Here is a 52,707-nt window from a genome sequence, read left to right as displayed (position 1 = left end):
GGCATTGCTCCGTGGGCCGCCGCGAAGGGCCATCCATGGCCCAGCGCGGCTATCCCGGCATCCATGCCGGGATGCCCACTCCACAATACCTACGTTCGGCCAGCGTGGTTTAACGGGGCGTCCGAGATCAAAGTCAAAAGCAGAGCAACAGCAACAGCAACAGCAACAGCAACAGCAACAGCAACAGAGGGATAGGCCCACATTGGTTCGAAGATGATTTACAAATTTTCTTGGCCACCTAAACCCTGTGGGAGCGAGCCTGCTCGCGAAGGCGATGTCATAGCCGATGAAGGTGCTGAATGTGCAGGCCTCTTCGCGAGCAGGCTCGCTCCCACAATTGGATCGGTGTACGAACGGAAGAATCAGGTCGGCTGTATGGCCGCCTCGCGAGCAAGCTTTGCTCCCACAGATCGGATGGGTGTACGAGCGGGAGAGCCAGGTCGGCTATAAGGCCGCCTCGGCCCGGCTTTTGATCTGGAGGCCCCTTTAACCACGATGGCCGAACGCAGGCATTGTGGAGTGGGCCCACGGAGCAATGCCGGAGTTGAGGGCATGCCGAGCCTAAGCGAGGCACCGAGTGGTGCCTTTTTTGCTTACTTTTTTTGGCGTTTGAAAAAAAGTGAGCCGCCGTAAGGGAGGAACCCTAAGTAGCCGTTACCGCAGAAATGGATATGTACTCAATCAAACCGCCATCGCGAGCAGGCTCGCTCCCACAATTTGGATCGGGTTATAAAACCTTACAACCGCCCCGCCGGCGCATAAGGCGCAGGATCAATCACCGGCTCACGCCCCAACATCAAATCCGTAAACAACTGACACGAAGCCGGCGCCAACACCAACCCATTGCGATAATGCCCACAGTTCAGCCAAAGCCCCGCAATCCCCGGCACCTCGCCGATATAGGGAATACCTTCAGGCGACCCAGGCCGCAGCCCAGCCCAATGCCCCACCACCTCGGCACCCGCCAACGCCGGAATCAGCTGCTGCGCCGAAGCCTTCAGGCTCTCCAACGCAACCTCGGTCGGGGTCTTGTCGAAGCCTTCACGCTCCAGCGTACTGCCCACCAGAATATGCCCATCACGCCGCGGGATTGCATAACGCCCCTTGGCCAGAACCATGCTCGACAGAAAATCCGACGCGCACTTGTACAAAATCATCTGGCCCTTGACCGGCTCGACCGGCAACTTCAAGCCCAAGCTCTTGAGCAACTCGCCACTCCAGGCACCGGCGGCCAGCACCACCTCATCGCCATGAATTTCACCGGCAGAACTGTGCACGCCCGCCACACGCCCACCGTCGCGAATAAACCCGCTGACTTCGCAATGCTCATGCAGCGTGACGTTCGGCATCGCCAGCAACGCAGCCTTGAGGGACTTCACCAACCGGGGATTACGCACGTTGGCCACGTCAGCCATGTAGATCGCCCGGGAAAAACCCGCGCCCAACACCGGCACCGCATCATGAACCGCCGAGATATCCACAGCCCGTAGCGGGCGCCCTTCCCGCTTGGCCCAGGCCAGCGCTTCGTCCTGGTCGTCCAGATCCAGCCAATAAAGCCCGGTCACATGCACTTGCGGGTCGATCCCGGTGGCCGCGAACAGACGCTCCCCCAACTGTGGATAAAAATCCTGTGACCAATGGGCCAGCGCCGTGACCGCCGGGCTATAGCGCCACGGGTACAACGGCGAAACGATACCGCCACCGGCCCAGGACGATTCCTGGCCGACATTGGAACGGTCCAGCAGCACCACACGTTGCCCTGCGGACGCCAGATTGAACGCCGTCAGCAGGCCGATGACTCCGCCACCGACAATCACCACTTGCTGTTGCCTGGTCATGTTCTGATTCGACTCACAAAACAAAGGGCGCAAAGCGCGCCCGGATAAAAGAAACTCAGCGCCCCCAACAATCCTTGGCAGTCACCCCAGTAGCATTTTCCACGCTGCGTACGCCGGTATTGGTGATTTTGAAGTCACCGCATTTGTCCGTCGCCATGGACGAGCCGCTCTTGCGCACGGCGGTCAGGGTGAAGCTCTGGTCCGTTGGTACCAAGTTAATGGTGTAGAAATCGTTGCCGCTGCTCAGACCAGTCGCATCGGTGTAGCGGTTGTTCTTCGAATAGTAGCGCTCAAGAATTTGCGCCTGCTCCGACAAGAGCCCGGCAATTTCGGCCCGTCGGCCCTTCTTCATATACTCGGTCAGGCTCGGATAGCCGACGGTGATCACGATACCGATGATCGCGATCACGATCATGATTTCGATCAAGGTGAAACCGCGGTTGGATCTGCGCATGCCTTGCTCCCTCATTGTATTTGCCGCCACATGATACGGCGGCTGCCGCCGACGGTTTTGCCCAGCAGGTCGGTGATACCACCACCGGAGTCGTTCACGATCATATTGGTGGCCCCGTTGGCACTGACGACGGCGCTCAATGTCGGGATGCCGCCCGTGAACACCACACCAGCGGAAATGGTATCGAGGCTGGTGAGCGAACCATCGTTGTTGGTATCGAGTACCGCATAGTTGAGCATCTTACCGTTGAACGCATCCAATTCGATCAGTTTGCCGGTGCCGAAGCTGGCGCAAGGGTCAGTGGTGTCCACGGCGGCCGTGGTAAAGACCACACGCCCGAGCACCAGGCTGGCCGGGTTGATGACTCGCTCCCCGGTCAGCACGTTGTTGTACACCAAGGGCAGGTACCAGCCCTTTTGCGCAGGATACGTCACGTCGCTCTGGCTGGTGGTGACGAACTGCCCGGTGCTGCCGGAAAACACCCCGGTGATCGACTGGGCCTGCAGGCTCGACACGGTAATTTGCCCCGCGCCGCCCGTGGCGTCCCAGATCGAATAGAACGCCTGCAAATCCTTGTTGAGCTTGTCGGCTGCTTCGTTGAACTTGCCGGTTCCAAAAAACACCTGGGTGCCGCCCTGGGGATTGTCGGCCAGCAGAGGTTGCACAGTGATCGGCTGGGTCGCGCCGCCGGGGGCGGTGAACAACGGTTGCCCAGCAAACGCCAGGCCCCACGCGGTGGGTGAAGTGCCGCTGAGGTCAAACTTCCAGATCCGTCCCTTCAAGTCACCACCGTAGGCGGCCTGCACTATATTCTGCGAGTTGACCCGCAGCTTGACCGACGACAGGCCGTTATCGGTTTCGCTGCTGTTGATGACGATTTTGCGGATCAGCGAACCGTCGCGGATATCCACCACGTACAACGCCGCCACACCCGTATTGCTGCCGTAGCCATTGGCGATGAACGCCGCCCAACGACCGTCCGCCAGGCGTGCGACTTCGGGGCGCGCGTAGGCATAGCCCAAGTCATTGAAGGCATTGGCCGTGTTGGCGACGGTTGGCGCACTGATTTGCCACAACGCCCGATACGCATTGCCGGCCGCCGCATCGAACAGTTGGACCGCATAGAACACCTTGCCCCCAGCCCCGGTGCCGCCCACGGCCACGGTCTTCCAGGCGCTCCCCGATTGCACGTCGAATACGCCGATCTGTCCATCCACGAGGAATTTGTGGCTCACGCCGTTGATGTAGTTGACGTCGGCAATGTCCTGCAACGAGGGCAGCACGTTCGAAGGCATGTAGGCGTAACGCCGCGTGCCGTTTGCGCTGTTGATGACACTGAAAAAACCATCGTTGCCATTCACCACCAGGCTGGTGCTCATGTTTGTCGCCTTGGTCGCCAGGTAGGCGCTGTAGCTGGTGTCGTTGAGCAGGTCCGCAGCGGTCTGGTCATTGGGCGATGCCAGCACCAACGGCGAATTGATGATGTCGCCCAATAATGCGCTGCGCACCTTCAGGCCGGTCTTGTTGACGCCCTTGCTCCACTCCACCAGGTCATTGCCGGTAATCCCCGTGGGCAGGTTCTGGCTGAGGCTGGTTTGCTGGGCCGGCGAAAAATTGCCGTAGGCCAGGGTCACCGGCACGTTGGTCGCGGTGTTCCAGGATTGATAGATCGGTGCCGTGGCACCCGGCACGATGGCGGTGTCGGTGGTCCATTGCACCGCTGCCGTATTGACCGTGCCCGCCGAGGTGAAGCCGAATGCCCGGATGGTCCCACGCCAGTCCTTGGGGTCATAGGTGGTCTGGTAGTAGCTGGACGTGCTGGACAACGTGGCGGCGTTAGTGGTGCCGCCGCCCCCGGAGCCAGCTTTGGAAGTGATATCACTCAGGGCTGACGACAGCGCCGAATTCAGGCCTTCGCTGTCGCTCGCCGGATAATACTTGCCCGCCCCGTAACGGGCTGCGTCGGACAACATCTGGTTGGTGACGGCAAATCCTACGGTATAGGTATTGAGATACTGCCGAGGAAAATCCACGCTGTTCCAGCTCTTGCCGGTGGCGTCGGTGCCGGTGGAGCGCATGTCGATGTCGAAGGCGAACTTGGCGATGTCGTCCAGGTAAAGCGTGTCGCCCTCCGCATTACCGAGAGGATCGGCGCCATCGTTGCTGCTGATGCCGTCCCAGTTCGGCAACCGGGAAAGACCCAGCGGGTCATTGGAGGGAAATGTCCGGTCATAGGTGGGCAAGCCGTCGGTGACCACCACGCCGAAATTTTTCTGGCAACGGTACTGGATCGGGCTGGTGTAGGTGGTGGGCGTTCCATTGTAATAAGGCGCCATGCCCCTGAAGTAGCGGGTGACTTCGTAATAGCTCTCGGCCAAGGGGGTATTCGCAACCGCGCCCAGTCCATTGATGGCATTGATCAGGGCGCTGTAGTTGGCGTTGGCCTGGGTTTGGGTCACGCTGCCAGTGACCGGCGACAGGTCGCTGATGGCGCGAGCGATGTACCCGCCGGGGCCGGAGTTGCTGTAATTAGGTGGGTTGAAGGTAGCAAGTCCAATACGCAGGGCGCGGTTATTGGCGACCAAGTCATTGGAGACATCCCGCGCCACGTTGATTCGATAATCCGTGGGGATCGTACCTGTGGTGAAGTCGCGGCTCGAGCCGTTGGCCAGTGTCACTAGATACGCCAAGTATTTGCCGGTGTAACGGGTATCGCCGCCTCCCACAGGATCTGGCAAGCGCAGGCAGATTCGGCCGAGGCTGGGGCGATAGAAACCGTACCAGCCAGACGAGCAGCCGCCACGCAACAGGCTCAGCAACAGGATATTCGAGTCTTCCAGGTCCAGCTCATACCTGTCGTTGCAGTTGTTACTGGCGTTACATGCGTAAGTGCGCGTTTGCGTCGCCGCCGGATCGAACCCCGCCGCCCAGATGATGTTGTTCATGCTCCCCGAATCATCGATCAGCAGCATCACGTTCGGCGTGACGGCGGCCGCACTCAGCAAGGGCGAATCCGAAGGCGTGAACGCATAGGCCGGGGCCGCCAGGTAAAGGCCCAGCAACGCCCCCCACAACGCCTGCCACCTGCCGCGAAGCACCTTAGTATTTCGCATAGATGCTCTCCACCACGCTGCGCTGGTTATTGCCCAACACCGCTACCGCCGTGATCCGGTACAGCGTCGCCGACGTATTGACCGGCACATTGACCGCCGTGAGCGTCGTGCCGATGTTCTGCACGCCATAAAACCCACCGGCGGCGGCAACCCAGAGTACTCCCGACCTTGAGTCGCGCCCCGCCACAGTCAGCGTCTTCGACTCGTCCGGTGGCGCGCACTGGGTCGCAGTGGTGCACATCGGCAATGAATACGTTTCGACCTGCACCGCGCTTTCCCCGACCCTCAGCGCCGCCTCGGCCATCTGGAAGGACTGGTTGCGCTGCATGACGCTGCTGGTCATTTTTTCCTGGAGGGTGGCGCTCTGCATCGACGACAACCCGATCAACGTCAGCAGCAACAGGAAGACCAGGCTGACCAGCAAGGCCATGCCACGTTGGCGATGCATGTGCCCCATCGAAGTCATCTCCTTCATAGCAGCCGGTTGCGCAACGCGGCAACCACATTGAAGGTCTGCTCGCGCACCGCATTCCTCGGGTCAAAAAGCGTCAGGCTCAGGCGTACGCTGCGGATCAGCGCCGGGTCAGCCGGGTTGCTGGTGTAGCTCGACGCCGCGATGTCTGTCGCGCTACCGGCCACGCCGAACATCACGTCGAACGCCCGCACGTGGTCCACCAGCACGTACAGGGTCGGATTGCCGGTGCCGCTGCCCAGCATCAATTGGTTGTTATTGAAGCTGTAGATCAGTCGGCGAATCGGAAACGCCATCTGCCCCGTCGCTGGTAGCCGCGCATTGGAATAGGCCGTCGCCGAGGTACGGCAATCGGAGACGACGGTCCAGGTTGGATCGCTACCGCCATTGCCTATGTCAGCGGTGACCAGGGTCAACCTCCGGTTGGCGTTATCCCAACGGATTGGCGTGGTCTGGCTGACAGCGAAACTGTTATCCGTTGAGGCATCGATGATGGTCGCCAAGCAACCGAACATCCCCACCATGCGAATTTCCTGGACCATTTTGCTCAAGGCAAACCGCGCGTCCTCCTGCATCACCGCGGCGGCATTCTGACTGACGTAGGTGTTTTTGGCGGCAATGAAAATCTGCACGACACCCAGGATGACGATCAGGCTGAGCACCAGCGCGATCATCAACTCGATCAGGCCAAAACCGCGACTGTGCCGGTTCATGGCGGCGTCCCCACCGGGTCAACGGCGACGCGGCTGGTCAGGACAAAGCTGCGTCGCGCCTCGGCCGCATCGGTGGTGTTGGCGGCCCGGGCGTCATCCCAGGAAATGGTGATGGTGTAGACCCGCTGGTTCAGCGCAACGGTGCCCGTGGCCGTGGCGCCGCCGAAGGCGACGATATTGGTCTGGAAATCATAAAGGTCCTGGTCGCGGGCTACGTTGAGATTCGGCGAGCTGGGCGGCGTGATGGTGTAGTCGGCGGCGGAATTGGCGCGAATGCGGTCCAGCAGGTCGTAGGCAATGAAACTGGCCTGGCTGGTCATGCGCGAGCTGTCGGTGTATTTGAGCGCATTGAGCTGGATCATCGCCGCCCCGAGCAAGCCGACGCCGAGAATCAGCACCGCCACCAGCACCTCGATCAGGGTCATGCCCCCCTGCGTCCTTTTACTGCAACCCTTCATCCGCAACTTCCCAATACGATTCGTCCATTGAGGCAAACACTCAGCGTCCTGCTCTGCGCCCCGCGTACATAATTGAAACTCACCGGCGTGGCCGGTGCCGATAGCCCGCCCAAATTGTTGAAATCAATGTTGGTCACGTCTGAGGTTAGCGTCAGAGTCGCGCCGCTGCTCATTGCTGGAACAACCCGCAATATATTGGGCGACGAGCCAGTACTGTCATACACCGTCAGTTCGCCGCTCCAGGCGCTGCCCTCGGCGGTGGGGCGAATTCGCGTGGTGATACCACGGTCGATCGCCGTCATCCGGGCAAAGTTCAGCGCCCGGCGCAAGTCGTCGATATCGGTGTCGGCCTTGGTGCTCTGCAGCGACCCGGTAAATGACGGCACCGCCATGGTGATCAGGATCAGCAGCACGCCAAGGGCCACCAGCACCTCGATCAGCGTGAAACCTTTTGTACGAAGATCCATCGGTGCCCTCCGTTGCCGTCGGCTATACCTGCTTCTACACGCTAGAACAAACCACCGCCTTTGTGTGCGGTTGTTTCGGTTTGCGGCGCCAGGAGCGCGTCGTTTTCGGACTCCAGGGAGGAGACGTCATGTATCAACAGGGCTTCAGCCTGATCGAACTGCTCATGGGACTGGCAATTGCCGCAATTGTTCTGTCGTGGGCCAGCGCGGGCTACAAAGAGCTGATCGAGTCTATCGAACGCGAGGATACCGCGCAGTTGCTGATCAGCGGGTTACGCAGCGCACGCAGCGAAGCCATCGCGCGCAACCGGACGGTCGTGCTCAGGGCGATAGACAACGATTGGGGCCGAGGCTGGCGCATCACCCTGGATGACAAGGAGAAGACCGTGCTGATGGAGCGCCGCGCAAGCGCCCGGGTGGTTGGTAACCAGCCGATGAGACGCAGGGTGAGGTTCGGCAGCCAGGGGGAAGCCCTGCACCCCAGCGGCTCATTCCAGGCAGGCAGGTTGCATGTCTGCGCCAAAAGCGAGGCGATCAGCCATCATCAAGTGATATTGGCGCCCTCCGGCCGCGTCCGCCTGGAAAGCGTCGCAGTCGAAGCGCGCCTGTGCCAGAAAGGTCTTAAAGCAAGGAGCGGACGCGCAACTCTTTCGGCATCGAAAACGTGATGTTCTCCTCGCGACCGGCCAACTCATCGGCACCGGTGGCACCCCAGGCCTGCAATTGCTGGATCACGCCGCGCACCAGGACTTCCGGCGCGGACGCACCTGCGGTGATGCCGATGCGCTCGACGCCCTCGAACCAGCTGCGCTGCATGTCCTCGGCACCGTCGATCAGGTAGGCCGGGGTGGACATGCGCTCGGCCAGCTCGCGCAAGCGGTTGGAGTTGGAGCTGTTCGGGCTGCCGACCACCAGCACCACATCGCATTCGTTGGCCAGTTGCTTGACCGCATCCTGGCGGTTCTGGGTGGCGTAGCAGATGTCATCCTTGCGCGGGCCGCCGATGGCCGGGAAGCGCGCACGCAGGGCGTCGATCACGCGGCTGGTGTCGTCCATGGACAGGGTCGTCTGGGTCACGAAGGCCAGGCTCTCGGGGTTGCGTACCTGCAAGGCCGCAACGTCTTCCTCGTCTTCGACCAGGTAGATCGCACCGCCGTTGCTGGCATCGTATTGGCCCATGGTGCCTTCGACTTCCGGGTGGCCTTCATGGCCGATCAGGATGCATTCGCGACCGTCACGGCTGTAGCGGGCCACTTCGATGTGCACCTTGGTCACCAATGGGCACGTCGCGTCGAACACCTTCAGGCCACGGCCGGCGGCTTCGCTGCGCACGGCCTGGGAAACCCCGTGGGCGCTGAAGATCACGATGACGTCGTCCGGCACCTGATCCAGTTCCTCGACAAAAATCGCCCCGCGACTGCGCAGGTCTTCGACGACGAATTTATTGTGGACCACTTCGTGGCGCACGTAGATCGGCGGCCCGAAGACTTCCAGGGCGCGGTTGACGATTTCGATCGCCCGGTCCACACCGGCGCAGAAGCCACGGGGGTTGGCGAGTTTGATTTGCATGCTGTGCCTCGTGTCTTGCGCGCAAGAATTGCCCGTTGATCGAACCAAGGGCTTGGAAAACATAGAGATCGAATGTGGGAGCGGGCTTGCTCGCGAAGAGGGCCTTACATTCAACATTGATGTTGGCTGACACTCCGCCTTCGCGAGCAAGCCCGCTCCCACACTAAACCGTATCCAGTCAGTTACAACGCCTTCACTTCGAGGATTTCCACCTCGAAGTTCAAGGTCTTGCCCGCCAGCGGATGGTTGAAGTCCACGGTCACCTGGGCGTCATCAAAAGCCTTCACCACGCCCGGCAATTCGGTATTGGCCGCGTCGTTGAAGATCACCAGCAGGCCCTCGGACAGCTCCATGTCCTGGAACTGGGAGCGTGGCATGGTCTGCATGTTTTGCGGGTTGGGCTGACCAAAGGCGTTTTCTGGTGGCACGACCACGGTGCGCTTGTCGCCGGCCTTGAAACCGAAGATCGCCGCTTCGAAGCCCGGCAGCAGGTTACCGTCACCGACCTTGAACACCGCCGGCGTCTTGTCGAAGGTGCTGTCGACGGTGTCGCCGTTTTCCAGGTGCAGGGCGAAGTGAAGCGTCACTTCGGTGTTTTGAGCGATACGCTGCTCAGTCATGGACGGCTTCTCCGGTTTTCTTGCTCTTGAACATATCCAGGGCGAGCATCACCGCGCCCACGCTGATGGCACTGTCGGCAAAGTTGAACGCCGGGAAATACCAGCGGTTCTGCCAATGCACCAGGATGAAATCGATGACGTGGCCCAGGGCGATGCGATCATAGAGATTGCCCAAGGCCCCACCGAGCACCAAGGCCAGCGCCACCGCCAGCCAAGTCTCATTGCGCCCCAGGCGCTTGAGCCAGACCACCAGCACGGCGCTGACCACAATGGCGATCAGGGCGAACAGCCAGCGCTGCCAGCCGGAGCTGTCGGCCAGGAAACTGAACGCCGCCCCGGTGTTGTAGGCCAGGGTCCAGCTGAAATAATCGGGAATGATCACGATCTGCTGGTACATCGTCAGCGAGTTCTCGAAGTGGTACTTGCTGGCCTGGTCGATGACCAGGACCAGCACGCTCAACCAGAGCCAGCCCAACCGCCCGAAGCGGCCCGCTGCGTTAGGCATAATGACGAACCTCGCCAGCACCACTGATGTTGTCCACGCAACGACCGCAGATTTCCGGATGCTCCGGGTTCACGCCGACGTCTTCGCGGCAGTGCCAGCAACGGGCGCACTTGGTGTGGTTCGACTTGACGATCTTCAGCTTCAGGCCGCTGACTTCAGTGGCCACCGCATCGGCCGGCGCCTGCACCAACGGCGCGACACTGGCGGTGGAGGTGATCAGCACGAAGCGCAGTTCGTTGCCCAGCTTCGCCAGGTCGGCGCCCAGGGCATCTTCGGCGTAGAGGGTCACTTCGGCCTGGAGGTTGCCGCCGACAGCCTTGGCTGCCCGCTGAATCTCCATTTCCTTGTTGACCGCAGCCTTGACTGCCATCACGCGATCCCAATACGCACGGTCCAGCTCGAAGCCTTGCGGCAGTTCGGTCAGGCCTTCGTACCAGGTGTTGAGCATCACCGAGTCGTTGCGCTCGCCTGGCAGGTACTGCCACAGCTCGTCGGCGGTGAACGCCAGGATCGGCGCGATCCAGCGCACCAGGGCCTCGCTGATGTGGAACAGCGCGGTCTGGCACGAACGACGGGCCTTGCTGTTGGCGCCGGTGGTGTACTGGCGGTCCTTGATGATGTCGAGGTAGAAACCACCCAGCTCCTGCACGCAGAAGTTGTGGATCTTGGAATAGACGTTCCAGAAGCGGTATTCGCCGTAGTGCTCCTGCAATTCGCGTTGCAGCAACAGGGTACGGTCCACGGCCCACCGGTCCAGCGCGAGCATTTCTTCGGCCGGCAGCAGGTCGGTGGCCGGGTTGAAGCCGGTCAGGTTCGAAAGCAGGAAGCGCGCGGTGTTACGGATCCGCCGGTAGGCGTCCGCGCTGCGCTGCAGGATCTGCTCGGAAACGGCCATCTCGCCGGAATAGTCGGTGGACGCCACCCACAGGCGCATGATGTCGGCGCCCAGGGTGTCGTTGACCTTTTGCGGCGCGATCACGTTGCCCAGGGACTTGGACATCTTGCGGCCAGACTCATCGACGGTGAAGCCGTGGGTCAGCAGTTCGCGGTACGGCGCGTGATTGTCGATGGCGCAACCGGTCAGCAAGGACGAGTGGAACCAGCCACGGTGTTGGTCCGAGCCTTCCAGGTACAGGTCGGCGCGTGGGCCGGTCTCGTGGCCCATCGGGTGCGAACCGCGCAGCACGTGCCAGTGGGTGGTGCCGGAGTCGAACCAGACGTCCAGGGTGTCGCTGATCTTGTCGTACAGCGGTGCTTCGTCGCCCAGCAGCTCGGCGGCATCCATCTTGAACCAGGCCTCGATGCCTTCGGCTTCGACACGCTTGGCCACCGCTTCCATCAGTTCGACGGTGCGCGGGTGCAACTCGCCGCTTTCCTTGTTCAGGAAGAACGGGATCGGCACGCCCCAGTTGCGCTGGCGGGAGATGCACCAGTCCGGACGGTTGGCGATCATCGAGTGCAGGCGCGCCTGGCCCCAGGCCGGCACGAACTGGGTTTCCTCGATGGCCTTGAGCGAACGCTGGCGCAGGGTGTCACCGCTGGTGGGCTGTTTGTCCATGCCGATGAACCACTGCGCGGTGGCGCGGTAGATCAGCGGGGTCTTGTGACGCCAGCAGTGCATGTAGCTGTGTTCGATGACCGTGGTGTGCAGCAGCGCACCCACTTCGGTCAGCTTGTCGACGATGGCCGGGTTGGCTTTCCAGATGAACTGGCCGCCAAAGAACTCCAGCGATGGCGCGTACACGCCATTGCTCTGCACCGGGTTGAGGATGTCGTCGTTGACCATGCCGTATTTCTTGCAGGTCACGAAGTCGTCGACGCCATAGGCCGGCGCGGAGTGAACCACGCCAGTGCCCGCGCCCAACTCCACGTAGTCGGCCAGGTACACTGGCGACAGGCGGTCATAGAACGGATGGCGGAAATTGATCAGCTCCAGCGCCGAACCCGGGGCGGTGGCGATCACCGAACCTTCGAGGTTGTAGCGGGCCAGGCAGGCTTCGACCAGTTCTTCGGCCAGCACCAGCAGCTTGTCGCCGACGTCGACCAAGGCGTAGTTGAATTCCGGGTGGACGTTCAGCGCCTGGTTGGCCGGGATGGTCCACGGGGTGGTGGTCCAGATCACGATCGATGCGGGCTTGGCCAGCTTGCCCAGGCCGAACGCGGCGGCGAGCTTGTCTTCATCGGCGATCGGGAACGCGACGTCGATGGTCGAGGACTTCTTGTTTTCGTACTCGACTTCCGCCTCGGCCAGGGCCGAACCGCAATCGAAGCACCAGTTCACCGGCTTGAGGCCCTTGAACACGAAGCCGCCCTCGACGATTTTCGCCAGGGCACGGATTTCACCGGCTTCGTTCTTGAAGTCCATGGTTTTGTACGGGTTGGCGAAGTCGCCCAGCACGCCGAGGCGGATGAATTCGGATTTCTGCCCTTCGATCTGCTCGGTGGCGTAGGCACGGCACAGCTCGCGGGTCTTGTCCGCGCCCAGGTTCTTGCCGTGGGTCACTTCGACCTTGTGCTCGATCGGCAGGCCATGGCAGTCCCAGCCCGGGACATACGGCGCATCAAAACCCGACAGGGTCTTGGAGCGGATGATCATGTCCTTGAGAATCTTGTTCAGCGCGTGACCGATGTGGATGGTGCCGTTGGCGTACGGAGGGCCGTCGTGCAGGACGAACTTCGGACGATCCTTGCCAATTTCGCGCAACTTTCCGTACAGGCCAATGCTGTCCCAACGCTGCAGAATCTGTGGTTCGCGCTGAGGCAGGCCGGCCTTCATTGGGAAGGCGGTGTCCGGAAGGTTTAGCGTGGCTTTATAGTCGGTCATTTAAGGCTCTTCATTAGCGATTGGCGCTGGTTGCGACAAGGGCACGGGCGGCGGCGATATCTGCATGGATCGCCGTCTTGAGCGCCTCCAGGGAGGCAAAACGCTGCTCTTCACGCAGCTTATGGTGGAAAACCACCGTCAAACGCCGGTCATACAGATCGCCGGCAAAATCCAGAACATGTACTTCAAGGTGGGCCTTGCCATCTCCCTGGACCGTGGGTCGCACGCCGATGTTGGCGACGCCGGGCCAGGTCTTGCCGTCGATCTCGACACTCACCAGGAACACCCCGGTCAGCGGCACACGACGGCGCTTGAGCTGCACGTTGGCCGTCGGCGTGCCCAATTGGCGCGCCAGTTTCTGCCCGTGCAGGATCCGCCCGGCAATCCGGTACGGCCGGCCGAGCAAGCGCTCGGCCAATTCGAAGTCAGCCGCCGCCAAGGCATTGCGGACCTGGGTGCTGCTGACGCGCAAGCCATCCATCTCGACGGTCTGCGCCGCTTCGACGGTGAACCCCTGGGCGATACCGGCCTGTTGCAGGTAATCGAAATCCCCGGACCGGTCGCAACCGAAACGGAAATCATCGCCGACTTCCAGATGTTTCACATCGAGACCGTCCACCAGGATGGTCTCGACGAATTCGGCGGCGCTGAGTTTGCTCAGGCGCTGGTTGAAGGCCAGGCACAGGACCCGGTCGACGCCTTCGGCGGCCAGCAGTTGCAGCTTGTCCCGCAACCGGGCCAGACGGGCCGGGGCGGTGTCCGGGGCGAAAAATTCCCGCGGCTGCGGCTCGAAGATCACCACGCAGCTGGGCACGCCCAATTCCAGCGCACGCTCGCGCAGCCGCGCCAGGATAGCCTGGTGGCCACGGTGAACACCGTCAAAGTTGCCAATAGTGGCGACACAGCCCCGATGCTGGGGGCGCAGGTTGTGGAGGCCTCGAACCAGCTGCATAACGCGCTTCTTGCTCATAAAGTGGCCGATTATAACCACACCCGGCGGCCGACGACAGGCAACACCGCACCCCAAAGTGATCGAACCGACAAAACCACTGCCCGGCCCGGGATTATCGAGGGCCCGCCCTCAGCTCAAGGCCTTGCGGTTGAAGTCGCGCAGACGGAACCCCATCAGCAGCAACATGCCGAAATACGCCACCACGCCGGCCACCACCAGGGCACCCAGGCGCAGGAAACGCTCGAGCATCTGCCCTTCGCCCCAGGCCGGCATGAAATGCATTGCCCCCAGCAATACCGCCGACATCACCGCCACGGCCACCAGCAGCTTGAGGCCGAACTTGGCCCAGCCCGGTTGTGGTTGATACATCTTCTGCTTGCGCAACTGATAGAACAGCAGCCCGGCGTTGAGGCAGGCACCGGCGCTGATCGCCAGGGCCAGGCCCGCGTGGGCCAATGGGCCGATGAGCAGCAGGTTGAACAGTTGCGTCATCACCAGGGTGAAAATGGCGATCTTCACCGGCGTGCGGATGTTCTGCTGGGCGTAGAACCCTGGGGCCAGCACCTTGATCACGATGATCCCGAGCAAGCCCACCGAGTAAGCGATCAGTGCCCGCTGAGTCATCAAGGCATCAAAGGCATTGAACTGACCGTACTGGAACAACGAGACGGTCAACGGTTCGGCGAGGATCCCCAGCGCCAGCGCACACGGCAGCACCAGCACAAAACACAGGCGCAGGCCCCAATCGAGGATCCGCGAATATTCGTGGCGGTCCTGGCTGGCGTAGGTCTTGGCCAAGGTCGGCAGCAGGATCGTGCCCAGCGCCACGCCCAGCACGCCGGATGGCAATTCCATCAAGCGATCGGCGTAGTACATCCACGACACCGAGCCGGCCACCAGGAACGAGGCAAAGATGGTGTTGATGATCAAGGAAATCTGGCTCACCGACACCCCGAGGATCGCCGGCAACATCTGCTTCATCACCCGCCACACGCCGCTGTCGCGCAGGTTCAGCCGCGGCAGCACCAGCATGCCGATCTTTTTCAGGTGCGGCAGTTGATACAACAGTTGCGCCAGGCCGCCGACCAGTACCGCCCAGCCCAGGGCCATTACCGGCGGATCGAAGTAAGGCGTCAGGAATACCGCGAACACGATCATGCTGACGTTGAGCAGGGTCGGCACAAAGGCCGGCACGGAAAAGCGGTTCCAGGTATTGAGGATCGCCCCGGCCAGGGACGACAGGGAAATCAGCAATATATAAGGAAAGGTCACCCGCAGCAGGTCAGCGGTGAGCTGGAATTTTTCCGGGGTATCGGTAAAGCCCGGCGCCGTGGCCCAGATCACCCAGGGCGCGGCGAGCATGCCGGCGACCGTGACCAGCGCCAGCACCAAGGTCAGCAGGCCGGTGACGTAGGCAATGAATGTGCGAGTCGCCTCGTCGCCTTTCTGGCTTTTATATTCCGCCAGGATCGGCACGAAAGCCTGGGAGAACGCGCCTTCGGCGAAGATCCGCCGCAACAGGTTGGGCAGCTTGAAGGCGATGAAGAAGGCGTCGGTGGCCATCCCGGCGCCGAATATCCGTGCGATCAGCGTATCGCGAACGAACCCCAGGACGCGGGAAAGCATCGTGATAGAGCTGACGGCGGCCAACGATTTGAGCAGATTCATGAAAAGAGTTTTTGCCTGTCGATAAACAGCAGGCGAACAACGCGCCCACTTGTGCGATACTCCGCGCCGCTAAACAGTGCAGAGCCAAAGCCCGCGAGTTTACAGGTCGCACGCCGGAAAGAAATCCTTCGGTGCGCAGCACCTGCCATTCAGCGGAACGCGTCACCCGCCCTTGACAAGACTTCAACTCATCGGCATGATTCGCGGCCTATTTTGTTTGCTATTTCCCAAAAAGTCTTTCGAGGAGCTCGACGGTGGCCAACACACCTTCCGCCAAAAAACGTGCAAAACAGGCTGAGAAGCGTCGCAGCCACAACGCCAGCCTGCGTTCCATGGTCCGTACCTACATCAAGAACGTAGTCAAGGCCATCGACGCAAAAGACGCTGAAAAAGCTCAAGCTGCTTACGTTCTGGCTGTGCCAGTTATCGACCGCATGGCCGATAAAGGCATCATCCACAAGAACAAGGCTGCTCGCCATAAGAGCCGCCTGAATGGCCACGTAAAGGCCCTGAACGTTGCCGCTGCTGCCTAAGCGACGCGCTCATTAAAAAACCGACCTCAGGGTCGGTTTTTTATTGCCTGCGATTTGCCCTCAACCAGACCACTGAACCCTGTGGGAGCGAGCTTGCTCGCGATGGCGGCAGGTCAGATGGTGGAGATGGCGCCCGTGCAGCAGCCTTCGCGAGCAAGCTCGCTCCCACACTGGGTCTTCAGCGGGCATAAATTTTGTGCCCACCACAATCCCCTGTGGAAGCGAGCTTGCTCGCGAAAGCGGTGGGTCAGTTAGCAGTGATATTGACTGTGCAGCCGTCTTCGCGAGCAGGCTCGCTCCCACATTGGGTCTTCAGCGGGCATAAATTTTGTGCCCACCACAAATCCCCCTGTGGGAGCGAGCTTGCTCGCGAAAGCGGTGGGTCAGTTAGCAGTGATATTGACTGTGCAGCAGCCTTCGCGAGCAAGCCCGCTCCCACACTGGGTCTTCAGCGGGCATAAATTTTGTGCCCACCACAAATCCCCCTGTGGGAGCGAGCTTGCTCGCGATGGCGGCGGGTCAGATGATGACGATGCCGACTATGCCGACGTCTTCGCGAGCAGGCTCACCCCCACATTATTCCCCAAAATTGAAAACCACCGGCTTCGGCGGAGGGCAGCCTCCCGGCGGTGGAAAGTTCTGCACACCCGCCTCATCGTAGCCGGTGTAACAACCCACTATCTTGTCGCCCTTGAAGTTCATACGGCGCTCAATCACACCCGTCGGGTAATAGTAGACCGTCTCACCTTCGCGCTTGGCGTACGAGTAGTCCTTATATTCGCGCCCCTCGACCGTTATCAGGCGAAAGCCCTGCTTGGCTTCAGAGAACTTCAACTGGCCATTGGGGTAGTACTCGTTACGAGTCACGCGATCATCAGGCCCCAGCAACACCTCCCGGACCTTGCGCCCATCCCGGGTGTGACGAGCACTTTGCTCATTACCGAACAGGTAGTCACTTTCGGAGTCGAAGTGGCCGTTATTGAACGCCCCGCGCTGCTTGCCGCACAACTTGATGCGGGTGTACTTCCCATCCGGCACATGGCAATAGTTGCGGTCCGCGATCAACACCCCATTCGCGTCGAATGACTGCACATTGCCAATGGGCTCATCCTTTTCGTACGTTGCCACCGTATCAGGCTGGCCATTGGGGTGATAAAGACGAAATGCGCCCTCTCGCGAACCGTAACGCCAGGAGATATCCGACAGCAGCACGGCACCGTCGTCCGTGTAGGTCAGCGCCCGCCCTTCGATCTGGCCATTGGCGTAGTGGGCCGAATAGGTGAGCTTGCCATTCGCCGCATAGGTCTCTTTCAACCCATCCAACACACCCGCTCGGTAGTGCTCGACCCGCCGCAACACCCCGGCGGCATCCACTTCTCGCAACTCGCCATGCATCTTGTCGGCGACAAAATCCACGGTCTGGACGCCGCCGCCCTCCACCTTCAAAGTCCAACGCCCCTCTCGGACGCCTTGCACGTAACGCCCCTCGCCCCACGGCATTTTCCAATCCCCGTGCTGTATGCCCGCCACGAAATCGCCGCGCTGGATCACCTCGCCATGACGCACACGCTCGGAAGGCCCGTCAAAATCACCGTGCTTGTAAGTATCGAAGCCCGACATCAGCACCTCATCGTCGTACCCCTCGATCGTCCAGCGCCCCTCGTAGAAGTCATCGACGATCATGCCTTTGGAAACCGTCCCCCTATCACTGATAACCCACGGCCCCTGGCGCACCCCATCTACATAGGCGCCGGTAGACTCGTCGCCTGACGGGCCAAACTCCTTCCACTGACCCGACTTCTTGCCCTGGGCATACGAACCCAGCGCCCAGAGCTGCCTATCCCCCATGATCGCCCCCATCCCATCCTCAGAGCCTCGGTACAGCTGCGGACGGGTTTCCCAAGCCATCCGGCTGACGCTATACGCAGCCCCCACATCCTCATCCCCAGGCGACACGCGCTCATACGTCAGCGTGAGCCAGCGCCCTTCGCGCTGCTGGAAGGTCTTTTTGTAGGTATCGCGATGAGGATCCTCCGCCGGCTGCCCCGCCGAGGCCGGGACCCCGTCGACACCGAAGTAGCCCACCAGCGTACCGTCAGCGGGATTGAGCGTGTCGAATTCGACGATACCGGTCACGGGCACCACGGCGCCGTAAGCGTAAGGCGGCAACGCGCCCAGGGCCTTTTGGACAATGGCGGCATTGAGGACTTTGCGATTGGCAGCGATACGATCCAGCGCCGGCTGAAGCGTCTCGAGCCGGCGATACGTCCCGGTAGACGGCACGAACCGATAACCATGAAGGGCGTATTGCCCCTTCGCCCGGGACAGCACGACCAACGTCTGGAGATCACTGTCGAGGCTGGCATAGAACACCGACTCGACACTGGCATCGCCATACCGGTCGAGCACTTGCGGCGCGCCATCCGGCGAATCGCACAGGCATGAGTAGCCCACGACACCCTCCGCTTCGCGGATAAACGCCAGCGTCGCCCCACTCTCCTGGGAGCTTTTTATCAGGGGATGGGCCAGGGGCTTGGCGTTATAAAACGGCTCGGCCAGGGCTCCGACGGAAACAGAACAACTCAATACAAACAGCAGCAAAAACGAACGCATACGAATCCCTTCGCGCCAAAAGCACCACAACATCCATGGACATTGAAAAAAACGAGCCGACTGGCTTAATGCCCGTCAGCTAAGCGAAATAAAGCCGGGCAATCATCCTGTGGCGAGGGAGCTTGCCCCCGCCGGGCTGCGCAGCAACCCCAAAACAGGGCCGCTTCGCGACCCAGCGGGAGAAAGCTCCCTCGCCACGGTTTGTGCGCTTCCTCGTGACATCCACTCAACTGATCGGCATTGGCCGATTGGCTCGCTCATCAGTCGATACTTAACGCCAAGGCAAGATCGGAATGGCGGTCACCGCATTTTGCGGACTGCCCTCGATCACCCGGTCGCTGTAGACCAGGTACACCAGCGTATTGCGCTTCTTATCGAGGAACCGCACCACTTGCATGGTCTTGAACACCAGCGAAGTGCGTTCGCGAAACACCTCTTCGCCGTCCTTGAGCTCACCCTTGAAGCTGATCGGCCCGACCTGGCGACAGGCGATGGACGCCTCGGCGCGATCCTCGGCCAGGCCCAGGCCGCCTTTTACCCCCCCAGTCTTGGCTCGCGATAGGTAGCAGGTCACGCCATCCACCTTAGGATCGTCGAACGCCTCGACCACAATCCGGTCATTCGGCCCGACGAACTTGAACACGGTGGACACCTGACCGATTTCTTCGGCCGAAGCCAGCAGCGGCACTGCCAGCAGCAAGCCGATCAATCCTTTTGCCAAACCCATGATTTTTCCTTAGACGAGGATCAGGTTGTCACGGTGAACCAGTTCGGGCTCCGCCATGTAACCCAACAGACCGACAATCGCATCAGACGACTGACCGATGATTTTCTGCGCTTCCAGCGCGCTGTAGTTAGCCAGGCCGCGAGCGATCTCACGACCGTCCGGCGCCACGCAAACGACCATTTCGCCCCGGCGGAAACTGCCCTGGACCAGCTTCACGCCCACCGGCAGCAGGCTCTTGTTGCCCTGGGACAGGGCCGATACGGCACCGGCGTCCAGCACCAGCGTGCCACGGGTTTGCAGATGCCCAGCCAGCCACTGCTTGCGCGCCGCCAGCATGCCGCGCTCCGGGGAGAGCAAGGTGCCAATGCGTTCGCCCGACTTCAGACGATCCAGCACCCGCTCCAAGCGCCCGCCGACAATGATGGTGTGAGCGCCGGAGCGCGCCGCCAGACGCGCCGCACGCAACTTGGTCTGCATGCCGCCACGCCCCAGCGCACCGCCCGTGCCGCCCGCCACCGCATCCAGCGCCGGGTCGTCGGCACGGGCTTCGTAGATCAGCTTGGCATCGGGGTTGTTGCGCGGGTCGGCATCGAACATGCCGTCGCGATCCGTGAGGATCACCAGCAGGTCCGCCTCCACCAGGTTCGCCACCAGCGCGGCCAGGGTGTCGTTATCGCCGAAACGGATCTCGTCGGTGACCACCGTGTCGTTTTCGTTGATCACCGGGATGACTTTCAGCTCCACCAGCGCCCGCAAGGTACTGCGGGCATTGAGGTAGCGCTTGCGGTCGGACAGGTCGTCATGGGTCAGCAGGATCTGCGCCGTATGGCGGCCATGCTCGGCAAAGCTCGACTCCCAGGCCTGCACCAGGCCCATCTGGCCGATGGCGGCGGCAGCCTGCAGCTCATGCATCGCGCTGGGTCGCGACGTCCAGCCCAGGCGGCTCATACCGGCAGCCACCGCCCCGGAAGAGACCAATACCAGCTCGACGCCAGCCTCATGCAAGGCCACCATCTGCTCGACCCACACCGCCATCGCCTGGCGATCCAGGCCTTTGCCATCCGCTGTCAGCAGTGCACTGCCGATCTTCACGACCCAGCGCTGCGCACCCGTCACCTTGCTCCGCATCATCTTCAACCTTTGCCAGCGAACGGCGCGACCCAGCGCCGCCCATGGGATTATTCGTATTTGCGTTTTACAGATACCAAAACGCCGCTCGAATGAGCGGCGCCTTGGAAACCGGCTGGCAGCGATGATAACACTGCGCCGAAACACTTGAACCTGTCCCCATGCCAGCCACTCGAGAATCCTTGTGGGAGCGAGCCTGCTCGCGATTGCATTGGGTCAGCAGCATGGATACTGACTGACACACCGCCATCGCGAGCAGGCTCGCTCCCACAGGTTTTGACCTCAAGCAGCTTGCATCAGCACACGATCAGTCGCGAACGTAGATGATTTCCGGGCCATCTTCGTCATCCACATCCTCTTCGTCCCAATCGTCGTCACCGATGTCATGGACCGACTTGACGCCACTGCGGCGCAAGGCACGCTGGTCGTCCAGCGCCTGCAGTTGGGCACGAGCCTCGTCTTCGATACGCTGATCGAGTTCGGCCAGTTCTTCCTTGTAGGCCGGGTCGTTGGCCAGGCGGTCGGCACGATCTTCCAGGTACCGCATGATGTCGTGGCACAGGCGTTCGGTGTTTTCCTTGGCAATGGCCGAGATCACGTAGACCGGACCTTCCCACTCCAGGCGATCGACGATTTCCTTGACCCGCTCCTCATGCTCTTCTTCAAGGATCTGGTCACACTTGTTCAGCACCAGCCAACGATCGCGCTCGGCCAGGGCCGGGCTGAACTTGGTCAGCTCGTTGACGATGACTTCGGCAGCATCGGCAGCACTGGTTTCATCCAGCGGCGCCATGTCGACGAGGTGCAACAACAAACGGGTACGGGACAAGTGCTTGAGGAAACGAATCCCCAGGCCGGCGCCCTCGGAAGCCCCTTCGATCAATCCCGGAATGTCGGCGATCACGAAGCTCTTCCAGCGGTCGACACTGACCACGCCCAGGTTCGGCACCAGGGTGGTGAACGGGTAGTCGGCCACTTTCGGCTTGGCGGCGGATACCGAGCGAATGAAGGTACTTTTACCGGCGTTCGGCAGGCCCAGCAGACCCACATCGGCCAGCACTTTCATTTCCAGCTTCAAGTCACGCTGCTCGCCCGGCTTGCCTGGCGTGGTCTGGCGCGGCGCGCGGTTGGTACTGGATTTGAAACGGGTGTTGCCCAGGCCGTGCCAACCGCCATGGGCGACCAGCAGACGCTGGCCGGCCTTGGTCAGGTCGCCGATCACTTCCTGTGTGGCCGAATCGATCACCGTGGTGCCAACCGGCACGCGCAGGATCAGGTCTTCGCCCTTCTTGCCGGTGCAGTCGGTGCTGCCGCCGTTGGAGCCACGCTCGGCATCGAAGTGCCGGGTGTAACGGTAGTCCACCAGGGTGTTGAGGTTTTCGTCGGCGAGCATGTAGATCGAACCGCCGTCACCCCCGTCACCGCCGTTCGGACCACCGTTTTCAATGAACTTTTCCCGACGGAAACTCATGCAACCATTGCCGCCGTCGCCGGCCTTCACTCGAATCGATACTTCATCAACAAACTTCATGACACACGCCTCTCGCCATACGGACGAGCCAAAAAAACAAGACATAAGACTCTTGCAAAAATGAGCGCAGCGACCTGATGACACGCCCCAACCGCAGCGCCGACAGCCCATACAAACAGTTTTGCAAGAGACTCACCCCACAAACGAAAAAGCCCCGTCGCAAGACAGGGCTTTTCCAGCGATCTCGCAATTAAGCTGCGACAACGCTCACGTAACGGCGGTTGAACGCGCCCTTTACTTCAAACTTGATCACGCCTTCGATTTTCGCGAAGAGGGTGTGATCCTTACCCATGCCAACACCGTAACCGGCGTGGAATTGGGTGCCGCGCTGACGCACGATGATGTTGCCCGGAATGATCTTCTGGCCGCCATACATCTTCACGCCAAGGCGTTTGGCTTCTGAGTCGCGACCGTTACGGGTACTACCACCAGCTTTTTTGTGTGCCATGAGTTCAATTCTCCTAGTGAGGAATTAGGCTGAAATTAAGCCTGAATACCGGTGATTTTGATCTCGGTGTACCACTGGCGGTGGCCCATACGCTTCATGTGGTGCTTACGGCGACGGAACTTGATGATGCGGACTTTATCGTGACGACCTTGGGAGATCACTTCAGCCACAACGGTAGCGCCAGCAACGACTGGAGCGCCGATATTCACGTCATCGCCATTGGCGACCAACAGAACGCGATCAAAAGTCACGGATTCGCCGGTAGCGATTTCCAGTTTTTCGATCTTCAGGTATTCACCTGGGGCGACCTTGTATTGCTTGCCACCAGTAACAATTACTGCGTACGACATGGTATTTCTCCGATAATCCTGCTCACCCAGCGCTTTATAAGAAGAGGTATTGGCTGGCATGGCTGCATGGGCTGGAAGGCCCGGATGCAATTGCGTAAGGCAGGTGCTGCCCAGGAAGTTCAGGGTGCGCGATTGTACGCAAGCCGCAACAGCCTTGCAAGTAGCCGTCTATCGCGCCTTGACACCTGCGGACGTGGGTCCTAGCATGCCGCGCAACCCTTCTGGAGCGCCTGTCGCTGATGCAACCCCAAGCTTTCTACCGCGCAGTGGCGGACGATTTTAGTGCCGTCGACGGCATCATCAAGAAGCAGCTGACTTCCCGAGTGCCGCTGGTATCGAAAATCGGCGACTACATCACTTCGGCCGGCGGCAAACGCCTGCGACCTTTATTGGTACTGCTGTGCGGCAAGGCCCTGGGTCGTGAAGGCGACGACATGCGCCTGCTGGCCGCCACCATCGAATTCCTGCACACCGCGACCCTGCTGCATGACGACGTGGTCGACATGTCCGGCATGCGCCGTGGCCGTTCGACCGCCAACGCCATGTGGGGCAACGCCCCGAGCGTGCTGGTGGGCGACTTCCTGTATTCGCGCTCGTTCGAGATGATGGTCGAGCTGGGCTCGATGCCGGTGATGAAGATCCTGTCCCAGGCCACGCGCATCATCGCCGAAGGCGAAGTGCTGCAGCTATCCAAGGTGCGCGACGCCAGCACCACCGAAGAAACCTACATGGAAGTCATCCGCGGCAAGACCGCGATGCTCTTCGAAGCCTCGACCCACAGCGCCGCCGCCCTGGCCGGTGCCAGCGCCGAGCAGAGCGAAGCGCTGCGCACCTTCGGCGACCACCTGGGCGTGGCCTTCCAGCTAGTGGACGACCTGCTCGACTACAAGGGCGACGCCGAAACCCTGGGCAAGAACGTCGGTGACGACTTGGCCGAAGGCAAGCCGACCCTGCCGCTGATCTACACCATGCGCGAGGGCACGCCGGAACAGGCGGCACTGGTACGCCAGGCGATCCAGAAAGGCGGGATCGAAGACCTCGAGAGCATCCGTGTCGCGGTCGAAGCCTCCGGCTCGCTGGAATACACCGCGAAGCTGGCTCGGGACTACGTCGCCCGCGCAATCAAATGCCTCGATGCCCTGCCAGCCAGCGAATACCGCGATGCGCTGGTGGAACTGAGCGAGTTTGCGGTCGCCCGTACCCATTGATTGCATGAAAACGGCGAGCTTTTGTGGCGAGGGAGCTTGCTCCCGCTCGGCGGCGCAGCCGTCGTAAAACCGGCTGACGCGATCCATCTGAATGATCGCAGCAATCCAATTGGGGCTGCTTCGCAGCCCAGCGGGAGCAAGCTCCCTCGCCACAAAAGTCATGTATCACCCTCCTCGTAACAAAACCCTATACAATGTGCGCCCTTTTGTCCTCCTGATACCCAAGGAACCTTAGTGAGCACGTTGCCTCCCTGCCCGAAATGCAATTCCGAATACACTTACGAAGACGGCACCCAACTGGTCTGCCCGGAGTGTGCCCACGAGTGGTCCGCCAGCGGCGAAGTTGAAGCGGCGTCCGACGACACCGTGAAGAAAGATTCGGTCGGCAACGTCCTGCAGGACGGCGACACCATCACCGTGATCAAGGACCTCAAGGTCAAGGGCACCTCACTGGTGGTCAAGGTCGGCACCAAGGTCAAGAACATCCGCCTGTGCGACGGCGACCACGACATCGATTGCAAGATCGACGGCATCGGCCCGATGAAACTCAAATCCGAGTTCGTCAGAAAAGTCTGACCCTGCTGTATTCCATCCCATGCCCCGCGTGTGGGATGGAGCTTCACCCTCCCCGCATCAGCCCTATTTCCCGGGCGTTAGCCAAGTGCCAGTCGTCTTGAGCTACCACAACCCATCGTCAGAAAAACAATCGGAACACCAATAGAGACTTGCTATTTAGCGAATAAGAATTATTCTCATCGAACCCATCAAGGAGATGAGAACCATGACTTATTTGATCGATGCCTGGCTGGACCGCCCACATCCCTACCTCAGGATCCTGCATCGGGAAACCGGGGAAGTCTGTGCGGTGCTTGAAGAAGAAGCCTTGAATGAGCTGCAGGACCAAGGAGACCTGGACCTCAACAGCCTCAATTCCAGTGAGCCACTGGTGCTCAAGGAGCTGGTGCGTAATCTGTTCCTGTTCTGCTATGCCCGGGCGTTGCGCCCGACGGGTGATTTCAGCGGCAGGTTCCACGGATGAAGCACCAAACCCTATGTGGGAGCGGGCTTGCTCGCGAATGCGGACTGACAGTCGAATTTTTCGTTAACTGACACACCGCTTTCGCGAGCAAGCCCGCTCCCACATGTATTTGTCCGGCGGTAAACCGGACGGGGTCTTACAGGACGTCCAACAACTCGACGTCGAACACCAGCACGCTGTGCGGTGGAATGCTGCCAACGCCTTGAGCGCCGTAGGCCAGTTCGCTCGGCACGTACAGGCGCCATTTGCTGCCGGCGTTCATCAGTTGCAGGGCTTCGGTCCAGCCTGGGATCACGCCGCCTACCGGAAATTCGGCTGGCTGGCCGCGATCGTAGGAGCTGTCGAACACGGTGCCGTCGATCAGGGTGCCGTGGTAGTGGGTACGCACCTGGTCTTCACGGGTCGGCTTGGCGCCTTCACCCTGGGTCAGCACTTCGAATTGCAGGCCGGAAGCCAGGGTGGTGATGCCTTCACGCTTGGCGTTTTCCGCGAGGAACGCGCGGCCTTCGCCAGCAGCGGCTTCAGCCTTGGCGGCTGCTTCGGCTTGCATGATTTCACGAATGACCTTGAAGCTGGCGGACATCTCGTCCTGGCCCACACGGCTTGGCTTGCCGGCGAACGCGTCAGTCAGACCGGCCAGGATCGCGTCCAGGTTGACACCCGGTGGTGGGTTGTCGCGCAGTTGGTCGCCCAACTGACGGCCAATGCCGTAGCTGACGCGGGTTTCGTCGGTGGACAGGTTAACTTCGGACATGATGCTGCTCCGCTGTGCGGACGGCTCGAGAAATTGCCGTGTGTGCCACAGCGCCTCCCGGAGCGCCCGGAACCAAAAGGGCGAGCAGACTAGCACAGATGCCACGGCGGGTGACGAGCCCTCGCGCCAAAGTGCGGCGCCGAAAACGACAACGCCCGCCTGTGGCTCTACAGGCGGGCGTTGCATCAGCGCGGTCGACAGACCTCAGTGCTTGGTCAGTTTGTCCAGGTAGCCCATGGCAAACGCCGAGACCACGAAGGTCATGTGGATAATCACGTACCACATCAAGTGGTCGGGATCGACGTTCTTGGCATCCATGAAGATGCGCAGCAGGTGGATGGACGAGATGGCCACGATCGAGGCGGCGACTTTCATCTTCAGCGACGAAGAGTCCATGGTGCCCAGCCAGTTGAGCTTTTCCTTGTCGTCGGCGATATCCAGTTGCGAGACGAAGTTCTCGTAGCCGGAAATCATCACCATCACCAGCAGGCCGCCCACCAGCGCCATGTCGATCAGCGACAGCAGCACCAGGATCAGCTCTGACTCGGCCATGGAAAAGACGTTGGGGATGACGTGGAAGACTTCCTGGAAGAATTTCAACGCCAAGGCCAGCAGGCCGAGGGACAGCCCGAAGTAGATCGGCGCCAGCAGCCAACGGGAGGCGTACATTGCGTTTTCGATAAAGCGTTCCATTGAATCTCACACCTGGGCTGAAAAATCGCGGCGAGTATATCAGCCATGACCAGCCCCACAAATGCCGGGGCCGTCCCTGGCCCCCGCCTTGTGTCAAAACTTTACTGCCACTGCCCGTGCAGTGCTGGCTTTCAATGCAGCGGACGAAACTCGAAGCCGCCGACGTTGCGACAACGGCCTCCATTGATTTCACGCAGTTGGGCCTGCATGTGCAAGGACCAGATCTGCGGATCGTCGGCCAGCTCATAGCCGTGCAAGGTCAGGCTTTGCACAATGGTATCGAGGATGGTTTCGGCGGCAGTCGGGCCGGGGAATGGCCCTTGGGCCTTGATGGCGGAGGGTTGTTCGCCAGCCATCCCGGCGGCGAAGAGCAAGGTCCACATCCCGGTATCTCCCGCCAGGGGGCGGATGGCGCATTCGATACGGGTGACAAGGCCCAGGCATTGACGAGTGAGGCAAAGGTTGCGCGACATGGCGGCGCCCCTCGGTAGATCCGGTATTCAGCCTCGGGAGGAGACTGTTTCGATCCAATGATGACTCTCGTTATCCTTGAGCTGAGGATAGAAGAAAAGTTCCGGCCCCACGGGTTTTCGAGACCAGAATATGCCGAGCGGTCACAGTGTGAATATTGACGCCAGATCTGTGACTATTTACCGGCTTTTGTGGCGAGGGAGCTTGCTCCCGCTGGGTTGCGCAGCGACCCCCATTTGGATTGGGAGTGCTGCGCCCTCCAGCGGGAGCAAGCTCCCTCGCCACAACAGCTTATTGCCGCGAATATTGCCTCAAGCCGGCTTGGCCTCCGCCAAGGCCTGCTGCGCCAGTTCCTTTTCCGCTTCCTTGATGTCGTCTTCGCTGATCATCTCCGCGATCACCCGCAGCCGCTCCACCACCCGGGCGTTGACGCTGCCCTCCGGGAACTCACCGTTTTCATCCGGCTCGCCGGCAGGCTCGCCCACCAGCAGGCTCAGGGCTTCGTCGGCCTGACGCACCGCATAGACGTGGAACTGCCCGGCGCGCACGGCGGCCAGCACTTTTTCATCGAGCATCAGGGTCGCGACGTTGGCCTGGGGAATGATTGCCCCCTGCTCACCGGTCAAACCCCGGGCTTCGCAGAGGCGGAAGAAACCTTCGATCTTCTCGTTGACCCCGCCCACCGCCTGCACTTCACCGAACTGGTTGATCGAGCCGGTGATGGCGAAGCACTGCTTCAACGGCGTCTTCGACAGGGCCGAGATCAGCGTGCACGCCTCGCCCAGGGACGCACTGTCGCCGTCCACATAACCGTAGGATTGCTCCAGGGCGATGCTGGCCGAAATCGCCAGCGGGAATTCCTGGGCATAACGACTCCCCAGGTAGCCAGTGAGAATCATCACGCCCTTGGAGTGGATCGGCTGGCCAAGGTTGACCTCCCGCTCGATGTCGACGATGCCGCTGCCGCCCGGGTACACCGTGGCGGAAATCCGTGCCGGCACGCCAAACGCCGAATCACCCACCTCGAGCACCGTCAGCCCGTTGCATTTGCCCACCGCCGCACCTGCGGTGTCGATCAGGATGATCCCGGCCAGCATGTCGTCGAGGATTCGGGCCGAAACACGCCCGGTGCGGGTGGCCTTGGCCTTGAGCGCACGTTCGATGTGGCCGGCGTCGGTCATTTCGTCACCGGCCAATTGGCGAATGAAATCCGCCTCGCTGACCAACTGGAACAAATCACCGATGCGCGCCGACAAGCGCCCCTGGTGTTCAGCCAGGCGGGCGCTGTAGGTCGCCAGGCGCGCCACCGCGTCGGCGGTCAGGGGCGCCATGCCTTCTTCCGAAGTGCGGGTCTTGAGCAACTGGGCGAACTGCTCCAGGCTCTCGTCGCCCATCGGGATGTCTTCGTCGAAATCCACCAGCACGCGAAACATTTCCTGGAAGTCCGAATCCAGGTCCTGCAAGGCGTAATAGAGCTGGCGGGCGCCGATGATCACGACCTTGACCTGCAACGGGATGTGTTGCGGCGTCAGGGTCACCGTGGCCAGGCGTCCCATTTCACCCAGGGGCGATTCCATCTTCAGCTTGCGCGATTGCAGGGCGCGCTTGAGCGCATCCCATACGAACGGTTCGCTGAGCATTTTTTCCGCTTCCAGGATCAGGAAGCCGCCATTGGCCCGGTGCAAGGCGCCCGGACGCAGTTGTCGGTAGGTGGTGTAGAGCGCGCCCTGGTCGGTGCTGTATTCAATCCGGCCGAACAGGTTGTCGTAGGTCGGGTGCGGTTCGAACACCACCGGCGCGCCACCGCTGGACGGATGCCCGACCACCAGGCTCGGGGCGTATTGTTCCTCCAGCAGTTTACGGGCGATGGCGTCGCTCTTGCTGTCGTCCACCAGTTGCTCGACCACGGTCTTGAGCAGATACACCTGCATGGCCTGCAGATAGCCACAGACCGCGGCGTTCTCTGCGTACTTTTCCGACAGCGGCGCCAGCAACGGTTGCAGGGCCAGGGTGATGGTTTCTTCGTTGAGGTGGCGCAACTGGTTGCTGGACTCGCGCTTCCATTGCGGCAGGCTGGCGAGCTCTTCGTTCAAGCGCTCCTCAAGGCCAGAGATGTCCTCGTGGAAACGCTCACGCTCGGCTTCCGGCAACTGGGCGAACTCCGCCTCGTCCAGGGCCTTGCCTTCGCTCATCGGCGTGAAGGCAATGTTGCTGCTGTCACGGTACAGCGCGACGTCCTTCTCCAGCGCCAGGCGCTCGATCACATCCAGGGCTCGGTCATAGCGCTGGTTGAAGGCGCGGTCAATGGCGCTTTTCTTCTGTTGGTAGGACGGGTGCTCGAACACCGCCGGAAAGGTCGCCAGCAGGTTGTCGATCAAGCCGTTGATGTCACCGATGAACGCACCCGCCGTGCCCGACGGCAGCTCCAGGGCGCGGGGTTCGCGGGGCTCATCGAAATTGTTGACGTAGACCCAGTCCGCCGGGGTCTGCAGGCGCTTGCCTTCGGCCTTGAGGTAGCGTTTGACGAACGAAAACCGGCCGGTGCCCGGCTCGCCCATGACGAATACGTTGTAACCGGGGCGTGGCATGGCCACGCCGAACTGCAAGGCTTCGACCGCACGTTCCTGGCCAAGCACACCGCGGAAGGGCTCCAGATCATTGGTGGTAGAGAAGCTGAACTGTTCAGCGGAAAACGGACGGGTCAGCGCTTCGGGCGCTAGACGCAAGCTGGCAGCAACAGGATCAGGCATCGGGCTTCCTTACATCAGGCGGGGCAGATAGCGGCATTCTGGCGCCGCCTGTACCTGACTGGCAAGGAGCGCCTCTGACCAAAGCATAGCCAACGGCAAAACCCCGGGCAGGGCCCCGTAAAACGGTGATCACATGTAATGTTTTTGCAAAATGTCACGGAACCCTCGGATCGTGCCTAAACTCCAAACTGCGCGGCTGGAACAATAACCGGCCCACTGGCTGCTGTAGGGGCCAGACCTTGTCCATCGGTATGCACATAAAGAGAACATAGCTATGAAACGGATTCTTCTCGGTACTCTCTTCACCGCTGTATCCATCAACGCCATGGCTCAGGCGCCGGGCGGCCCGGATTGCGGCTGGGGCAACATGCTGTTCGAAGGTCAGCGTGGCACTCCGGCACACTTCCTGGCATCCACCACCAACGGCACGTCCGGTAACGCCACCTTCGGCATGACCTCCGGCACCAACGGCTGCTCGACCAACGCGGCACTGACCTACGGCGGCAAGTCCTGGCTGGCCATGAATGGGATGATGAACGAGCTGTCCGAAGACATGGCCAAGGGTCAGGGCGAAGCGCTGACTACCTACGCCGTGGTACTGGGCGTGGCGCCGGAAGACCGCGCGCATTTCTCCGCTGTGACCCACGAGCACTTCCAGCAGATCTTCAGCAAAGCTGACGTAACTGCCGAAGACGTGCATACCAACACCCTGGCCGTGCTGAAAAACGACCCACGCCTGGCCAAGTACGCCACTCAAGCTTAAGCTCGGCAGCACTCGCTCCTCTCGGGGAGCGGGTTTTCTTTTTGGGGCCCTTCGGTCTTTATTTTTCGACTTTCCAAGTAGCCGACTATGCTCAAACGCCTTGCCTGGCTGGCGCTCTGTGTGTGCGCCCCGCTGTCCGCCGCACCTCATGTCGACCCTCAACGTTTGCAGCAACTGGCCAATGACCGCTTCTGGATTTCCCTGGGCCACTACGAAACCGCCAAGCTCGGCGGTTGGCGCAGCTATATCAGCGAGAAAAAATTCTTCCTCGCCCCCGATGGCAACGAACATCCCGACCGTGAACTGACCGCCACGCTGCAAGCCTTGTATGGCCCGGCCAACGCCGGCCAGCAACATGCCCAGTGCGTCTACCCGGCGCGAACCCGCTGGCTCAAGGCACAGCTCAACCTGGCAGACCTGCCGGCAGTCGATTGCAGCGACTTCACCCAGTGGTTCAAGGACGTCTCGCCCCACAGCGCGGTGATGATTTTCCCGGCCGCGTACCTCAACAGCCCATCCTCGATGTTCGGCCACACCCTGTTGCGCATCGATCAGGCCGACGTACAAAGCGACAAGACTGCCCTGCTCAGCTACGCAATCAACTTCGGTGCCTATATCGAAGGCTCCGACAATAGCCTCCTCTATGCCTGGAAAGGCCTGATGGGCGGTTACCCCGGCCTGTTCGCCCTGGTGCCGTACCAGGAAAAACTCTCCGAGTACCGTAGCCTGGAGAACCGCGACCTGTGGGAATACCGCCTCAACCTGAGCCAGGCGGAAACCGAGCGCATGGTCGAGCATGTCTGGGAACTCAAGCAGATCCAGTTCGACTATTTCTTCTTCGACGAAAACTGCTCCTATCGCTTGCTCGAGCTGTTGCAAGTGGCCCGCCCCAGCCTGCGCCTGACCGAACAATTCCCGCTGACAGCGATTCCCACCGACACCGTCAAGGCGGTGAAGGAAGCCGGCTTGGTGGAAAGCATCCAGTATCGGCCGTCCCGGGAACGGGAACTGCTCAGCCGCGCCGAACCGCTCAGCGATGATGAGCAGCAATGGGTGCTGAAGGTCAGCGCCGACCAGCAGCAGTTGCAAACGCCGGCCTTCAAGGCGCTGCCGCGTGAGCGCCAAGCGCTGATCATCGATGCGGCCTATCGCCTGGAGCGCTATCGCGCCAACGGCCAGGAACGTGATCCGCAACGGGCCCAGCGCAGCTTCGAACTGTTGCGGGCGATCAACCAGAACCCCGCACCGGAACTCGAGATCCCGCAACCGGGCCTGCCCGAAGATGGTCACCAATCGCGCACCTGGCAGGCCGGCCTCGGCACGCGGGGCGACCGGGCATTCGGCGAATATGGCTTGCGCATGGCCTATCACGATCTCAACGACAATGCAGAGAGCTTTCCGCTGGGGGCACAGATCGAAATCCTCCAATTGAAGCTGCGCCAATACGAGGGCAACGACTGGCAGGTGCAGCAACTGGACCTGGCGACCATTCGCTCCCTGACCCCGCGCAACGAGTTGCTGCAACCGCTGTCCTGGCAGGTCACCGGCGGCCTGGAGCGGGTGCCGGGCAAACACGACGATGAAACCTTGGTCAGCCACGTCAACGGCGGCGCGGGCGGCACCTGGGCCCTGGGCGACGATGTGCTGGGCTTTGCCCTGGGCACGGTGCGGGTGGAACACAACAACGATTTCGCCCAGTTCATCGCCCCGGCCGCCGGTTTCAATAGCGGTGTGCTGTGGAAAAACCCGCTGGGCAACCTGAGCCTGGAAGCCAAGGGCGATTATTTCGTCAACGGCGAAGTGCGCCGTAGCCTGAGCCTCAATCAGCAATGGGAACTGTCCCGCAACCTCGGCCTGCGCCTGAGTGCCCAACGGGAGTTCAGCCAATTGGCCTCGCCGGAGAACGAGGTGATGCTTGAGGTGAAGTGGTATCACTACTGACCCTGGCCTGCGCAACCAACGGATTGATCACCGCGCTTTCACGCCTTTCTGACGAATCCACTTCTAGACTTATTGAAGGTGGGATTTGCAGGAAACGAAAATGAAGCGCGCGGCGATGGTACTGGGTGTGCTGATGTTGCTCGGTGGTTGTGAAACCACCCACGAAGACCTGATCGCGCGAGGTTATCCACCGGCCTTCGCCGATGGCTACGACGATGGCTGCAGCAGTGGCCGGCAAGCGGCTGGGGTGATCACCGGCCAATTCAGGAAAGACGTGCCGCGTTACCTCAAGGATGCACGCTACGCCGAGGGCTGGAGCGACGGCTTCCGCCAATGCCAGGCGATGCGTGAGAGTGAAGAGCGTAACGCCTACCGCGAGCGCCATTGGGACGAACGCGAACGGGCCTGGCAGCAGCAGAAGGACCTGGACGCGGCCCGGGCTTATCGCTCGCAGTGAGTCGCATATAGGCACTCACCGAAACCAAGCCCCTCAAGCTTCGACAGAGGAGAACTTCATGAGCCGCGCCTTCGTCAATGAAGACAACGCCGCTGCCCAGGCCGACCAGCCGGTCGAGCGCCAGGTCAGCGCGCAACCCAACTACGTCACACCGGCAGGGCTTGCTCAATTGCAGGCGCGGGTCGCCGAGTTGCAGCAAATGCATAGCCAACAGACTGCCCAGGGCGAGCGGGCGGATAAACAGCGTATCGCCGACATCGAACGAGACCTGCGGTATTTCAACCAACGCCTGCAAAGCGCCCAGGTCGTGGCATCGAACGCTACTGATCAGGTGCGGATCGGGCATTGGGTCACCTTTGCCGATGAGCAGGATCGGGAGCAGCAAGTGCAATTGGTCGGTGAAGACCAGGCCGATGCAGCCAGTGGCTTAATCAACTGGGGCTCGCCACTGGGGCGGGCGCTGCTGGGGGCCAAGGTTGGGGATGAGGTGGTCTGGCAGCGACCGGCGGGCGACCTTGTCATTGAAGTTGTTGCGATAAAGACTGGATGACCAAGGCATCATAAGAATCTTTTCCGACAATAAATTTTTGTCCCGGGACAGACAATTGTCGAGCAAAGCACGTCAAACACCTAACGACAACCAGGCACACCCACCTACTTGTAGCAATATATAACAGCAACATAAGGCCACAACAACGAACTTGTACCGAATCAGCGCTGTGCTAGTGTTTTCCTCGCACCTACCGGTGCATCACGACAATACAAAGGAGATGTATGATGAGTGAGCAACTGTTAGCAATGTCTGGAAATTTCGATAGCGACTTCAAGGCATACTGCCAGGTAGAGGATACCGGTGAGTTAACCTCATGGCGCCGTAACTTCTTGTAAGCCCAGCACTCGGAGTCGTAAATCGAGTAGACGGCGGCGTCATGGCCGCCGTTCTGTCATACAACCGCATGTACAGCTCCGTATACGGCGGTTCCTGCCTACTGACAAACAACATCGGCGAACTTGGTTACGTTGATGTATCGCCTTGGGTATCTAAGCGCCCAGACCAGCATCGGAGCTTCCGGCTTCTCTCCTAATATCTCCCTCCAATGCGGAGCTTCTGCTTTACGTCCCAACAGAGGTCGTCCGATCCATCCCCAGGCCCCAGGGCCATGCACGGCCGGCAGGCGACCCGATGGGGTCAAGCAAACAGCGGATCGCCGATCCTTGCAGGGCACAACTAATTAACAGCCTGTAACTTCATGTAGTCATATGTAACCGCAACATGAAGTCATCACAACAAATTTGCGTTAGGTCAGGACCGTGCTAATGTTTTTCCGCGCCGTAATCGGCGCACTGCAACAACAAAGGAGATACAACAATGAGCGAAAAAATACTGGCCATGTCGGGCGACTTCGACGCCGACTTTAAGTCTTACAAACAGGTAACCGACCTCGGCACCGAATCAGCGACAGTGACCATTGTAGAGTGCGGCACTGTAAACTGCACTGCGCTTCTATGCTAAATCCTTTGCCATCGAAGTAGACCTGCCCAACAGGTCTTTGCGACTCCCTAATCCCAGCTATAACACAACTTCATTTACACACTACAGTTCGGATGCGTTTAATCGCACCCAATAGACCGTGGTCGCTGTATGTGTTTTTGATAACCATGAGGAAAAAAACATGAGCGAAAAAATCCTGAACATGTCCGGCGACTTCTATAGCGAATTCGACGCTTACCAAGCCCCTGCGAACAACACGGCGTCGATTCTGTCGACGACGCTGGAGTGCAACACCTTCGGAACGTGCACCAATCTGGAATGTTCGACACTCGGGTGCTAAGCCTGTCAACCGATCGTAAGAACAGGCAACACCTATAAACATAGAGCAGGCATTGCCTGCTCTATCCATGTCTGGAGCAACGGCATGCTTGTTAACGCTTTGAAGATGAATCAGCGAGGCCAGTATCGATTCTCTTCCGACGGCGACATCGCCCTTTTTGAAAACAACCTGACCCGCCTGCATAACGATGATCAAGCCTTGCTGAATCACTTTGGGCTGGACAGGGCGCAACTGGCTGCCTATGCCAAGGAGCCTATCAACGACTGGCACCTGCCTAGCGACGGCGAAGCCGTCTTGATGACCTTGAAAGGAAAAATCACTCGACTCGACAGCATTTCCATTGACCCACAGGCCTCGAGCGGCAAAGACAATTTCTATTGGTTTGGCTATCGTTTTTTTCTTTATTTCCTCGACATGTTCAAGGCAGATGGGCGCTACAGCAAAGCCGCCATGCACATCGATGCACCCGCGCTGTTTGCAAGCCTCGAGCGCTACGTCCTGGCCCGAGTCGGACGCACGTCAGAACAAAGTCTGGTCCATTATCTGAATACACGGATTGCCGATGGCGACGACATTGACCTGGATGGCTTCAGCGAGCACCTGCGCACCTTGCCTTTGCTTGATTTTTTCGAAGCCTATCCTGTGTTGGCAACGTTGCTGTTTGATTTGCTGGAAGACACACTCAACTATCTTTACGCGATCATTCTCGACTTCGCCGATGATATTGAGGCGCTGGAGACAGCATTTTCGATTCCGTCTCGGACAATCGATGCCATTGAGTTCGGCCTGGGCGATCCCCACGGTCGCGGTGAAACGGTCTGCCAGGTCAAGTTCCGCACAACCTCGTTGGTCTACAAGCCACGAGCAAGCCGAGAAGCACTTTTTTTCAATCAACTGCTTGGACAACTACGTGAGTGGACAGGCGCTGATTGTTTTGCCATCCACGCGCCAAGAATCCTCAGCCGCGGGCGGCATAGCTGGGTAGAAAAGATCGACAATACGCCTTGTGCCAGCGCAGCGGACGTGGCGCTGTTCTACAGAAAGATGGGCGCACAAATCGCTGTCATCCACGCACTCAACGGCATCGACTTTCATTACGAAAATATCATCGCGTGTGGCAGCAGCCCGGTCATGATTGATCTCGAATGCTTGTTCACCGCGTCCACCAGCGACCTGTTACTCGAACTGCCTGCCGATTGTGCGCTGTCCAATACCTTCAAGTTGGTCCAACAGTCGGTATGTTCCAGCGGCTTTGTACCCTTCTCACAAGGTTCCAATAACGACCAGAGCGGACTGACTCGGCAGGAGCTGTTCATCTCCACCCGCCACGCCTTGGTTTTCGAAGAAGGCTTCTACCATCTACGCAAAACCGAATTCGAACACTTCCCAGAGCAAAAACATCTGCCGCTTCTCCACGGCGTACACAAGGGACCTGAGGCATATAAAGCGGAGCTGCTCCATGGTTTTGAATACGCCTACGAGGAGTTGATGACCCATCGGCAGGCGATGATGCAACTACTGGAACAAGCCGCCAGCGAACTATCAACCCGCGTATTGCTTAAAAATTCACAGCGTTATGCCGACTTTATCGGATTGAGCCGCCACCCACGCTTCATGAAGAACATGCTGGACCGGGAACTTCTGCTTGCAACCTTGTGGAAGGATTTGAAAGAACCCTACCGGGAAAAGGGGATACCGCGTCATGAAATAGCCGACCTGCAAAGAGCCGCCATTCCGTGTTTCACCCTGTCGCTCAGTTCCAACCAGCTGACGAGCGCACAAGGTGAAACAATCGAAATGACGCAGCTCCAGCCCCCCATAAAAAGTTGCCTACAAAAAATAGCCAACCTGTCCAAAGCCGACAGGGCCTTACAACTCACGCTGCTCGAAATGTGTTTGTATCCAGGACCCAATGGGCAGCCATCACCCCGTGCCACGCCTGAAAAAGCGGCCCCAGAGAATCGACTCGATGGCATTCTGAGCATCAGCTCCCGCCTCGAAGCGCTTGCACTCAAGGGAACGGCAACGGACGTCTGTTGGTTGGCTTTCCATAAGCACCCCACGACTCACAGGAAATACCCCTCCCCAATGGATCACGGGCTTTACTCCGGTATTGCCGGGATTGGGTTGTTTTACCTGAGCCTGTTCAAGGTCAGCGGCAAACCGCACTTGCTGTCACTCCTGGACCAGGTACTGGACTCATTGGAACAACATTTTGGTTTCTTCAAAGCCGACCTGACCGTCAGTGCTTACCATGGCCTGGGTTCTTACATCTATCTGCTCATCAATCGTCGTCAAATCACCGGCGACCCGAAACACGACGAGAAAATTGCCAGCCTGCTGACCCAATTGATTGAAGTACCGCCTGAACACTACGACTTCGACTTCTTGGGCGGTTGTTGTGGCACGGTAACGCTACTGGCCAACATCCACGCATTATCGGCGCACGCGGATGTGCTGCCGGCCATTCGGCGCATGGTCGACTACATAAAGGATCAAGTCCTGATTGAAGACGGCCAGCTTCTGCGACGTGATGATCGCTCCGTCATTCTGACCGGCCTGTCCCATGGTCTCTCGGGCGTCATCCATGCGTTGTGCAAAGCCTATGACGTGACTGGCGATGAAATGTTGGTGCCCTTGGCCATCCAGATCCTGGAGGGTGAAAACCGCTTGAGCCGGGAAGGTTTCTGGCTCGACCTGAGAGAGCTGGGCCCCCTGGACCATGCCTCGAAGTGGTGCCACGGAGACGGCGGCATTCTCATCGCCAGGCGACAACTCATGAAGTCGATGGGAGCTGCCTTGGATGAAACAACCCGGCAGACGGTGCTCGACGACATACAGCGCTGCGAGAACAACCTGTGGCAGCACGGCTTGGGTGACGGTTATAACTTGTGCCATGGCGATTTTGGCAACCTGATCTGCCTGTATGACTTGTATCGGCATTCGGACAATCCCGAAGGCATCAACAAGGTCAAACAGGCCCTTGGCGAAGTCGCCCGGCAGTTTTTCGAAGGCCCCGTCCTCGACAGCGATCGGGTTCCCGACGTCAGCCTGCTGACGGGCATTACGGGCGCCGGTTATGCCCTGCTGTATGAAATCGATCCGACGATTCCCAACATACTCTCGCTCGATTTCGCAGTGCCCGCTCAAGTGGGCTCCCACACTTCTGATCTGTGGTGAAGGCAGTATTGCGCCCATAAAAAACGGAGCCTTAAAAGGCTCCGTTTTTTATACAACCGACCGAATCAGGCCAGTTTCTTGTGTCGTACACGATGCGGCTGGGCGGCCGCTTCGCCGAGGCGTTTCTTGCGATCGGCTTCGTACTCGGTGTAGTTGCCCTCGAAGAACACCGCCTGGGAGTCGTCTTCGTACGCCAGGATGTGGGTCGCCACGCGGTCGAGGAACCACCGATCGTGAGAGATCACAATGGCGGCGCCCGGGAAGTCCAGCAAGGCTTCTTCCAGGGAACGCAGGGTTTCGACGTCGAGGTCGTTGGACGGTTCGTCGAGCAGCAGGACGTTGCCGCCCTCCTTCAGGGTCAACGCCAGGTGCAAGCGACCGCGCTCACCACCGGACAGGTCCTTGACGAACTTTTGCTGGTCGCCGCCCTTGAAGTTGAAGCGGCCCACGTAAGTGCGCGACGGGATTTCATAATTGCCGATGCGGATCTGGTCGGAACCGTCGGAGATCTGCTGGAACACGGTCTTGCTGCCGTCCAGGTCTTCGCGGCTCTGGTCGACGCAGGCCAGTTGCACGGTTTCGCCGATCTCGATGCTGCCCGAATCCGGGGTTTCCTTGCCCATCAACATGCGGAACAGCGTGGATTTACCCGCGCCGTTACCACCGATCACACCGACGATGGCGCCTTTGGGCATGGAGAACGACAGGTTGTCGATCAGCACGCGGTCGCCGTAGCCCTTGCTGACGTTCTTGAACTCGATGACCTTGTCACCCAGGCGCGGACCGGCCGGGATGTAGATCTCGTTGGTTTCGCTGCGCTTCTGGAATTCCTGGGACTGCATTTCCTCGAAGCGTTGCAGACGTGCCTTGGATTTGGACTGGCGGGCCTTGGCGCCTTTGCGCACCCACTCCAGTTCTTCCTTCATGGCTTTTTCGTGGGCCGACTGCTGCTTGGATTCCTGGGCCAGACGATCGGACTTGGCTTCCAGCCAACCCGAGTAGTTGCCCTCGTACGGAATGCCCGCGCCGCGGTCGAGTTCGAGGATCCAGCCGGCGACGTTGTCCAGGAAGTAACGGTCGTGCGTGATCGCCACCACGGTGCCTGGGAAATCGTGCAGGAAGTGTTCGAGCCAGGCGACGGAATCGGCGTCCAGGTGGTTGGTCGGTTCGTCGAGCAGCAGCATGTCCGGTGCCGACAGCAGCAGGCGGCACAAGGCCACGCGGCGCTTCTCACCACCGGAGAGGTGTTCGACCTTCGCGTCCCACGCCGGCAGGCGCAGCGCATCGGCGGCGACTTCCAGCTGGCGATCGAGGTTGTGGCCGTCGCTGGCCTGCAGGATCGCTTCGAGCTTGGCCTGTTCGGCGGCCAGCTTGTCGAAATCGGCATCCGGGTCGGCGTAGGCGGCGTAGACCTCGTCGAGACGCGCTTGGGCGTCCTTGATCACGCTGACCGCTTCCTCGACCACTTCACGCACGGTCTTGGTTGGGTCCAGCTGTGGCTCTTGCGGCAAGTAGCCGATGTTCAGGTCCGGCATCGGACGGGCTTCACCGTCGAATTCGTTATCGACGCCGGCCATGATTTTCAACAGCGTGGACTTACCCGAACCGTTGAGGCCCAGCACGCCGATCTTGGCGCCAGGGAAGAAGGACAGAGAAATGTTTTTCAGGATTTCCCGCTTCGGCGGAACAACTTTGCTCAGCCGATGCATGGTGAAGACGTATTGAGCCATGGTGAACCTAGCGTCAGTGACAGGTGAAAAGAACGAGCCAGGCCATGCGCGGCGCGGGCTCTTGACGATCATCAATGCCTGCGGGCGAATAGAGCCTGGGAATCTGGAGCTGGACCGCTCTTGTTTGACCGGCAAAGCTACCTCAACCGTCGGTCAAGGTCCAGCCGCCCAGGGCTGGCACTTTGCCACAAGTCAAGGCATGCTAGCCGCCCTTCGGGCGTCCGGCTTATAGTGCACGTCGCGCCAGTCCAGCAAAACGCAGGATTACAGCTTGTCCAACGTCACTCCGCCCCTGTCCCCTCGCGCACCCGCTGTCGTGCCCGGCTCGCCCCTGCGCGGGACATTGAAGGGTGCGCTGGCCACGCTGGTGCTGCTGTTGCTCGGCTTGCTGTTCTGGCAACTGCTCGACCAACTGCGCGAAACCCAGCAGCAACAGCGCCAGTACACCATCGACTACACCGCCGATCTCGCCGCGCAGGTCAGCCTGAACATGGCCTTGAACGCGCAAATCGCCCTCAATCTGCTACCGATCGTCGAACAACCGCAAAGTATCGACGAGCAGCAGGCCCTGGTTCACAAACTCCAGCAGTCGCTCCCCGAGCTGCGCAGCTTGGCATTGCTGAGCCCTTCCGGCCGGGTGCTCAGTGACAGTGATGCCAACAGCCACGATGCCGACTACCTGAGCGAACTGGTGCGACGCAGCCGGGCCCAGGCCCATTATTTCAGCAATGCCGAAGACGGCTCCGTGGTGCATCTATTGTTGCACCAGGCCAGCGGTAGCGGCCGTGGCTATTGGGCCCTGCGCTTGACCCCGAACTTTTTCGCCACCCTGACCAAGCAAGCCGATGTGGGGCTGCGCCCGCTATGGCTGGTGGAGAACCGTCTCAACCAGCAAATTATCAGCCGCGACGAGAGCTTGCCTTCGAGCAGCCCGACCCATCTGTCGCCGGATGACCTGAAAAGCACCGTACTGACCGTGCCCCTGAGCAGCAGCGACTGGCAACTGCGGGGGCTGTTCGACCGCCGCCAGGTGATCGAACAACTGTTGCCGGCCTTCATCGGCAAATGCCTGCTGGGCCTGGCGTTTTCGTTGTTGCCGGTGATCGCGCTGTTGAACATGCGTCGGCGCCAGCGGCAGTTGCACGAGGGGCGGCGACGTTACCAGGATATTTTCGAAGGCACCGGGGTAGCCCTGTGCGTACTTGACCTGTCGGGGCTCAAGGCCTTTTTCGAGCGAGCCGGCCTGCACACGGGCGAGCAATTGCGCGCCTGGCTACAAACCACTCACCAACTCGAACAGCTGCGCCAGGAAGTTCACGTCACCGAAGTCAACCAGATGGCGTTGAAATTGCTCAACGTCGATTCCTGCGACCAGGCTTGGCAGTTGCTGGTCGGCAAGGGTGCGCAGGACAACAACCCCGTCGGCTCGAAGCTGCTCGAAGCGCTGCTCGATCAACACAAGCAACTGGAACTGGAGATCAAGCTCCAGGACGCCCACGGTCGCGACCAGCACCTGTGGCTGGTGCTGCGCCTGCCGGAAAAACAGCACGACTACAACGCGGTCATCCTGAGCATCAGCGACATCACCAGCCGCAAGCTGATCGAGCTCTCGCTGCTCGAACGCGAGGGGTTCTGGTCCGACGTGGTGCGCACCGTGCCGGACCATCTCTATGTGCAGGACGTCATCAGCCAGCGGATGATCTTCAGCAACCATCACCTGGGCCAGACCCTGGGATACGACCGCACCGAACTGCACCAGATGGGCGAGTACTTCTGGGAAATCCTGCTGCACAGCGACGACGCCGATCACTACCACAACCTGCGCCAGGAACAACGGCGGGGCGGTTACACGCAGTTGCTGCAATGCCAGTTGCGCTTTCGTCATCGCAATGGCAAGTGGCGCTGTTTCGACATCCGCGAACAGGCCCTGGCCCGCGACCGGCATAACCAGGTGACGCGAATCATCGGCGTGGCCAAGGACGTCACCGAGCAGATCGAGGCCAGCGAATCGCTGCGCGACAGCGAGCAACGCTACCGGATGCTCGCCGAAAGCATCAGCGACGTGATTTTCTCCACCGACAACAAGCTTTCGCTCAACTATGTCAGCCCGTCGGTGCAAGCGGTGCTGGGCTACACCGCCGATTGGATTTTCCAGAACGGCTGGCAATCGATCATCGCCAACCCGCAACAACTGACCGGCATCTACAGCCTGATGGACCGGGTCAGCAAGGCCCTCGACAAGCCCGCGCAACTGGCCGAGCTGCGCAACCAGATGCAGACCCAGTTGTTCCTGTTCGACTGCCTGCGTGCCGACGGGCGCAAGATCCCCATCGAGCTGCGGTTGGTGCTGGTGTGGGATGAACATGGCGCGTTCGAAGGCGTACTGGGTGTGGGCCGTGACATCAGCCAGCAACGTCGCGCCGAAAAAGACCTGCGCATGGCCGCCACGGTCTTCGAGCATTCGACCTCGGCGATCCTGATCACCGACCCGGCTGGCTACATTGTCCAGGCCAACGAAGCCTTCAGTCGCGTCAGCGGTTATGCCGTGTCGCAAGTGCTGGACCAATTGCCCAACATGCTGACCGTGGACGACCAGCAGGAAGCCCACCTGCGCTACGTGCTCAAGCAACTGCAACAGCACAGCACCTGGGAAGGCGAAGTCTGGCTCAAGCGCCGCAATGGCGAACACTACCCTGCCTGGGTCGGCATCACCGCGGTGCTGGATGACGAAGGCGACCTGGCCAGCTATGTGTGTTTCTTCAGCGACATCAGCGAACGCAAGGCCAGCGAGCAGCGCATTCATCGCCTGGCCTATTACGACGCCCTGACCCACCTGCCCAACCGCACGCTGTTCCAGGATCGCCTGCACACCGCGCTGCAATCGGCCGAACGGCAGAAGACCTGGGTCGTGCTGATGTTCCTCGACCTGGACCGGTTCAAGCCGATCAACGACTCCCTCGGCCATGCCGCCGGCGACCGGATGCTCAAGGAAATGGCCACGCGCCTGCTCGGCTGCGTTGCTGACGACGACACCGTGGCGCGCATGGGCGGCGACGAGTTCACGCTGCTGCTGCAACCGCGCGCCAGCCGTGAAATGGCGCTGAACCGGGCCATCAACGTGGCCGAGCAGATCCTCGCCAGTCTGGTCCGCCCCTTCGTGCTTGAAGGCCGTGAGTTCTTCGTCACCGCCAGTATCGGCATCGCCCTGAGTCCCCAGGACGGCAACGAGCTGAGCCAGTTGATGAAGAACGCCGACACGGCCATGTATCACGCCAAGGAACGCGGCAAGAACAACTTCCAGTTCTACCAGGCCGACATGAACGCCAGCGCCCTGGAGCGCCTGGAACTGGAAAGTGACCTGCGTCATGCCCTGGAGCAGAACGAGTTCGTGCTGTATTACCAGCCGCAGTTCAGCGGCGATGGCAAACGTTTGACTGGCGCCGAAGCCCTACTGCGCTGGCGCCATCCGCGACGCGGGTTGGTGCCGCCGGGGGATTTCATCCCGGTGCTCGAAGAACTCGGTTTAGTGGTAGACGTCGGCGACTGGGTCATCACCGAAGCCTGCCGGCAGCTCAGGACCTGGCACCAGGCCAAGGTCCGGGTGCCGAAAGTCTCGGTCAACATTTCCGCCCGGCAGTTCTCCGACGGCCAGTTGGGCACGCGCATCGCCAATATCCTGCGCAGCACTGGCCTGCCGCCGGCCTGCCTGGAGCTGGAACTGACGGAAAGTATCCTGATGCGCGAAGTCAGCGAGGCGATGCAGATCCTCGCCGGGTTGAAGAACCTGGGCCTGAGCATTGCCGTCGATGATTTCGGCACCGGTTATTCGTCGCTCAACTACCTCAAGCAATTCCCCATCGACGTGCTGAAGATCGACCGCACCTTCGTCGACGGCCTACCCTCCGGCGAGCAGGATGCGCAGATCGCCCGGGCGATCATCGCCATGGCCCACAGCCTCAACCTGGCGGTGATCGCCGAGGGCGTCGAGACCCACGAGCAATTGGACTTCCTGCGCGAACACGGCTGCGACGAAGTCCAGGGTTACCTGTTCGGCCGGCCGATGCCCGCCAATCGGTTCGAAGCGCAGTTCAGCAATGATGCGTTGTTCATGCTCGACTGAGATTTTTAGTGTCTGGACTGGCCTCATCGCGAGCAGGCTCGCTCTCACAGGGTTATGTGTACGCAGGTCCAATGTGGGAGCGAGCCTGCTCGCGATGAGGCCGGTACAGGCGACGCTGAGCCCTGCGTGAAACCCATTCGTCCAAGACATGACGCCCTTTCATATGCCTTCCAAAACCGGTTGAGGTAGAATGCCCCCCTTTTCTGCCCCGATCCTTGAGGACCGCCATGTTCAGCCGTGATTTGACTATTGCCAAGTACGACGCCGATCTCTTTGCCGCCATGGAGCAAGAAGCTCAGCGCCAGGAAGAGCACATCGAGCTGATCGCTTCGGAAAACTACACCAGCCCCGCGGTGATGGAAGCTCAAGGCTCGGTACTGACCAACAAGTACGCCGAAGGCTACCCAGGCAAGCGCTACTACGGTGGTTGCGAGTACGTCGACGTGGTCGAGCAACTGGCCATCGACCGCGCCAAGCAACTGTTCGGCGCCGATTACGCCAACGTCCAGCCACACGCAGGCTCCCAAGCCAACGCCGCCGTGTACCTGGCGCTGCTGCAAGCCGGCGACACCATCCTGGGCATGAGCCTGGCCCACGGCGGTCACCTGACCCACGGCGCCAGCGTTTCCTCCTCCGGCAAGCTGTACAACGCCGTCCAGTACGGCATCGACGGCAACGGCCTGATCGACTACGACGAAGTCGAGCGCCTGGCCCTCGAGCACAAGCCGAAAATGATCGTGGCCGGTTTCTCCGCCTACTCCCAGGTCCTGGACTTCCCGCGTTTCCGCGAGATCGCCGACAAGGTCGGTGCCTACCTGTTCGTCGACATGGCCCACGTTGCCGGCCTGGTCGCCGCAGGCGTCTACCCGAACCCGGTGCCGTTCGCCGACGTGGTCACCACCACCACCCACAAGACCCTGCGCGGTCCACGTGGTGGCCTGATCCTGGCCCGTGCCAACGCCGACATCGAGAAGAAGCTGAACTCCGCCGTCTTCCCGGGCGCCCAGGGTGGCCCGCTGGAGCACGTGATCGCAGCCAAGGCGATCTGCTTCAAGGAAGCCCTGCAACCTGAGTTCAAGGCTTACCAGCAACAAGTGGTGAAGAATGCCAAGGCCATGGCCGGCGTGTTCATCGAGCGCGGCTTCGACGTGGTGTCCGGCGGTACTGAAAACCACTTGTTCCTGCTCTCGCTGATCAAGCAGGAAATCTCCGGCAAAGACGCCGACGCGGCGCTGGGCAAGGCGTTCATCACCGTCAACAAGAACTCGGTACCCAACGACCCACGCTCGCCGTTCGTCACTTCGGGCCTGCGCTTCGGCACCCCGGCCGTGACCACTCGCGGCTTCAAGGAAGCCGAGTGCAAGGAACTGGCCGGCTGGATCTGCGACATCCTGGCGGACCTGAACAACGAAGCGGTCATCGACGCCGTGCGTGAGAAGGTCAAGGCGATCTGCAAGAAGCTGCCGGTATACGGCGCTTAATTAGCTCGCCAACGCGTAGCCAAAAAGGCCCGCATCGAAAGATGCGGGCCTTTTTTATTGGCGTGTAAAACTCACGATCAAACAACTAACACCAGTAAGCAATTAACGCCCTGTAATACAGATAATCCCACAAGCCATTAATAACTCAATAAGATCCAGCTCGCCGCACCCCGAACTTCATTAATCAATACAGGAGTCAATATTCACATGGACAGTGAACATTCTTTTCATGCAACCCTTGATATGTTCAGCGCTCACGTCAATCTGCTGGGGAGGCTGCATGGCAACCCCGCAATAGCGACCATCAGTGCTTTCAGCGGTGGCTTTTTTACCGGCAGACCCCAGACCCAAGATCACTCACACCTGCTTGGCATGCGCGCCGAAGATCCCAGGACCCGCGGCGAACCCTTGCGATTGCATTTCCGGCATACGGCGGGTGGCTATCTCCTGACCATAAAAAACACTGGCGATCACTACAACAAATTGATTGGCAAAAGTTTACTCGAAGTGCTTGGCGCAAAAGACCCAAATACTCAGGAGCCGACGCTTTTCACCCTTATCGACGTTCAACAGAATGTCATCTCGCCGGAAAATATTAAATCCGGCCACACCCGCGTTTCGCTCATGACCGCCAATAAAAAATATGTAGGGGGCTTAAGACTGCGCGGTTCGCCTTATCTCTATCTTGCCGAGACGGAAGAACAATCAAAAGTAACGTTCATTCTAAGTATTCTCTGACCCATTATCCCCTGTGGCGAGGGAGCTTGCTCCCGCTGGGCTGCGCAGCAGCCCCAAGATTTTTGCGGTCGCTGCGCAACCGAGCGGGAGCAAGCTCCCTCGCCACAGTCTTGTGTATCGCCTCGTTATCCATTTAGGCATCTGGCGGCAAAATTTTTTCCAACCTGGGAATGGCTCAAGCACAGGGCTTTCATCGCAACTGGTAAGACCGGTCAAGCCAAACCATCACCATCGGGCTTGCATACCCGCGAAAACAGCGCCTAGACTGCGCCTGCACTGGACAAACCGGTAAGACCACAATAATGAAGTCCCGACGCCAGCTCCTCTGGCGAACAAGGACACCGAACCAGGAATCCCTCCCATGCTCAAATGGTGCTCGCGGTCGATCTTCCTTCAAGTTGTCCTCGGACTGGTGCTCGGCATCGTCTGTGGGCTTACCCTTCCCGAATACTCTGCACAGCTCAAACCCCTCGGCGACGGCTTTATCAAGCTGATCAAGATGCTCATCGGCCTGATCGTGTTCTGCGTGGTGGTCAGCGGCATCTCCGGCGCCGGTGATCTCAAGAAGGTCGGACGCATCGGCCTCAAGTCGGTCATCTACTTCGAAGTCCTTACCACCATCGCCCTGGTCATCGGCCTGGTCCTTGCCTTCAGCACCGGCATTGGCAGCGGCGCGAACATCCACCTGGAGCAGCTCTCCAGCACGGACGTGAACGATATCGCCCAGCGTGGCCAGCACCTGGTCACCACTACGCAGTTCCTGATGAACCTGATCCCGACCTCAGTGATCGGAGCGTTCGCGGAAAACAATATCCTGCAGGTGCTGCTGTTCGCCGTGCTGTTCGGCAGTGCATTGAACCTCGTCGGTGACGCCGCTTCTGGTATTTCACGGCTGATCAACGAACTCAGCCACGTGATCTTCCGCATCATGGGCATGATCGTGCGCCTGGCCCCTATCGGCGTGTTTGGCGCCATTGCCTTCACCACCAGCAAATATGGCCTGGACTCGCTGCAGCACCTGGGCAGCCTCGTCGGCCTGTTCTACCTGACCTGCATCGCGTTTGTCGCCGTGATCCTCGGTCTGGTGATGCGCGCATCGGGCCTGCCGATGCTGCCGTTTCTCAAATACCTGCGCGAAGAGCTGCTGATCGTCCTCGGTACCGCTTCGTCCGATGCCGTGCTGCCACAGATCATGCGCAAGCTCGAACACCTGGGGATCGGCAGCTCCACCGTGGGCTTGGTGATTCCAACCGGTTACTCGTTCAACCTGGATGGCTTTTCGATTTACCTGACCCTGGCGATTGTCTTCATTGCCAACGCCACCGGTACACCCCTGGCCCTGAGCGATCTGTTGACCATCCTGCTGGTGTCGCTGATCACTTCCAAGGGCGCCCATGGCATTCCCGGCTCGGCATTGGTAATCCTGGCGGCGACGCTGACCGCGATCCCGGCTATCCCGGTGGTGGGCCTGGTGCTGGTGTTGGCCGTGGACTGGTTCATGGGCATTGGCCGGGCCCTGACCAACCTGATTGGCAACTGCGTGGCCACCGTGGCGATTGCCCGCTGGGAGAAAGACATCGATGTTCCTCGGGCGCGCAAGGTGCTGTCCGGCCAACAAGGCTATACCTTTCAACCCAGAAAACCGGTGGGCAGCGCCCATCACCAGCAATTCTGAAAGACGGCGATGCCGGCCCGCGAGCCGGTATTGCCTGATTGATTTCCAAGGAGTCACATGTGATCAGCTCATCGACCGTCGTCAATTCCGTGGTGGAGAAACTCCGCGCCGCCCTCGCCCGGGGCCAGTGGCGCTCGGGGGACATGCTGCCCGGCCAGCGCGAACTGGCCGAGCAAATGGGCATCAGCCGGCCCAGCCTGCGTGAAGCGGTGATCGTCCTGGAGACACTGGGCCTGGTGCGTTCGATGCCCGGCAAAGGCGTCGTGGTATTGGAGGCCAATCTCAACGATACCGTCAGTGAAGGCAGCGCCATGGCCGGCGCGAGCCTGGAAGACTTGTTGCAACTGCGCTACACCCTGGAGCCCTTCATCGTCGGCCTCGTGGCCCAGTCCATCAGCAGCAAGGAAGTCGGCCAGTTGCGCCTGACCCTCATGGACATGCGCGAAGCCCTGGAAGCCAATGACAGCGACGCCTGTGCCAACGCCTACATCGCTTTCCATGAAGAACTGTTTGCCCTGACGTCCAACCCGATCTTCCAGAGCGTGGTCCAGCAGACCAGCAACGCCCTCAAGCAAAGCGCCGATGTGTTGCGCAACTCGCCCGAACACCTGGCCGAACGCCTGGAAGAAAACGAAGCCGTGGTCCGTGCCATCCGTGGCAAGAACAGCGCCCAGGCCAGCGCCGAAATGCGTCGGCACATTCTCCGGGAAGGCCAGCGCATGGGCATCGAATTGAATATTCCGGACGACAGCCTCGGCACTTGAGCCTGGGCCTGCGGAGACCGCCATGAACACTCTCGTTTCCCATCAACATAACCGCAACGTACTTGCCGCCCTGCCCCTGCCCGGCCGGATCGGCAAACCGTCGGTGGACGATATCTACCCGCGGATCTTCGACGCCATCCTCGAACAACGCATTGCCCCGGCCAGCCGCTTCACCGAGGAAAGCCTGGGAGATGTGTTCGGCGTCAGCCGAAGCATCATTCGCCGCGTCCTGGCTCGCCTGTCCCACCAGCAAGTGGTGATACTGCGCCCCAACCACCGCCCCCAGGTCGCCGCGCCAGATCTGGAGCAGACCCGGCAGATCCTCCACGCTCGCCGCCTGGCCGAGCAGACGCTGGTGCGCCTGGCCTGCCAGGCGCCACGACCGCAGGATCTACGACGTCTTCGGGATCTGGTGGAACAGGAACAGCACTGCCTGGACCGCGGCGAGCGTGGCCCGGCGATACGCCTGTCCGGCGAGTTTCACCTGCAACTGGCCGCCATGGCCGGTAACGCGCCGTTGCTGCAATTTCTCGGCAGCCTGGTGCCGTTGACCTCGTTGGCCCTGGCGCGACACGAGGTCAAGTCGCGCCGACATTGCGCCTGGCAGGAACACTTGGCGATCGTCGACGCCGTGGAAGGTCGCAACGTCAACGAAGCCGTGCGGCTGATGGACGAGCACCTGGACCATCTGGAGCAAAAACTGCTGATCAAATAGCGGTGGTGGCGAGGGAGCTTGCTCCCGCTGGGGGGCGTAGCCGCCCTCGCTTTTTGGCGGTTGCTGCGCAACCGAGCGGGAGCAAGCTCCCTCGCCACGAAAAGCGCTTCAGGCAGACGTTTTGACGAACGCAGGTATAGTCAAAGTAGCGCCGCTTCGAATCCGGCGCGGATCTTCTCTTCAGGCAGTTCGTCGGCGATGAACACGATCACGCTTTCCCGGGCTTCGTCGGGGGCCCATTCGGTGTCCCAATCGAAACCGTACAACTTGAGCACGCCCTGGAACACCAGTCGACGGGGTTCGCCCGCGATGTTCAGCACGCCTTTGTAGCGCAGCAGTTGCTTGCCGTGCTCTTCCAGCAGTTGGTTCATGAACTCGCTGAGCTTGTCGATATCCAGCGCCTTGTCGGTGCGCAACACCAGGCTGCTGATGCGATCGCCCGGGGTGGCCTTGCCCACCGGTCGCAGGCTGAACCCTGCGCCCAGGTCCGCATTGAGGTTGAAGCCGCGAATGTCGAGCAACTCGGCCAAGTCGATCTGGCCGTGCTCGACCACCCGGATCGGCGCCCGCCGATTGATGCGTGTCAGGCGGTCGCCAAGGGCCTGGACTTGGGCGGCGTCCACCAGGTCGGTCTTGCTCAGCAGCAGGCGATCGGCAAACCCGACCTGAGCCTGGGCGATGGCCTGGGTCAGGTGGATATCGGCGTGAGCGGCATCCACCAACGTCAGAATGCCGTCGAGGATATAACGCTCGCGCAGGTCCTCGTCGATGAAAAAAGTCTGCGCCACCGGGGCCGGGTCGGCCAATCCGGTGCATTCGATCACCAGGCGATCGAAAGCGATTTCGCCGCTGTCCAGCCGCTCGAGCAACAGGTACAGGGCTTTTGTCAGGTCGGTGTGAATGGTGCAGCACACGCACCCGTTGGCCAGGGTCATGACTTGCACCGGCTCGTTGCCCAGCAGTTGGGTGTCGATACCGGCATCGCTGAACTCGTTCTCGATCACGGCGATTTTCAGGCCGTGTTCGGCCTTGAGCAGATGGCGCAACAGCGTGGTCTTGCCGGCGCCCAGGAAGCCGCTGAGGATGGTGACCGGGATGGGAGAGGACAACATGATTCTCCTGTTTCGAAATTAAAGAAAAGCACAAACCAATGTGGGAGCGGGCTTGCTCGCGAAGGCGGTGTGTCAGCCACATCAATGGCGACTGACCCGACGCCTTCGCGAGCAAGCCCGCTCCCACAAGGGGGTTGGGTTTAGCTCAAGTCAACAGCACTTAGGCCCACCCTTGCCGCCGTAACGGGCCTCCTGGCGTTCCCGGAAGAACGCCTCGTAGTCCATCATCGGCTTGTCCGGGTGCTTGGTTTGCATGTGCTCGACGTAGTTGTCGTAGTCGGGCATGCCGACCATCAGGCGCGCGGCCTGACCGAGGTATTTACCCAGGCGACTCAAGTCATTGAACATCGTTGCAATCCTCTATCAAGCGTCCGGCAGGGCCTGGAATGGTGCTTCTTTGTCCGTGCGTTCTTTCGTGCCCCAGGCGGCGATGCCAACCTTGAGCGCGTAGAACAGGATGCTGAAGACCACGAACAGGAACAACACCGTCAGCGTTGCGTTGGTGTAGGCGTTGAACACCACGTGCTGCATCTGCTCGATGCTCTTGGCCGGGGCCAGGATCTGGCCGGCGGCCAGGGCATCGTTGTATTTGCGCGCCAGGGCCAGGAAGCCGATCGCCGGGTTGGCGTCGAACAGCTTGATCAGGCCCGCGGTGGTGGTGCAGATCAGCAGCCAGCTCGCCGGCAGCAGCGTGACCCAGACGTAGCGCTGGCGCTTCATCTTGATCAGTACCACGGTGGCGAGCATCAGGGCGATCCCGGCCAGCATCTGGTTGGAGATGCCGAACAGCGGCCACAAGGTGTTGATGCCGCCCAGCGGATCGATCACGCCCTGGTACAGCAAGTAACCCCACAGCGCGACGCAGCCGGCGGTGGCGATCAGGTTGGCGGTCCACGATTCGGTGCGCTTGAGGGCCGGCACGAACGAGCCAAGCAGGTCCTGCAGCATGAACCGTCCGGCACGGGTGCCGGCGTCCACCGCAGTGAGGATGAACAGCGCTTCGAACAGGATCGCGAAGTGGTACCAGAACGCCATGGTGTTCTCACCCGGCAGCACCGAGTGGAGGATCTGCGCGATCCCGACCGCCAGGGTCGGCGCACCGCCGGCACGGGCCAGGATGGTGGTCTCGCCGATGTCCTTGGCCACCGCTTGCAGCGCGTCGGGGGTGATTGCAAAGCCCCAACTGCTGACAGTCTGGGCCACGGCCACCACATCGGTACCGACGATCGCCGCCGGGCTGTTCATGGCGAAGTACACGCCCGGCTCGATCACCGAAGCGGCCACCATGGCCATGATCGCCACGAAGGACTCCATCAGCATGCCGCCGTAACCGATGTAGCGGGCGTTGGTTTCGTTATCCAGCAGCTTGGGCGTGGTGCCCGAGGAGATCAGCGCATGGAAACCCGAAACCGCGCCGCAGGCGATGGTGATGAACAGGAACGGGAACAGACCGCCCTTCCACACCGGCCCGGTGCCGTCGGTGAACTGGGTCAGTGCCGGCATTTTCAGCTCGGGCATGGTGACCAGGATGCCGATCGCCAGGGCGACGATGGTGCCGATCTTGAGGAACGTGGACAGGTAGTCCCGTGGCGCCAGGATCAGCCACACCGGCAGCACCGCCGCGACAAAACCGTAGCCGATCAGCATCCAGGTGATCTGGATCCCGGTGAAGGTGAAGGCCTTGGCCCAGACCGGGTCGGCGGCGATCTGCCCGCCCAGCCAGATCGAGCCCAGCAGCAACAGCACGCCGATGATCGAGATCTCGCCGATGCGGCCCGGGCGGATGTAGCGCATGTAGATGCCCATGAACATCGCGATCGGGATGGTCGCCATCACCGTGAAGATGCCCCACGGGCTCTCGGCCAGGGCCTTGACCACGATCAGCGCCAGCACCGCGAGGATGATGATCATGATCAGGAAGCAGCCGAACAGCGCGATGGTGCCAGGAATGCGGCCCATTTCCTCGCGCACCATGTCGCCCAGGGAGCGACCGTTGCGGCGGGTGGACAGGAACAGGACCATGAAGTCCTGCACCGCACCGGCCAGCACCACGCCGGCGATCAGCCAGAGCGTGCCGGGCAGGTAGCCCATCTGCGCCGCCAGCACCGGCCCGACCAACGGCCCCGCGCCGGCAATGGCCGCAAAGTGGTGGCCGAAAAGGATGTGTTTGTTGGTCGGGACGTAGTCCAGGCCATCGTTGTTGAGCACGGCGGGGGTGGCCCGGCGCGCATCGAGTTGCATCACGTTGTTGGCGATGAAGAGGCTGTAGTAGCGGTAGGCGACCAGGTAGATGGCCACGGC

At 60.5% G+C, this 52,707-nt stretch carries 44 protein-coding genes; 17 read left to right on the top strand and 27 right to left on the bottom strand.

From position 1 onward, the window contains the following. Window positions 1–737: 737 nt before the first annotated feature. The 7 genes from thiO to HU767_RS22785 are packed head-to-tail and all read right to left on the bottom strand — an operon-like array spanning window position 738 to window position 7,515. Entirely contained in the window at window positions 738–1,838 is a 1,101-nt protein-coding gene (thiO, locus tag HU767_RS22815) for a glycine oxidase ThiO (protein ID WP_186709854.1), read from the bottom strand. Window positions 1,839–1,893: 55 nt separating this feature from the next. Beyond that, window positions 1,894–2,292 (bottom strand): type IV pilin protein, encoded by a 399-nt coding sequence (locus HU767_RS22810; RefSeq protein ID WP_186709852.1) that lies wholly within the window; start codon window positions 2,290–2,292, stop codon window positions 1,894–1,896. Window positions 2,293–2,303: 11 nt separating this feature from the next. After that, window positions 2,304–5,405: a PilC/PilY family type IV pilus protein gene (locus HU767_RS22805; RefSeq protein WP_186730518.1), complete on the bottom strand. Its 3,102-nt coding sequence runs from the start codon at window positions 5,403–5,405 to the stop codon at window positions 2,304–2,306. Further along, entirely contained in the window at window positions 5,392–5,862 is a 471-nt protein-coding gene (locus tag HU767_RS22800) for a PilX N-terminal domain-containing pilus assembly protein (RefSeq protein WP_186730517.1), read from the bottom strand. The genes HU767_RS22805 and HU767_RS22800 overlap by 14 nt, the downstream gene beginning before the upstream one ends. Window positions 5,863–5,876: 14 nt before the next feature. Further along, complete coding sequence (locus HU767_RS22795; protein WP_186730516.1) at window positions 5,877–6,590, bottom strand: prepilin-type N-terminal cleavage/methylation domain-containing protein; 714 nt, start codon at window positions 6,588–6,590, stop codon at window positions 5,877–5,879. After that, the gene (pilV, locus tag HU767_RS22790) at window positions 6,587–7,048 is read right to left on the bottom strand and encodes a type IV pilus modification protein PilV (protein ID WP_186709844.1); all 462 of its coding nucleotides are present in this window, start codon (window positions 7,046–7,048) and stop codon (window positions 6,587–6,589) included. The genes HU767_RS22795 and pilV overlap by 4 nt, the downstream gene beginning before the upstream one ends. Next, window positions 7,045–7,515 carry a GspH/FimT family pseudopilin gene (locus HU767_RS22785; protein WP_186730515.1) on the bottom strand — a complete coding sequence of 157 codons (471 nt, stop codon included), beginning with the start codon at window positions 7,513–7,515 and terminating at the stop codon, window positions 7,045–7,047. Before HU767_RS22785 ends, pilV begins: the two co-directional genes overlap by 4 nt. Window positions 7,516–7,643: 128 nt before the next feature. Here HU767_RS22785 and HU767_RS22780 point away from each other — a divergent pair, with 128 nt between their 5' ends. After that, a complete protein-coding gene (locus HU767_RS22780) occupies window positions 7,644–8,183 on the top strand; it encodes a GspH/FimT family pseudopilin (protein WP_186730514.1) in 540 nt (179 codons plus the stop codon). Here the strand turns inward: HU767_RS22780 and ispH are convergent. From ispH to murJ, 6 genes are all read right to left on the bottom strand, one after another. Next, a complete protein-coding gene (ispH, locus tag HU767_RS22775) occupies window positions 8,137–9,084 on the bottom strand; it encodes a 4-hydroxy-3-methylbut-2-enyl diphosphate reductase (RefSeq protein WP_122564938.1) in 948 nt (315 codons plus the stop codon). The genes HU767_RS22780 and ispH overlap by 47 nt on opposite strands. A gap of 182 nt (window positions 9,085–9,266) precedes the next feature. Continuing rightward, complete coding sequence (fkpB, locus tag HU767_RS22770; protein ID WP_186730513.1) at window positions 9,267–9,704, bottom strand: FKBP-type peptidyl-prolyl cis-trans isomerase; 438 nt, start codon at window positions 9,702–9,704, stop codon at window positions 9,267–9,269. Next, complete coding sequence (gene lspA, locus HU767_RS22765) at window positions 9,697–10,209, bottom strand: signal peptidase II (RefSeq protein WP_186709836.1); 513 nt, start codon at window positions 10,207–10,209, stop codon at window positions 9,697–9,699. The genes fkpB and lspA overlap by 8 nt, the downstream gene beginning before the upstream one ends. Beyond that, entirely contained in the window at window positions 10,202–13,033 is a 2,832-nt protein-coding gene (gene ileS, locus HU767_RS22760; protein ID WP_186709834.1) for an isoleucine--tRNA ligase, read from the bottom strand. Before ileS ends, lspA begins: the two co-directional genes overlap by 8 nt. A 13-nt stretch (window positions 13,034–13,046) precedes the next feature. Then, window positions 13,047–13,985 (bottom strand): bifunctional riboflavin kinase/FAD synthetase, encoded by a 939-nt coding sequence (gene ribF / locus HU767_RS22755; RefSeq protein ID WP_186709827.1) that lies wholly within the window; start codon window positions 13,983–13,985, stop codon window positions 13,047–13,049. Window positions 13,986–14,114: 129 nt separating this feature from the next. After that, complete coding sequence (gene murJ, locus HU767_RS22750; RefSeq protein ID WP_186730512.1) at window positions 14,115–15,653, bottom strand: murein biosynthesis integral membrane protein MurJ; 1,539 nt, start codon at window positions 15,651–15,653, stop codon at window positions 14,115–14,117. A 254-nt stretch (window positions 15,654–15,907) separates the two neighbouring features. Here murJ and rpsT point away from each other — a divergent pair, with 254 nt between their 5' ends. After that, window positions 15,908–16,186 carry a 30S ribosomal protein S20 gene (gene rpsT, locus HU767_RS22745; RefSeq protein ID WP_003185593.1) on the top strand — a complete coding sequence of 93 codons (279 nt, stop codon included), beginning with the start codon at window positions 15,908–15,910 and terminating at the stop codon, window positions 16,184–16,186. A 576-nt stretch (window positions 16,187–16,762) separates the two neighbouring features. Here rpsT and HU767_RS22740 read toward each other — a convergent pair. The 6 genes from HU767_RS22740 to rplU form a co-directional block, all read right to left on the bottom strand. After that, complete coding sequence (locus tag HU767_RS22740; RefSeq protein ID WP_186730511.1) at window positions 16,763–18,799, bottom strand: hypothetical protein; 2,037 nt, start codon at window positions 18,797–18,799, stop codon at window positions 16,763–16,765. A 271-nt stretch (window positions 18,800–19,070) separates the two neighbouring features. After that, entirely contained in the window at window positions 19,071–19,526 is a 456-nt protein-coding gene (locus HU767_RS22735) for a CreA family protein (protein ID WP_003205733.1), read from the bottom strand. 9 nt (window positions 19,527–19,535) lie between these two features. Then, the gene (gene proB, locus HU767_RS22730; protein ID WP_030140287.1) at window positions 19,536–20,654 is read right to left on the bottom strand and encodes a glutamate 5-kinase; all 1,119 of its coding nucleotides are present in this window, start codon (window positions 20,652–20,654) and stop codon (window positions 19,536–19,538) included. Window positions 20,655–20,961: 307 nt separating this feature from the next. Next, entirely contained in the window at window positions 20,962–22,185 is a 1,224-nt protein-coding gene (gene cgtA / locus HU767_RS22725) for an Obg family GTPase CgtA (protein ID WP_039593902.1), read from the bottom strand. 190 nt (window positions 22,186–22,375) lie between these two features. Continuing rightward, window positions 22,376–22,633, bottom strand: coding sequence for a 50S ribosomal protein L27 (gene rpmA / locus HU767_RS22720; RefSeq protein ID WP_003176049.1), 258 nt, complete (start codon window positions 22,631–22,633; stop codon window positions 22,376–22,378). Window positions 22,634–22,668: 35 nt separating this feature from the next. Further along, the gene (rplU, locus tag HU767_RS22715) at window positions 22,669–22,983 is read right to left on the bottom strand and encodes a 50S ribosomal protein L21 (protein WP_003176051.1); all 315 of its coding nucleotides are present in this window, start codon (window positions 22,981–22,983) and stop codon (window positions 22,669–22,671) included. 239 nt (window positions 22,984–23,222) lie between these two features. Here rplU and HU767_RS22710 point away from each other — a divergent pair, with 239 nt between their 5' ends. The 3 genes from HU767_RS22710 (at window position 23,223) to HU767_RS22700 (ending at window position 25,230) form a co-directional block, all read left to right on the top strand. Next, on the top strand, window positions 23,223–24,191 hold the full coding sequence (locus tag HU767_RS22710; RefSeq protein WP_072346139.1) for a polyprenyl synthetase family protein: 969 nt from the start codon (window positions 23,223–23,225) through the stop codon (window positions 24,189–24,191). Window positions 24,192–24,425: 234 nt separating this feature from the next. Then, entirely contained in the window at window positions 24,426–24,767 is a 342-nt protein-coding gene (locus HU767_RS22705; protein WP_139649853.1) for a zinc ribbon domain-containing protein YjdM, read from the top strand. A gap of 205 nt (window positions 24,768–24,972) precedes the next feature. After that, window positions 24,973–25,230 (top strand): hypothetical protein, encoded by a 258-nt coding sequence (locus HU767_RS22700; protein WP_003205743.1) that lies wholly within the window; start codon window positions 24,973–24,975, stop codon window positions 25,228–25,230. Window positions 25,231–25,366: 136 nt separating this feature from the next. Here HU767_RS22700 and HU767_RS22695 read toward each other — a convergent pair whose 3' ends face one another. The 4 genes from HU767_RS22695 to HU767_RS22680 form a co-directional block, all read right to left on the bottom strand. Continuing rightward, window positions 25,367–25,984, bottom strand: coding sequence for an FKBP-type peptidyl-prolyl cis-trans isomerase (locus tag HU767_RS22695; RefSeq protein ID WP_186709820.1), 618 nt, complete (start codon window positions 25,982–25,984; stop codon window positions 25,367–25,369). A gap of 204 nt (window positions 25,985–26,188) precedes the next feature. Continuing rightward, a complete protein-coding gene (locus HU767_RS22690; RefSeq protein WP_186709819.1) occupies window positions 26,189–26,677 on the bottom strand; it encodes a TIGR00645 family protein in 489 nt (162 codons plus the stop codon). A 131-nt stretch (window positions 26,678–26,808) separates the two neighbouring features. Then, complete coding sequence (locus HU767_RS22685) at window positions 26,809–27,150, bottom strand: hypothetical protein (RefSeq protein ID WP_186730510.1); 342 nt, start codon at window positions 27,148–27,150, stop codon at window positions 26,809–26,811. A gap of 309 nt (window positions 27,151–27,459) precedes the next feature. Beyond that, a complete protein-coding gene (locus HU767_RS22680) occupies window positions 27,460–29,898 on the bottom strand; it encodes an ATP-binding protein (protein ID WP_186709818.1) in 2,439 nt (812 codons plus the stop codon). 274 nt (window positions 29,899–30,172) lie between these two features. Here HU767_RS22680 and HU767_RS22675 point away from each other — a divergent pair, with 274 nt between their 5' ends. The 6 genes from HU767_RS22675 to lanM all read left to right on the top strand — a co-directional run bounded on the left by HU767_RS22675 (window position 30,173) and on the right by lanM (window position 38,071). After that, a complete protein-coding gene (locus tag HU767_RS22675; RefSeq protein WP_030140293.1) occupies window positions 30,173–30,661 on the top strand; it encodes a DUF3015 domain-containing protein in 489 nt (162 codons plus the stop codon). Between the two features lie 87 nt (window positions 30,662–30,748). Further along, on the top strand, window positions 30,749–32,602 hold the full coding sequence (locus tag HU767_RS22670; protein WP_186730509.1) for a DUF4105 domain-containing protein: 1,854 nt from the start codon (window positions 30,749–30,751) through the stop codon (window positions 32,600–32,602). A 100-nt stretch (window positions 32,603–32,702) separates the two neighbouring features. After that, entirely contained in the window at window positions 32,703–33,059 is a 357-nt protein-coding gene (locus tag HU767_RS22665; RefSeq protein ID WP_186709815.1) for a hypothetical protein, read from the top strand. A 58-nt stretch (window positions 33,060–33,117) separates the two neighbouring features. After that, a complete protein-coding gene (locus HU767_RS22660; RefSeq protein WP_186709812.1) occupies window positions 33,118–33,609 on the top strand; it encodes a GreA/GreB family elongation factor in 492 nt (163 codons plus the stop codon). Window positions 33,610–34,732: 1,123 nt separating this feature from the next. After that, window positions 34,733–34,891 carry a hypothetical protein gene (locus tag HU767_RS22655; RefSeq protein ID WP_186730508.1) on the top strand — a complete coding sequence of 53 codons (159 nt, stop codon included), beginning with the start codon at window positions 34,733–34,735 and terminating at the stop codon, window positions 34,889–34,891. Window positions 34,892–34,975: 84 nt separating this feature from the next. Then, a complete protein-coding gene (lanM, locus tag HU767_RS22650; RefSeq protein WP_186730507.1) occupies window positions 34,976–38,071 on the top strand; it encodes a type 2 lanthipeptide synthetase LanM in 3,096 nt (1,031 codons plus the stop codon). A gap of 65 nt (window positions 38,072–38,136) precedes the next feature. Here the strand turns inward: lanM and ettA are convergent, their stop codons facing one another. Beyond that, entirely contained in the window at window positions 38,137–39,801 is a 1,665-nt protein-coding gene (gene ettA, locus HU767_RS22645; RefSeq protein WP_186613001.1) for an energy-dependent translational throttle protein EttA, read from the bottom strand. A gap of 271 nt (window positions 39,802–40,072) precedes the next feature. Here ettA and HU767_RS22640 point away from each other — a divergent pair, with 271 nt between their 5' ends. The 6 genes from HU767_RS22640 to HU767_RS22615 all read left to right on the top strand — a co-directional run bounded on the left by HU767_RS22640 (window position 40,073) and on the right by HU767_RS22615 (window position 49,294). Then, window positions 40,073–43,921: a bifunctional diguanylate cyclase/phosphodiesterase gene (locus HU767_RS22640; RefSeq protein ID WP_186730506.1), complete on the top strand. Its 3,849-nt coding sequence runs from the start codon at window positions 40,073–40,075 to the stop codon at window positions 43,919–43,921. A 227-nt stretch (window positions 43,922–44,148) separates the two neighbouring features. Further along, entirely contained in the window at window positions 44,149–45,402 is a 1,254-nt protein-coding gene (gene glyA, locus HU767_RS22635) for a serine hydroxymethyltransferase (RefSeq protein WP_186730505.1), read from the top strand. Between the two features lie 207 nt (window positions 45,403–45,609). Further along, a complete protein-coding gene (locus HU767_RS22630; RefSeq protein WP_186730504.1) occupies window positions 45,610–46,140 on the top strand; it encodes a hypothetical protein in 531 nt (176 codons plus the stop codon). A gap of 361 nt (window positions 46,141–46,501) precedes the next feature. Further along, window positions 46,502–47,815, top strand: coding sequence for a C4-dicarboxylate transporter DctA (locus HU767_RS22625; protein WP_186709788.1), 1,314 nt, complete (start codon window positions 46,502–46,504; stop codon window positions 47,813–47,815). A gap of 59 nt (window positions 47,816–47,874) precedes the next feature. Then, window positions 47,875–48,579: an FCD domain-containing protein gene (locus HU767_RS22620; RefSeq protein ID WP_186730503.1), complete on the top strand. Its 705-nt coding sequence runs from the start codon at window positions 47,875–47,877 to the stop codon at window positions 48,577–48,579. A gap of 22 nt (window positions 48,580–48,601) precedes the next feature. Then, the gene (locus HU767_RS22615) at window positions 48,602–49,294 is read left to right on the top strand and encodes a GntR family transcriptional regulator (RefSeq protein WP_186730502.1); all 693 of its coding nucleotides are present in this window, start codon (window positions 48,602–48,604) and stop codon (window positions 49,292–49,294) included. Between the two features lie 140 nt (window positions 49,295–49,434). Here the strand turns inward: HU767_RS22615 and yjiA are convergent, their stop codons facing one another. The 3 genes from yjiA to HU767_RS22600 all read right to left on the bottom strand — a co-directional run. Next, window positions 49,435–50,403 carry a GTPase gene (gene yjiA / locus HU767_RS22610; RefSeq protein ID WP_186709856.1) on the bottom strand — a complete coding sequence of 323 codons (969 nt, stop codon included), beginning with the start codon at window positions 50,401–50,403 and terminating at the stop codon, window positions 49,435–49,437. A gap of 153 nt (window positions 50,404–50,556) precedes the next feature. Then, the gene (locus HU767_RS22605; RefSeq protein ID WP_003182142.1) at window positions 50,557–50,754 is read right to left on the bottom strand and encodes a YbdD/YjiX family protein; all 198 of its coding nucleotides are present in this window, start codon (window positions 50,752–50,754) and stop codon (window positions 50,557–50,559) included. Window positions 50,755–50,769: 15 nt separating this feature from the next. Next, window positions 50,770–52,707: carbon starvation CstA family protein (locus HU767_RS22600; protein WP_186730501.1), on the bottom strand; the 1,938-nt coding region annotated here is incomplete at its 5' end.

Source organism: Pseudomonas sp. SWRI179 (assembly GCF_014268705.1).
GTDB classification, from domain to species: domain Bacteria; phylum Pseudomonadota; class Gammaproteobacteria; order Pseudomonadales; family Pseudomonadaceae; genus Aquipseudomonas; species Aquipseudomonas zanjanensis.
This window is presented reverse-complemented; position numbering and strand designations above follow the sequence as displayed.

Excerpts from the sequence above, each read along its gene's own strand:
- ispH (WP_122564938.1), bottom strand. The coding sequence starts at position 9,084 with ATGCAAATCAAACTCGCCAACCCCCGTGGCTTCTGCGCCGGTGTGGAC.
- HU767_RS22680 (WP_186709818.1), bottom strand. The coding sequence starts at position 29,898 with ATGCCTGATCCTGTTGCTGCCAGCTTGCGTCTAGCGCCCGAAGCGCTG.
- HU767_RS22615 (WP_186730502.1), top strand. The coding sequence starts at position 48,602 with ATGAACACTCTCGTTTCCCATCAACATAACCGCAACGTACTTGCCGCC.
- rplU (WP_003176051.1), bottom strand. The coding sequence starts at position 22,983 with ATGTCGTACGCAGTAATTGTTACTGGTGGCAAGCAATACAAGGTCGCC.
- HU767_RS22605 (WP_003182142.1), bottom strand. The coding sequence starts at position 50,754 with ATGTTCAATGACTTGAGTCGCCTGGGTAAATACCTCGGTCAGGCCGCG.
- HU767_RS22695 (WP_186709820.1), bottom strand. The coding sequence starts at position 25,984 with ATGTCCGAAGTTAACCTGTCCACCGACGAAACCCGCGTCAGCTACGGC.
- lspA (WP_186709836.1), bottom strand. The coding sequence starts at position 10,209 with ATGCCTAACGCAGCGGGCCGCTTCGGGCGGTTGGGCTGGCTCTGGTTG.
- glyA (WP_186730505.1), top strand. The coding sequence starts at position 44,149 with ATGTTCAGCCGTGATTTGACTATTGCCAAGTACGACGCCGATCTCTTT.
- HU767_RS22700 (WP_003205743.1), top strand. The coding sequence starts at position 24,973 with ATGACTTATTTGATCGATGCCTGGCTGGACCGCCCACATCCCTACCTC.
- HU767_RS22780 (WP_186730514.1), top strand. The coding sequence starts at position 7,644 with ATGTATCAACAGGGCTTCAGCCTGATCGAACTGCTCATGGGACTGGCA.
- HU767_RS22675 (WP_030140293.1), top strand. The coding sequence starts at position 30,173 with ATGAAACGGATTCTTCTCGGTACTCTCTTCACCGCTGTATCCATCAAC.
- HU767_RS22810 (WP_186709852.1), bottom strand. The coding sequence starts at position 2,292 with ATGCGCAGATCCAACCGCGGTTTCACCTTGATCGAAATCATGATCGTG.
- HU767_RS22670 (WP_186730509.1), top strand. The coding sequence starts at position 30,749 with ATGCTCAAACGCCTTGCCTGGCTGGCGCTCTGTGTGTGCGCCCCGCTG.
- ileS (WP_186709834.1), bottom strand. The coding sequence starts at position 13,033 with ATGACCGACTATAAAGCCACGCTAAACCTTCCGGACACCGCCTTCCCA.
- thiO (WP_186709854.1), bottom strand. The coding sequence starts at position 1,838 with ATGACCAGGCAACAGCAAGTGGTGATTGTCGGTGGCGGAGTCATCGGC.
- ribF (WP_186709827.1), bottom strand. The coding sequence starts at position 13,985 with ATGCAGCTGGTTCGAGGCCTCCACAACCTGCGCCCCCAGCATCGGGGC.
- HU767_RS22665 (WP_186709815.1), top strand. The coding sequence starts at position 32,703 with ATGAAGCGCGCGGCGATGGTACTGGGTGTGCTGATGTTGCTCGGTGGT.
- rpmA (WP_003176049.1), bottom strand. The coding sequence starts at position 22,633 with ATGGCACACAAAAAAGCTGGTGGTAGTACCCGTAACGGTCGCGACTCA.
- HU767_RS22685 (WP_186730510.1), bottom strand. The coding sequence starts at position 27,150 with ATGTCGCGCAACCTTTGCCTCACTCGTCAATGCCTGGGCCTTGTCACC.
- cgtA (WP_039593902.1), bottom strand. The coding sequence starts at position 22,185 with ATGAAGTTTGTTGATGAAGTATCGATTCGAGTGAAGGCCGGCGACGGC.
- HU767_RS22785 (WP_186730515.1), bottom strand. The coding sequence starts at position 7,515 with ATGGATCTTCGTACAAAAGGTTTCACGCTGATCGAGGTGCTGGTGGCC.
- HU767_RS22735 (WP_003205733.1), bottom strand. The coding sequence starts at position 19,526 with ATGGGTTTGGCAAAAGGATTGATCGGCTTGCTGCTGGCAGTGCCGCTG.
- HU767_RS22690 (WP_186709819.1), bottom strand. The coding sequence starts at position 26,677 with ATGGAACGCTTTATCGAAAACGCAATGTACGCCTCCCGTTGGCTGCTG.
- proB (WP_030140287.1), bottom strand. The coding sequence starts at position 20,654 with ATGCGGAGCAAGGTGACGGGTGCGCAGCGCTGGGTCGTGAAGATCGGC.
- lanM (WP_186730507.1), top strand. The coding sequence starts at position 34,976 with ATGCTTGTTAACGCTTTGAAGATGAATCAGCGAGGCCAGTATCGATTC.
- HU767_RS22805 (WP_186730518.1), bottom strand. The coding sequence starts at position 5,405 with ATGCGAAATACTAAGGTGCTTCGCGGCAGGTGGCAGGCGTTGTGGGGG.
- HU767_RS22660 (WP_186709812.1), top strand. The coding sequence starts at position 33,118 with ATGAGCCGCGCCTTCGTCAATGAAGACAACGCCGCTGCCCAGGCCGAC.
- HU767_RS22800 (WP_186730517.1), bottom strand. The coding sequence starts at position 5,862 with ATGGGGCACATGCATCGCCAACGTGGCATGGCCTTGCTGGTCAGCCTG.
- ettA (WP_186613001.1), bottom strand. The coding sequence starts at position 39,801 with ATGGCTCAATACGTCTTCACCATGCATCGGCTGAGCAAAGTTGTTCCG.
- pilV (WP_186709844.1), bottom strand. The coding sequence starts at position 7,048 with ATGAAGGGTTGCAGTAAAAGGACGCAGGGGGGCATGACCCTGATCGAG.
- HU767_RS22740 (WP_186730511.1), bottom strand. The coding sequence starts at position 18,799 with ATGCGTTCGTTTTTGCTGCTGTTTGTATTGAGTTGTTCTGTTTCCGTC.
- HU767_RS22630 (WP_186730504.1), top strand. The coding sequence starts at position 45,610 with ATGGACAGTGAACATTCTTTTCATGCAACCCTTGATATGTTCAGCGCT.
- murJ (WP_186730512.1), bottom strand. The coding sequence starts at position 15,653 with ATGAATCTGCTCAAATCGTTGGCCGCCGTCAGCTCTATCACGATGCTT.
- HU767_RS22795 (WP_186730516.1), bottom strand. The coding sequence starts at position 6,590 with ATGAACCGGCACAGTCGCGGTTTTGGCCTGATCGAGTTGATGATCGCG.
- HU767_RS22625 (WP_186709788.1), top strand. The coding sequence starts at position 46,502 with ATGCTCAAATGGTGCTCGCGGTCGATCTTCCTTCAAGTTGTCCTCGGA.
- HU767_RS22655 (WP_186730508.1), top strand. The coding sequence starts at position 34,733 with ATGAGCGAAAAAATCCTGAACATGTCCGGCGACTTCTATAGCGAATTC.
- fkpB (WP_186730513.1), bottom strand. The coding sequence starts at position 9,704 with ATGACTGAGCAGCGTATCGCTCAAAACACCGAAGTGACGCTTCACTTC.
- HU767_RS22710 (WP_072346139.1), top strand. The coding sequence starts at position 23,223 with ATGCAACCCCAAGCTTTCTACCGCGCAGTGGCGGACGATTTTAGTGCC.